Origin of the sequence: Bradyrhizobium sp. SZCCHNRI20481 (genome assembly GCF_032485055.1) — a bacterium.
GTDB lineage: Bacteria > Pseudomonadota > Alphaproteobacteria > Rhizobiales > Xanthobacteraceae > Bradyrhizobium.
Genome location: NZ_JAUEUE010000020.1, coordinates 56,798 through 114,468 on the forward strand (window position 1 = coordinate 56,798; position 57,671 = coordinate 114,468).

The window sequence follows — 57,671 nt, forward strand, 5'->3', positions numbered from 1 at the left end:
GGCAAAGGCGAGCATCAAGCCGGTGCTGAGCTGCCCTTGCACTTGCGGGGAGGAAGCCGCCTCGACCTGCTGCGCCCAGCGCCGTGCCATGTCACGCGCACTCTGCGCCCGTTGCGAGCGGTCGCGACGGAACTGATCGAGCCTGACCTCGAGATCAACGCTGTCGCCGCCCAGCCCGCGCTCGGTCAGGATGGCGGCGATGTCGGCGGCCTGCGCGGCGGCGCCATAATCGGCGGCGTCGACGATCATGCGGGCGAGCCGCGGCGGCAGCGCCAGTGCCCGCAGGCGGCGGCCCTCGTCGGTGAGGCGGCCTTCTTCGTCGAGAGCGTCGATCTCGCGCAGCAAATCACGCGCCTCCTTCCAGGCCGGTTGCGGCGGCGGATCGAGGAAGCTCAGCGCGGAGGGGTCACTGACACCCCATTGCGCCAGATCGAGCACCAGCGAGGACAGGTCGGCGCTGAGAATTTCCGGCTGCGTATAGGCCGCCAGCGAGGCCGTCTGCGGCTCGTCCCATAGCCGGTAGCAGACGCCAGGCTCGGTGCGGCCGGCGCGGCCACGGCGCTGATCGACAGCGGCGCGCGAAGCCCGCACCGTCTCTAGCCGGGTCAGGCCGATGTCCGGCTCGTAGCGCGGCACCCGGGCGAGCCCGGAATCGACCACGATGCGGACGCCTTCGATGGTCAGCGAAGTCTCGGCAATCGAGGTCGCCAGCACCACCTTGCGCTGCCCTTTTGGGGCGGGCGAGATGGCGCGGTCCTGGACCGCGGCATCGAGCGCACCGAACAGCGGCACGATCTCAACGCTGGCATCGTGGACGCGCTCGGCGAGCATGGTCTGGGTGCGCCGGATTTCGGCGGCGCCCGGCAGGAAGGCGAGCACGGAGCCGGCATCGGCGCGCAGCGCGCTGGCGATGGTTTCGGCCATCTGGCGCTCGACGGGCGCATCCGGCTTGCGGCCGACATAGCGGGTCTCCACCGGATAGGCGCGGCCCTCGCTCTCGACCACCGGTGCATTGCCGAGCAGGGTAGCGACGCGGGCGCCGTCGAGCGTCGCCGACATCACGAGGATGCGGAGATCCTCGCGCAGCCCCTGCTGCGCATCACGCGCCAACGCCAGGCCGAGATCGGCATCGAGCGAGCGCTCGTGGAATTCGTCGAACAGCACGGCGGCGACGCCGGTCAGCTCGGGATCATCCAGGATCTGCCGCGTGAAGATGCCCTCGGTGACGACCTCGATGCGGGTCGCGCGCGAGATCTTCGAGCCGAAGCGCACGCGGTAGCCGACGGTGTCGCCTACGCGCTCGCCGAGCGACTTCGCCATCCGCTCGGCGCTGGCGCGGGCCGCGATCCGGCGGGGCTCCAGCACGATGATCTTCTTAGTTCCGACCCACGGCGCATCACGCAAGGCCAGCGGCACCCGCGTGGTCTTGCCGGCGCCGGGCGGCGCCACCAGAACGGCGGTGTTGCTGCGTTCGAGCGTGCCGGACAGGTCGTCCAGCACGGCGTCGATGGGCAGCGGTGTGTCGAAGCGAAGGGGCAATCGTTGAACCCGTCATTGCCCGCGAAGGCGGACAATCCAGTAGACGCAGATCTCGCGGATGACGAAGATCGAGGCTACTGGATACCCCGCCTGCGCGGGGTATGACAACGTCATGTCACGCTCCTCACATCACGCGCCCTTCACCGACGGCCTGCCCACGCTCTCGTAGACGAAGCCGTGAGCGGCCATCTCGTCGGGGCGGTAGACGTTGCGCAGGTCGACGACGACCGGATGGGCCATCACCTCCTTGAGGCGATCGAGATCCATGGCGCGGTACTGCACCCATTCGGTCACCAGCACGATCGCATCGGCGCCCGTCGCGCACTCATAGGGATCGTCGAAATAGGCGATCTCCGGCAGCTCCTTCTTGGCCTGCTCGATGCCGACCGGATCATGCGCGCGCACCTTGGCGCCCATGTCGAGCAGCCCGGTCACCAGCGGGATCGACGGCGCCTCGCGCATGTCGTCGGTCTCCGGCTTGAAGGTGAGGCCGAGCACCGCCACCGTCTTGCCGCGCAGATTGCCGCCGACCGCATGCGCGACCTTGCGCGCCATCGCTCGCTTGCGGTTGTCGTTGACGGCCAGCACCGATTCGACGATGCGCAGCTGCGTGTCGTAGTCCTGCGCGATCTTGATCAGCGCGCGCGTATCCTTCGGAAAGCACGAGCCGCCGAAGCCCGGACCGGCATGCAGGAACTTGGAGCCGATGCGGTTGTCGAGACCGATGCCGCGCGCCACCTCCTGCACGTCGGCACCGACCTTCTCGGCGAGATCGGCGACCTCGTTGATGAAGGTGATCTTGGTGGCGAGGAACGCGTTGGCGGCGTACTTGATCAGCTCGGCGGTGCGGCGCTCGGTGTACATCATCGGCGCCTGGTTCAACGACAGCGGGCGATAGATGTCGCCGAGCACCTTGCGGCCGCGCTCGTCCGCGGTGCCGACGACGATGCGATCCGGCCATTTGAAATCGCGGATCGCGGCACCTTCGCGCAGGAATTCCGGATTGGAGGCAACGACGACATCGGCCGTCGGATTGGTCTCGCGGATGATGCGCTCGACCTCGTCGCCGGTGCCGACCGGCACCGTCGACTTCGTCACGACCACGGTGAAGCCGGTGAGGGAGGCTGCGATCTCGCGCGCTGCGGCATAGACGTAGGTGAGGTCGGCGTGACCGTCGCCGCGCCGCGACGGCGTACCAACCGCGATGAACACGGCATCGGCCTCCGCGACCGGCTGCTTGAGGTCCGTGGTGAAATCGAGCCGCTTGGCCTTGACGTTGGCCGCGACCAGCGCATCCAGGCCGGGCTCGAAGATCGGGATTTCTCCGCGATGCAGCGCGGCGATCTTGCTCTCGTCCTTGTCCACGCAGGTCACCTGGTGGCCGAAATCGGCGAAGCAGGCACCGGACACCAGCCCCACATAGCCCGTGCCGATCATCGCAATTCGCATCGAAACCCATCCTTCAAGGTTAATACTTTCGCGTCTTAAACCATTTGCGGTTCAAGGGGAATTTAGAAAACGGCATGACGTTTGGATGACAAGGAGGAGTATTAACGGCTCTGCCCGACAATGCGGCAGCTCCGCGCCAAAGAGGGACAGCATGACCGCAAATGGTACGCCGAAATCGGCCGGAACCGAGGCGCGCATCGACTGGGTCGACTACGCCAAGGGTATCTGCATCATCATGGTCGTGATGATGCACTCGGTGCTCGGCGTCGAGCTGGCCGCCGGCGAGACCGGCTTCATGCACGCCGTCGTCGCATTCGCCAAGCCGTTCCGGATGCCCGACTTCTTCCTGATTTCCGGCCTGTTCCTGCCGCTGGTGATCGACCGGGATTGGCGCACCTATATCGACCGCAAGGTCGTGCATTTCGCCTATTTCTACGTGCTGTGGGTGACCATCCAGTTCGGCTTCAAGGCGCCCGGCTTCGCCGCGGCCTCCGGCTGGCAACATGCCGGCTATCTGTATCTCGAATCCTTCGTCGAGCCGTTCGGCACGCTGTGGTTCATCTATCTGCTGCCGATCTTCTTCGTCGTCATCAAACTGACACGAAAGCTGCCGGCGCCGGTGATCTGGGGCATCGCGGCCGGCCTGGAAATGTCGCATATCGTCACTGGCTGGACCGTGATCGACGAATTCTGCGCCCGCTTCGTCTACATCTATTCCGGCTATCTGTTCGCGACCACCATCTTCGCGCTGTCGGACCGCGCGCGGGCGCAGCCGATGCTCGCCATCGTCGGCCTGCTCGCCTGGGCGGTGATCAACCAGTCGCTGGTGAACCTCGGTGTCAGCGAATGGCCGGCTGTCTCCCTCATGCTTGGCTATGCCGGCGCGGTCGCCATCATCATCGCCGGCACGCTGCTGGCGCGCGCGCAACTCCTCAATGCGCTGCGCTTCTGTGGCGAGCATTCGATCGTGATCTACCTCGCCTTCTTCCTGCCCATGGCAGCCACACGCACAGTCCTGCTGAAGACCGGGGTGATCGGGGACATCGGAACGATCTCGCTGCTGGTCACGATCGCCGGCGTGCTCGGCGCGCTCCTGATCTGGCGCCTCGCGCTCCGCGTCGGCGCCCGCTTCCTGTTCGAACGCCCCATCGCGTTCTGGATCGCTCCGCTGAAGCCGAAAGCCGTGTTGCAGCCGGCGGAGTAGCCTCACCGTCAGGGCACCAGAAGCAGCGCGCCACGGCTGCGGCCGCTCTCCAGATCGATATGGGCCTCGACGACCCGCGCCAGCGGATACGCGGTGCCGTGGCCGACGAGATCGCCATCGGCGAGCGCGGCGAGAACCGTCGCTGCATCCCTGCGATAGTCGGCGACATCGTTGACATGGGCCATCACGCTCGGGCGTGCCAGCGACAGGCTGCGGCGCGGCCCCAGCTCCTCGACGGCAAGGCTTGGAATTGGACCGCCGGACTGACCGATGCTGGCGACCGTCCCGAACGGCCTGACGCAGGCGAGCGTCCGTGCAAGCGTCTTGCCGCCGACGCCATCATAGGCGACGTCGACGCCGCGCCCGTCGGTCAATCGCTTCACGGCATCGACAAAGTCAGCATCCCGGCCGACGATCAGATGGCGCGCGCCAGCGGCACGCGCGAGCTCCGCCTTGGCCTCCGAGCTCACCGTGCCGATGACGGTCGCGCCGCGCAGCCGAGCCAGTCGCGTCAGCACCTGGCCGAGCCCGCCGGCGGCACTGTGCACCAACAGCGTCGTTCCGGCTCCGACGGCATAGGTACGATTGAGCAGCATCACCGCGGTGATGCCTTTCAGCAGGGTCGACGCAGCGCTCGCTTCAGACACGGCGTCGGGCAGCGGCATCGCGCGCCAGGCGGGCAGATTTCGCTCCGAGGCATAGGCGCCGACCGGGGCGCCGGCATAGGCGACGCGGTCGCCGACGGACAACTCTGTCACGTCCGCGCCTTTCGCGGTCACGATCCCCGCCCCTTCGACGCCAGGAACTCCATCGGGCAGCGGATAGAGGCCGCTGCGCTGGTAGATATCGATGAAGTTCACGCCGATCGCGGTGTGGCGCAGCCGGATCTCGTTGGCGCCCGGCGCCGGCAGCTCAACATTCTCCAGCACCAGATTCTCCGCGCCACCGGGTGACTTCAGTCGAACGATAGCAACCATGCCCGTCTCCACACATCTTGCCTTGATCCGGACAGTGTGGTCAGCGTTGGCATTCTGCGGAATTGCCCAATTTGGCTCCCCTATTGTGAATATTCGAACATGCGGATCGACTGGACCGACCTTCACCACTTCGTGACGCTGGCCCGCGAGGGCACGCTGTCGGCCGCCGCACGTGGTCTCGGCGTCGATCATGTCACGGTGGCCCGCCGGGTCGCGGCCCTGGAACGGGCCACCGGACTGAAGCTGGTCGACCGCCGAGCGCGGGCCTATGAGCTGACCGAGGACGGCCGCCGCCTCGCCGCGGCCGCCGGCCCGATGGAGCAGGCCGCGTTCGCGATCGAGCGCGCCGTGGTCGCATCGCGTCCCGGTCTGGCCGGTGAGGTCTCGGTCAGCGCGCCGCCGACGCTCGCCAACAGGCTGATCGCGCCACGGCTGGTCGAGCTGCACCGACGGCATCCTGCCATCATCATCAAGCTGATCGGCGAGAAGCGCAGCGCCTCGCTCAACCGACGGGAAGCCGACATCGCTCTGCGACTGTCGCGTCCCGACGAGCCCGGCCTGATCGCACGCAAGATCGGCAGCTTCGGCTTCAACCTCTACGGCGCGCCGCACTATCTCAAGGAGACGCCGCAGCATGCGCTCGGATTCATCGCCTATGATGCCAGCATGGACTCGGCACCCCAGCAGCAATGGCTGAAGGCGGTCGCCGGGCAGCGCACGATCGTGTTTCGGAGCAGCGATCTCGAGAGCCAGGCCGCAGCGGCGCGCGCAGGGCTGGGGCTCGCCGCCCTGCCGCATTTTCTCGGCGATCATGATCCTGACCTCACCCGCTTCGAAGCCGGCGGCGCGGCCATCAGCAGGGACATCTGGCTCATCGTTCATCGCGACCTCAGGCGCACGCCCCTCATTCGCGCCGTCATGGAGTTCCTGACCCGCTGCGTCCGACCGGACTGAGGGGCGGAAAAATCCGGTGCGCATGGCGTCGTCACGGCTGTCAATGCGAGCGAAAATCCCTACATTGCGGCCATGCCCAAAGCTCCCCAGAAAGCCGCCGCCACGCCCGCCGCTCCCGCGCCTGCCGCCGCCAAGGGCGCGGCCAAAGGCGACCATGTGTTCCTGGTCGACGGCTCGTCGTACATCTTCCGCGCCTACCACGCGCTGCCGCCACTCAACCGCAAGTCCGACGGGCTGCAGGTCAATGCCGTGCTCGGCTTCTGCAACATGCTGTGGAAGCTCCTGCGCGACATGCCCGAGACCGACCGTCCCACGCATCTGGCCATCGTGTTCGACAAGTCCGAGGTCACGTTCCGCAACAAGATCTTTGCCGACTACAAGGCGCACCGGCCGCCGGCGCCCGACGATCTGATCCCCCAATTCGCGCTGATCCGCGAGGCGGTCCGCGCCTTCGAGCTGCCCTGCCTGGAGCAGGCCGGCTACGAGGCCGACGATTTGATCGCGACCTATGCGCGGCTTGCCTGCGAGCGCGGCGCCACCACCACCATCGTGTCCTCCGACAAGGATTTGATGCAGCTCGTCAACGACTGCGTCACGATGTACGACACGATGAAGGACCGCCGCATCGGCATCGCCGAAGTCATCGAGAAGTTCGGCGTGCCGCCGGAGAAGGTGGTCGAGGTGCAGGCGCTGGCCGGCGATTCCACCGACAACGTACCGGGCGTGCCCGGCATCGGCATCAAGACCGCCGCGCAGCTGATCACCGACTATGGCGATCTCGAACGGCTGCTGACGCGCGCGGGCGAGATCAAGCAGCCGAAGCGGCGCGAGGCTCTGATCGAGAACGCCGAGAAGGCGCGGATCTCGCGCCAACTGGTGCTGCTCGACGACAAGGTCGCGCTCGAGGTGCCGCTCGACGACCTCGCGGTGCACGAGCCGGATCCGCGCAAGCTGATCGCGTTCCTGAAGGCGATGGAGTTCACGACGCTGACGCGCCGCGTCGCAGAGTATTCGCACATCGATCCCGCCGACGTGTCGGCGGATGAGCAGTTGAAGAGTGGTGCGGGCACTGCTGCCTCCGTTCCCTCCCCCCTTGTGGGGGAGGGTCAGGGAGGGGGGCACCCCACCAACGGTGCCTCCGCAGCACCCCTCTCCCCAGCCCTCCCCCACAAGGGGGGAGGGAGCCCTCGCACCGGTGATCCGCGTACCGACAAGTCGGCGATGAGCAAGGGCACGCCGGCGAGCCTCGCGGAATCCAGGGCGGAGGCGGCGAAGAGCGGGCGGATCGATCGCGACAAGTACCAGACGCTGCGTAGCCTCCCAGAGTTGAACACCTGGCTCGCGCGCATCCATGACTTCGGCCGCGTCACTCTCGAGGTCAAGGCCAGCTCGATCGATCCGATGCAGGCTAGCTTGTGCGGCATCGCCCTGGCACTTGCGCCGAATGAGGCCTGCTACATCCCGCTGGCGCATCGCCAGGCCGGCGATGGCGGCGGCCTGTTCGATGCCGGGCTCGCGCCGGACCAAATCAAGGAGAGCGATGCGCTCGCCGCGCTGAAGCCGGTCCTCGAATCCACAGGGCTGCTCAAGATCGGCTACAACATCAAGTTCATCGCCGTGCTGCTGGCGCAGCACGGCATCACGCTGGCGAATGTCGACGACATCCAGCTGATGAGCTACGCGCTCGATGCCGGGCGCGGCTCGCACAAGCTCGAGTCTCTGGCCGAGCATGTGCTCGGCCACGCCGTGCTCGGCGAAAGCGAGCTGATCGGCAGCGGCAAGAACAAGCTGACGTTCGAGCAGGTCGCGATCGACCGGGCCACGGCGCATTCCGCCGAAGCGGCCGATGTCATTCATCGCGTCTGGCGCGTGCTGAAGCCGCGCCTCACGGCCGAGCGCATGACCGCCGTCTACGAGACCTTGGAGCGGCCGCTGGTGCCGGTGCTCGCGCGCATGGAGCGGCGCGGCATCTCGATCGACCGCCAGGTGCTGTCGCGTCTGTCCGGCGATTTCGCCCAGACTGCCGCTAGGGTCGAGGCCGAGCTGCAGGAGCTGGCCGGCGAGCCGATCAATGTCGGCAGCCCCAAGCAGATCGGCGACATCCTGTTCGGCAAGATGGGCCTTTCGGGTGGCACCAAGACCAAGACCGGCGCCTGGTCGACGTCCGCGTCGATTCTCGACGACCTCGCCGAGCAAGGCAACGAGTTCGCGCGCAAGATCCTGGAATGGCGCCAGGTCTCGAAGCTGAAATCGACCTATACCGATGCGCTGCCGACCTATGTCAACCCGCAGACGCATCGCGTGCACACCACCTACGCGCTGGCGGCGACCACCACCGGCCGGCTGTCGTCGAACGAGCCGAACCTGCAGAACATCCCAGTCCGGACCGAAGATGGCCGCAAGATCCGCCGCGCCTTCATCGCGACGCCGGGCCATAAGCTGGTGTCGGCCGACTACTCGCAGATCGAGTTGCGGCTGTTGGCGGAGATCGCGGACATCCCGGTGCTGAAGCAGGCGTTCAAGGACGGGCTCGACATTCACGCGATGACGGCGTCCGAAATGTTCGGCGTGCCGATCAAGGACATGCCGAGCGAAGTCCGCCGCCGCGCCAAGGCGATCAATTTCGGCATCATCTATGGCATCTCCGCCTTCGGCCTTGCCAACCAGCTCGGCATCGCCCGCGAGGAGGCCTCGGCCTACATCAAGCGCTATTTCGAGCGCTTCCCGGGCATTCGCGACTACATGGATGCGACCAAGGAGTTCTGCCGCAAGCACGGCTATGTCGTCACGCTGTTCGGCCGCAAGTGCCATTACCCGGAGATCAATGCATCGAACGCCTCGGTCCGCGCCTTCAACGAGCGCGCCGCGATCAACGCGCGGCTGCAGGGCACCGCAGCCGACATCATCCGGCGCGCCATGACCCGCGTCGAGGAGGCCCTGGCGCAAAAGAAGCTGTCGGCTCAGATGCTGCTGCAGGTGCATGACGAACTGATCTTCGAGGTGCCGGACGACGAGGTCGCCGCGACCTTGCCGGTGGTGCAGCACGTCATGCAGGACGCCCCCTTCCCCGCCGTGCTGCTCTCGGTGCCGCTGCACGTCGATGCGCGGGCCGCCGACAATTGGGACGAGGCGCATTGAGCTGATCGCGGTGATCTCTGCTTCGTCATCGCGAGCGCCGAAATCCGTCCACGAGCGAGATGCCACCCTCCCCTGGAGGGGGAGGGTCGATCGCACGCGAAGCGGGCGAGCGGGGTGGGGTGAGCCGCGGGCGCCGGCGCCTGTGGAGAGATCACCCCACCCCCCCCTCCCATTCGCTGCGCTCATGAGAGGCGACCCTCCCCCTCCAGGGGAGGGTGGGCAGTGTGCCTCGCAACGCAGCCCTCATACGCATCCGTTTGATGCTCCCCGATACGATGATCATTGGCTGCAACGCGAGGCGTAGACATGCCTCAGCCTTCTCGCAGCATGATTTGCTCGAGGGATGCATGTCGTTCGCCCTCTGAATTTTGCAAAGGGCGCAGGGAAGGCCGGGCCTCGGCTGAGGCCCGTGGCCCGCCTGCTCAAAAGAATGCAGGCGGCAGGTACCACAGGTCCAGCCGGACAGACCCGGCCCTCCCTGCGCGATGGGCTTAACGTCTGCTCCGAGCTCTCCCCGGGGACCGGCTTGTTTGCCCCCGTCACCAGCGCGACACGTGATGTCACGCAGGCTTGGCGCCAGCTTCGGGGCGCCAGGACCACACGGCTTGAACGTCCGCGAGCTGCCAATCGTCCAGTGCATCAGCACCTGACAGGCCCACGGCCACCGCTCCCCGCCTCAACGTATCGTGACGACGCGTACGCCCCTCTGCATGAGGACGGGATGCGCTGAATAGAGCACGACTTCGGAAAAATAGCAATATAAATCTTGACGAGCGCGTTGCCCGATGCGGAGCGATGACCCCGTCCCCTGTCCACGGTCACTCGGAACGCGGAGATTTTACCCCTCGTTAGGCACGATGAGATCGCGCCTGGCCGGATGGACGGACGGTAACACGGCGTGCAGCGCACGCTGGCAAGGTTGGAGAGGCACCGCACGCGAGCGATCGCTGACAGCTCCGATCATCCCCATGCCACGACTGCGCCGAGGGCGCGAACGAAGAGCTCCATGACCACGACCTCATCCGCAGCTCACCCCAAGACGCGCGACCGGCGCGCGGTGCTGATCCTGCTGGTCGCGATGGCGCTCTACAACGGCGCCTATCTCGTCGGCTGGGCGCTGTCGTCGCCGCAGCCGGCGTTTGGCGACTTCTTCGGGCTATGGTCGTTCGGCAGATTTGCCGCGCTGTCCGGCGCCAGCATCTACGATCCGGTTGCGCTCGCGCACTATCAGCAGACGCTGGATCCGACGCTGGGCGGCGGCGGCTTTCCCTATCCCTATCCGCCGACCTTCCTGCTGGTGCTGATACCCCTGGGCATGCTGGCGCTGCCGGTGGCCTACGTCTGCTGGATCTCGGTCACCTTCGCGCTCTATGGCCTGGCGACGCTGGCGCGCGATTGGCGCTCGTTAAGCTCTCTGGCGCTGCTCGCGGCGCCAACCACGCTCATCAACGCGATCACCGGCCAGAACGGTTTCCTGTCGGCGGCCTTGCTGATCGGCGGACTGCGACTGCTCGCGAGCCATCCCATCATTGCCGGCGCCCTGCTCGGCCTGCTCGCCTACAAGCCGCAATTCGTGCTGCTGATGCCGGTCGTGCTGCTGGCGTCACGCAACTGGCGCGCCATCCTCTCGGCAATCGCGACGACCGTGATCGTCGCGGTCGTCTCCAGCGCTGTGCTCGATCCGTGGATCTGGCTCGAATGGATCGTGAAGTTTCCGAGCTATCAGGCGCAATTGCAGGCCAACCAGGCCAGCCTCGATCACATGATGCCGACGGTCATCGCTGGCTTGCACGCGCTCGGCGCGCCGCCGCCGATCGGCTACCTGGTTCAGCTCCTGTTGTCCTGCTCCATCGTCGTGATGGTCTGGGACGCCTGGCGGCGCGGCATGACGGAGCAGGCGATCGCGCTGGTCGCGGTCGGCAGCGTCATCGCCACGCCCTACGCGATGATCTACGACATGCCGATGGTGGCGGCGGGGATCGCGATCCACTGGAACGCGCGGAGCGACGCCGGCGAGCCGATCGCGCCGCTGGAGATCGGCCTCGTGATCGCGCTCGGAGCCTGCCTGCTCGCCATGATCGGGCACTCCGTGCCGCTCGCGGCGGCCATTCTGCTGGTCCTGCTGGCGTTGAGCATCGCCGGTGTGTTCGACCGCTCCGGCAGACCGCTGCCTGCGCTGGACGTCGCGCCGCCGGCGGCGGGCTGATTGCTCTCGGTGCAATTGACCGGATGACGATGCGTGATCGTCCGCGCTAAAGCAGCGGCAGAGATCCCGATCATCGAACCAGTCATGCCGCACACATCCTCCCTGCTCGCTTTCGCCCTCGTCTCGCTCGGCATGGTGCTGACACCAGGGCCGAACATGATCTATCTGATCTCGCGCTCGATCACGCAGGGCCACGCCGCCGGCCTGGTCTCGCTCGGCGGCGTTGCCGTCGGCTTTCTGGTCTACATGCTGGCGGCGGCGTTCGGCATCACGGCGCTGCTGTTTGCCGTGCCGTTCGCCTATGACGCGCTGCGCCTCGCCGGCGCGGCCTACCTGCTCTATCTGGCGTGGCAGGCGGTGAAGCCGGGCGGACGCTCGCCATTCCAGGTGAGGAAGCTCGCCATCGACAGCCCGCGCAGGCTGTTCCTGATGGGGCTCGTCACCAACCTGCTGAACCCGAAGATCGCGATGCTGTATCTGGCGCTGCTGCCGCAGTTCATCGATCCCGCTGTTGGCAGCGTGCTGACGCAGTCGGTGGTGCTCGGCGCGATCCAGATCGTGATCAGCGTCAGCGTCAACGCCATGATCGCCATGGCGGCGGGATCGATTGCCCTGTTCCTGGCGACACGGCCGAGTTGGGCGCTGGTGCAGCGCTATCTGATGGGCACGGTGCTCGCGGGACTTGCGGTGCGCATGGCGCTGGAGGCGCGGCGGGGGTGATTTCCATCGGCTCCCCCACCTTGTCCGCCGAAGCCTCCCGGCAAAGGCGGACGAGAGCGGGAGAGGGGGCACCGCGCGTGCGGAAAGATCTCGGAAGTCATCGTCGGCAAAGAACGGCCGATGAGCTTCTCAGTCCAGCTTCGCCTCCATGCCGCGCTTCACGGCGGGGCGGGCCATCAGGGTATCGTACCAGCGCTCGACGTGGGGAAAGTCGGCCAGATCGACCTTGTGGCGGGGGTGGCGCCAGGCCCAGCCGAGGATGGCGAAGTCGGCGATCGAGAGCGCGCCGGCGACGAACTCGTGCTGCGCCAGCCGGCGGTCGAGCACGCCATAGAGCCGGACCGTCTCGGCCATGTAGCGCTTGAGGCCGTAGGCGCGGTCCTGCTCGTTGGTCAGCGCGATGAAATGGTGCACCTGGCCGGGCATCGGGCCGAAGCCGCCCATCTGCCACATCAGCCATTCATAGACCGGAATCCGCTCGGCGAGGGATCTCGGCAGGAACTGCCCGGTCTTCTCAGCCAGATAGAGCAGGATGGCGCCGGATTCGAACACGCTGACCGGCTTGCCGTCGGGGCCGTCCGGATCCACGATGGCGGGAATCTTGTTGTTGGGGCTGATCGCCAGGAACTCCGGCGCCATCTGGGCGCCCTTGGTGATGTCGACCGGAACGACGCGGTATCGCAGCCCCATCTCCTCCAGCGCGACCGAGATTTTGCGCCCGTTCGGGGTGTTCCAGGTGTACAGCTCGATCGTCATGCGGGGCATCCTTCCCAATCGTCCTTGCTTGGTCGCGGGCTCCCATTAGCTCGAAACTGCATCCGGCTTCAAACGTACCGTTGTTGATGGGACATCGTGGCGGCTGGTCTCCGCCGCCCGCCCCCGATAGATTGCGCCACCCAAGAATCCACCCTCAGGGGAAAACGCCGTGTCCAAATCCGCCTCCCGCGCCCGCCTCCTCGAGATCATCCGCAGGCGCTCGTTCGGCCGTGGCGAGGTCACGCTGGCCTCCGGCCGCAAGAGCGATTTCTATTTCAACCTGAAGCCGACCATGATGGACCCGGAGGGCGCCACCTTGCTCGCCGAGCTCACCTATGAGGCGCTGAAGGACGAGGGCTTCGATTATATCGGCGGCCTGGAGATGGGCGCGGTGCCGCTCGCCGGCGCGATCGCCCAGATCTCCTGGATCAAGGGCCATCCGATCGCGGCCTTCTTCGTCCGCAAGAAGCCGAAGGAGCATGGCGCCAGGCTCGCGATCGAGGGCCTAACCCGCGACGAGACCCTGGCCGGCAAGCGCATCGTCGTGGTCGAGGACGTCACCACCACCGGCGGCTCGGCGATGAAGGCCGTGGAAACCCTGCGCGAGGCCGGCGCCGAGGTGACGCTGGTGTTCACGATGGTCGACCGCGAGGAAGGCGCCGCCGAGACCTTCGCCCAGGCCGGCCTGCCGTTCCAGGCGCTCTTCAAGGCGCACGAATTCCTCTGAGGCGCTTGGCACGCGGCGCAATTCGCCGCCCGCGCATACCGCTCATTTACCAACGCCCGTTAAGGTTACCGCAAAGCTGATGGCGCCATGCCTTGGGCAAGGCGCGTTCGATCGCACATGATCGAGCGACGCGGGTTGCCGCGTCACGGCGTGGCTTTGCGGTGAAGATCCTGGCGATGGAGCGGGCGTTGCGTAGCGTGTTGTCGTTTCGGCGGAGGTCCCGCCACGTCGCTGTCGCGGCGACGGTCGGCCTCGTCGCGGCCGGCGCGCTGGCGCCGCGGATGGCGTCGGCCCAGGGCCTGTTCGACTTCCTGTTCGGCGGCTTCAACAAGCCGCAATCGCAGCGGCCGGCGGCGCAAGGCGGCCTCTTCGCCGATCCGTTCGGCACCAACCCGCAGGCCCCCGCCCAGCCGCGCGCCGCGAGCGGCGGATCGGGCGCAGCGTTCTGCGTGCGCACCTGCGACGGCCGCTATTTTCCGCTGGCGCGCGGCCTCGCCTCGCCGGCGCAGATGTGCCAGGCGTTCTGCCCGGCCAGTGCGACCAAGATCTATTTCGGCTCCAACATCGACTACGCCACGGCGGCGAACGGGGAACGCTATGCCGACAGCGAGAACGCGTTCGCCTATCGCCAGGCGCTGCGCGCCGACTGCACCTGCAACGGCCGCGATCCGGCCGGGCTGGCGCCGGTCGATCTGTCGCTCGACACCTCGCTGCGCCAGGGGGACGTCGTCGCCACGGCCGACGGGCTGGTGGCCTATTCCGGCGCGCGCGGCAGCGGCGGCCAGCCGGCCGACTTCAAGCCGGTCGCGTCCTATCCCGGGCTCAACTCGGACATGCGGGCCAAGCTGAGCGAGATGAAGGTCGCGCCGGTGCGCGCCGACATGGTCGGCGCAGACGCGCAGGCCATGGCTCTGCCGGCGGACGTCAATGTCAGCACCGCACCGCCGCCCCTGAGCATCGCGCCAAAGCCCGCCGCAAGCCGGCTGAAGCAGGCGGATGTGAATTGAACACGCGCTGCGCCAAGGCGCAGCGCCGGCGTCGGCGCAGGCCGGCTCGGCACAGCGACCTCTGGAGCTTGAGCGCGGACTGCGTCCGCCGGGACTGACGGCCAGGACTAGCGCGCGACGATCACGCCGATGACGTTCGGCGCTTCCAGATATTTCTCCTCGATCGCTGCCCGTGCGGCGGCGCGGTTGTCCGGCGTCAGCAGGCCGCGCTTCTCGGCCAGGATCATCCAGCAGAAGCCCCACCAATCGGTCAGCATGCCCTCGTCGTCGACCAGGTCATAGCCCTGCTCCGCGGCGAAGATGCGCGCTCGCGCCTCGTCGAGGCCATCGAGGAAGGTGTGGTCGGTGGCCGAGAACAGGTCGTCGGAAATGTCGTCGATGGTGTAGCCCCAGACCGACATGCACACCGCGTTGAAAGCGCGATCGATCTGGTCGTCGTCGACGGCCCGCCGCCGCGCCGTCTTGTGCAGCCGCGTCAGGCTGCGCGCGAAATCGGCAATGCGGGTCAGGGCCAGGGGATCGAAGGCGATATGGGACATGGGTGTCCTCGCGGGATGCACTGATGCCGGTTTGTCTGGGGCGGATCGAATCGCAATCAGGATAAACGATCGCCTGCTGAATTGTTCTTAATTTGTTCTTGCGGAAAAAGGAAGTGCTGATTTATCGTCGTCCCGGCCCCCGAGCCGGGACCCAGAGCCACCGCAGCCCTTTGGTTTGCACGGACCGATAAGCACCCAGGCCGCATGGACGGTCTACATTCTTGCCAGCGGGCATCATGGCACGCGGTGCATCGGCATCACCAATGATGTCAGAAGGCGCCTCGAAGACCACCGTGCCGGGCGAGGCGCCAAGTTCGTCAGCAGGTACAAGGTTTTTCACCTGGTTCACGTCGAGAGCTTACCGACTCCGATCGAGGCGATCGCTCGCGAGAAGCAGCTCAAGAACTGGCACCGCGACTGGAAGGTCGAGCTGATTGAAAGGGACAACCCCGATTGGAGTGACTTGTCGGGCCTCATCTTCGGCCGGTGAGTCTGGATCCCGGCTTTCGCCGGGATGACGATGTGGAGAGTCCTTTCAACATCACCGCATATGCAACCAGCCGCCAGCGTGTTCCGCCCCCGGAACTCCGGCCCCGTTTTTGCATCATTTTCCATCACCTAGCTGTGCGGACCAGCCTTTCCCCGGGTTTCGGACCGCGCGCAACCATCGTATGCTTTTACCGGTTCCTCGTAGCATCACAGGTTTCCAAGGTGACAGATCAGCCGTCCCAGCGCAGCTTCGTAAGCATCGGCCAGCCCGTCGACGAATTGGCGGTCGCGGAGATCAAGAGCGACATCCTGGCCAAGCTTCGCCTCGCCATCGGCAAGGAAGCGAGCCAGGCGACGCAGCAGGACTGGTACCACGCCGCGGCGCTGACCTTGCGCGACCGCATCGTGCATCGCTGGCTGACCGCCGACAAGGAGAGCTACGACGCCGGGCGCAAGCGCGTCTATTATCTCAGCCTCGAATTCCTGATCGGCCGCCTGTTCACCGACGCGCTCAACAACATGGGCCTGATGAAGGTGTTCGAGACCGCGCTCGGCGATCTCGGCGTCGGCCTGACGGACCTGCGCAAATGCGAGCCGGACGCCGCGCTCGGCAATGGCGGCCTCGGCCGCCTCGCGGCCTGCTTCATGGAGAGCATGGCGACCTTGCAGATCCCGGCGATCGGCTACGGCATCCGCTATGATTTCGGCCTGTTCCGCCAGGTGATCGTCGACGGCTGGCAGCACGAATATCCCGACGTCTGGCTGTCGTTCGGCAATCCCTGGGAATTCCAGCGCCCAGAGGTGGTCTATCACGTCCATTTCGGCGGCGGCGTCGAGCATGTCGACGACAAGGGCCGCGACCGCGCGATCTGGCACCCCGGCGAGACCGTGCAGGCGGTCGCCTATGACACCCCGATCGTCGGCTGGCGCGGCCAGCATGTGAATGCGCTCAGGCTGTGGTCGGCTCGCTCGCCAGACCCGCTGAAGCTCGACGTCTTCAACTCCGGCGACTATCTCGGCGCCTCAGCAGAAGAAGCGCGCGCCGAGGCGATCTGCAAGTTCCTCTATCCGAACGACGAGAGCCCGGCAGGACGCGAGCTGCGGCTGCGCCAGGAATATTTCTTCGTCTCGGCCTCGCTGCAGGATCTCGTCAAGCGCCATCTCGGCTCCGACGGCCAGCTGCGCAGCCTGGCGCAGAAGGCCGCGGTGCAGCTCAACGACACGCATCCTTCGCTCGCCGTGGCCGAGCTGATGCGGATCCTGGTCGACCTGCACAATTTCCGCTGGGACGAGGCCTGGAAGATCACCATCGCGACCTTGTCCTACACCAACCACACGCTGCTGCCGGAGGCGCTCGAGACCTGGCCGGTCGAGCTGTTCGAGCGGCTGCTGCCGCGGCATCTCGAGATCATCTACCACATCAATGCGCAGCATCTCGCGCTCGCCGAGCAGCGCGCACCGGGTGACATCGACTACCGCGCCTCGGTGTCCCTGATCGACGAGAAGAGCGGCCGTCGCGTGCGCATGGGCCAGCTCGCCTTCGTCGGCTCGCACCGCATCAACGGCGTCTCGGCGATGCATTCCGACCTGATGAAGGAGACCGTGTTCCACGATCTCAACCATCTCTATCCCGGCCGCATCACCAACAAGACCAACGGCATCACCTTCCGCCGCTGGCTGACCCTGGCCAATCCCAAGCTGACGAACCTCTTGCGCGAGGCCTGCGGCGACGCCGTCGTCGACGATCCGACGCTGCTGTCGAGCCTCGAGAGCTACGTTGCCGACGCCAGCTTCCACCAGAAGTTCCGCGCGGTGAAGCATCACAACAAGGTGCTGCTGACGCGTCTGATCGTCGAGCGCATGAACGTGCGTCTCGATCCGGGCGCGCTGTTCGACGTGCAGATCAAGCGCATTCACGAATACAAGCGCCAGCTCTTGAACATCCTCGAAGCCGTCGCGCTATATCAGGACATGAAGGACGACCCGCAACGCGACTGGGTGCCGCGGGTGAAAATCTTTGCCGGCAAGGCGGCGGCGAGCTACCGCTACGCCAAGCTGATCATCAAGCTGATCAACGACGTCGCCGACACCGTCAACAACGATCCCGCGATCGGTGGCAAGCTGAAGGTGGTGTTCATGGCCGACTACAATGTCAGCCTGGCGGAAACGATCATTCCCGCGGCCGACCTGTCCGAGCAGATCTCGACCGCCGGCATGGAGGCCTCCGGCACCGGCAACATGAAGCTGGCGCTGAACGGCGCCCTTACCATCGGCACGCTGGACGGCGCCAATATCGAGATCCGCGACAATGTCGGCGCCGACAACATCGCGATCTTCGGTATGGAGGCCGACGAGGTCATGCTCCGCCGCAAGCAGGGGCTGGACGCGTCCGACGTGATCCACCGGTCACCGCGGCTGGCGCGCGCGATCGATGCGATCGCGACCGGCGCGTTCTCGCCGGACGAGCCCGGCCGGTTCGAGCCGATCGCGCATGCGCTGCGCCATCTCGACCACTATATGGTCTCGGCCGATTTCGATTCCTACTACGAGGCCCAGCGCGGCATCGATGCACGCTGGCAGACCGTGCCGGCCTGGACCCGCGCCTCGATCCTGAACGTCGCGCGCATGGCGTGGTTCTCCTCCGACCGCACCATCCGCGAATATGCCGACGACATCTGGAACGTGCCGGTCGGCCCGGTGATGGCGCCGGTGCAAGCGCAGCGGGCGTGAAGGGCCCTTCCCTCCCGCCTTCAGCAATGACCCATGACGTCATTGCAAAGGCCTTCGATTGCTTTTCACCTGACGGCCATCATACGATGACCGTCGGGAGGAATGCATGACCGAACCGCCAGTTCACTTGTTCGACGAGGCGACCCGGGTCACTGCCGGCGACAGCCGCTGGCAGGGGCGGACCAGCCCGGATTACTGGGCTTTCGTCGGCCCGTTTGGCGGCGTCACGGCGGCGACCGTACTGCGCGCGTTGATCCAGCACCCGCAAATCCAGGGCGATCCGCTGGCGGTGACGGTGAACTATTGCGCGCCGATCGCGGAAGGGCCGTTCGATCTCGACGTGCGGTTGGTGAAAGCGAACCGCTCCTCGCAACATTGGTGCGTCGAGCTGAGTCAGGGCGACTCTGACGCGGCGACGCTCGCCACCGTCGTGTTCGCCGAGCGCCGGCCGTCCTGGTCGCACCAGCCGGCCACAAAGCCCGAGGCGCCGCCGTTCGACCAGGTCAAGCGTCATCCCGACACGAACATGTCCTGGACCAAGCAGTACGATTTCCGCTTCATCGAGGGCCGTCCGGCATTTGGCGCATCGTCGTCGGGTGAGCCGCACAGCAGCTATTCCCGGCTCTGGATCTCCGACCGCAAGCCGCGCAAGCTCGACTGCCTGTCGCTGCTGTCGATGTCGGACGCCTTCTTCGGCCGCGTCTTCCACGCCCGCGGCGAGCTGGTGCCGTTCGGCACGGTGTCGCTGACGACCTATTTCCACGTCAGCCGGGACGAGCTCGCGGCCGAGGACATCACGCACGTGCTCGCAACGGCCGATGCCAAGGTGTTCAACCGCAGCTACCAGGACCAGCACGGCGAGCTATGGTCGCCGTCCGGCCGGCTGCTCGCGACGACGACGCAGATCGCGTATTTCAAGGCGTGAAAGCCGGGACGCAAGCCAAGAAAACGGCGTCGTCCCGGCCTTGAGCCGGGACGACAGCTGTGGGTATGGCTTGAGCCCGCGCCTCTCGTGCATTGAACGGGGCGGAGCGGGAAGATGTGGGGTCAGCCGCAACGCGACCGCCCCCTTTGACGTTTGCAGCCCTACTCCGCCGCCAGCTTCAGATCCGGCGCGGCGTTACGGACCTCGGCGTCGACCTGGGCTTCGAACTTGGCGAAGTTCTTCTGGAACATGCCGACCAGGGCGCGCGCAGTCTTGTCGAACTCGGCCTTGTCCTTCCAGGTGTTGACCGGGTCGAGGATCTCGGTCGGCACGCCCGGTAGCGCGGTCGGCACCGCGAAGCCGAAATATTTGTCGGTGCGGAACTCGACGTTGCGCAAGCTGCCGTCGAGCGCCGCCGTCAGCAGCGCACGCGTCACCTTGATCGGCATGCGCGAGCCCGTGCCGTACTTGCCGCCGGTCCAGCCGGTGTTGACCAGCCAGCAGTCGACATTGTGGTCGGCGATCAGCTGCCGCAGCATGTTGCCGTAGACGGACGGATCGAGCGGCAGGAACGGCGAGCCGAAGCAGGTCGAGAATTCCGGCTGCGGCTCGGAGCCCAAGCCGCGCTCGGTGCCGGCGACCTTGGCGGTATAGCCCGACAGGAAGTGGTACATCGCCTGGGCCGGCGAGAGCTTTGCGATCGGCGGCAGCACGCCGAAGGCGTCGGCGGCGAGCATCACGACGTTCTTCGGATGCGGCGCGCGGCCGGTGCGCGAGGCGTTCGGGATGTAGTCGAGCGGATAGGCCGAGCGGGTGTTCTCGGTCTTGGAGCCGTCGTCGAAATCGGGAACGCGCGTATCCTCATCGAGCACGACGTTCTCGAGCACGGCGCCGAAGCGGGTCGACGCCGCGAAGATCTGCGGCTCGGCTTCCTTCGACAGCTTGATGCACTTGGCGTAGCAGCCACCCTCGAAATTGAACACGCCGGACGGACCCCAGCCATGCTCGTCGTCGCCGATCAGGGTGCGGTTCGGATCGGCCGACAGCGTGGTCTTGCCGGTGCCGGACAGGCCGAAGAAGACCGCGGTGTCGCCCTTCGGCCCGACATTGGCCGAGCAGTGCATCGGCATCACGCCGCGCTCAGGCAGATAGTAGTTGAGCGTCGTGAACACGCTCTTCTTCATCTCGCCGGCATAATAAGACCCGCCGATCAGGACGATCTTGCGGGTGAAATCGATCGCGACGACGTTCTGGGAGCGCACGCCATGACGTTTCGGATCGGCACGGAAGCTCGGCATGTCGATGATGGTGAGCTCCGGCACGAAGGTGTCGAGCTCGATGGTCTCGGGGCGGATCAGAAGGGTGCGGATGAACAGCGAGTGCCAGGCGAGCTCGGTGAAGACGCGCGTCTTGATGCGGAAGGTGGGATCGGCGCCGCCATAGAGGTCCTGCGCGTACAGGGTCTTGCCTTCGGCGTGCTTGATGAAGTCCTGATGCAGCGCCTCGAACTGCTCGGGCGTGATCGCCTGGTTGCCCGCCCACCACATCTTTTCGGTGGAGGCGTCGCGCACCGTGAACTTGTCCTTCGGGCTGCGACCGGTGAACTCGCCAGTATCCGCGCACAGCGCTCCGTCGGCCGACAGCACAGCCTCGCCCGCCGCCAGCGAATACTGATAGAGCTGAGGAGCGCCGAGATTCCAGTGCACCTGCTTGAGGTTCTTTAAGCCGAACTTGTCGGCACCGAAGGCGCCGTTGCGAATACCCGTCTCTTGCACGAAGATCCCTCCTGAGAGCCCGCATCTGTTGCGCGCAGTCGCGCGCGTTGCGCGGTGACCGTTGCCGTTACATCGCCTTATCGAAGCGCGGTCGCCGACCTAATACTGATCAACGCTGGTCTTGCCAAGACGATCCGGCCCAATTGGTTATTGGCAAGCCGTGATGCACGTAGCTCATGTTTTGCCGCGTCATGCACATTCCAGCGGCAGCCGCCTGCGCTCCGCCGAGATGCTGCAACGCAACAGATATATCAGCGCGGTTGGGTTTCACGAGAACGACGAACGACGCTCAAATCGACGAATTCGCGTGGGCAAGCGAAGACCGAGCGACGAAATGCGTCGGTAATTAGCCGTGTCGTCGCCCACCCGATCAGCCAGCTTCCATTCACGATTGTCTCGCGCTTGCGGGATCACTTAATCCGATTCTCCCGGCCGCGACGTCAACGAGCTCACTCGCGCCCACGCCATGGGTTTGCGCGGCGCTCACCTTCTGCTGGGCAGGGAGCGTGCACATCGAGCTTCACCACAAACTGCGTTCATGGGTGAACTTCACGGTCTTTCGTCACGAGACGATGAGCACAGCCATCAAAGCCCGCTCGAACTACACCTCACTTCGCGCGTGCCTCGTCAGCAAGCCTCACCAGCATCTTGCGCAATGCCCCGGGCGTGGTCACGCGCTCGGGAAACTCCAGCCGCAGCGTCCTGCCGTCGGCCATCAGATCCAATCCCTCCGGGTCACAGCCGCTACACCGCCACTCCGCGGCTTCGGCGCCGAGCAGCGTCGTCGCGTAGAGGGCGAGCGCCTCGCGATGATCTTCGTTCATGTGATCGACGGCGCCCTGCTCTGCCAGAATCAGTTCGTCAGCATCGGATATATCCGTGAGAAACTGCTCGGGCTTGAGATCGACGATGCGGCCGAATCCGGCGACGAGATGCGTGCCTGACGGGCGAATCACGAAGAACGAGAAGTCGGCGAAATCCGCGTAGTCCGCAGCAGACGGATGCGCATTGAGATACCGACGGCGCAGCATCTCGCGATTGTCGTCGCTGGCCTGCTCGGCTTTTCCCGACAGCATGATGCGCGAACCTTCGAGCGGATCGCCGGGCGCGCGTTCATCGAGCATCAGCGACACGCGCGAATCGGCAAGTACATTCCTGGTGTGCACGGCTAATCGCGAGATCAGGATGATCGGAGCACCATCGGACGCAGTGGCGACATTGACCAGCGAGCAGTAGGGATCGCCCGAGCCAACCATCAAGGTTGCAAGTGCGCCCTGCCGGCTCCGGCGCAGCAGGGAATGCGTCACGCGGTTAGGGTTAAAGCTCGCAGACATCATCTTTCCCTCGTCCAAGCAGTTGCAATGAAGGCCTTTTTTCGGCTAAACGGACCACAAACTTGGGCGGGGCACAAACTTTGCCATGCTATTTGTGGAACTCGGTCACACTTCAGCCCAGCTTGCATTGCTCGTTGACCATGTTCGAAGCCCAGTTATGCGGCCCTTAGCTCGATTCTCGTGTCTCGGCTAACCAGACTCTGAAAGCAGGCTCATGCCCACAATCGCCTTGGTCGATGACGACCGTAACATTCTGACATCCGTCTCGATCGCGCTCGAGGCCGAAGGCTATCGCATCATGACCTATACCGATGGTGCATCGGCGCTCGACGGATTCCGGACCAGCCAACCCGACCTTGCCATCCTCGACATCAAGATGCCGCGCATGGACGGCATGGAGACGTTGCGGCGGCTGCGGCAGAAGTCCGACCTGCCCGTGATCTTCCTCACCTCCAAGGACGAGGAGATCGACGAGCTGTTCGGCCTGAAGATGGGTGCGGATGACTTCATCCGCAAACCGTTCTCGCAGCGCCTGCTGGTCGAGCGCGTCAAGGCCGTGCTCCGTCGCTCGCAGCCGAAGGATCCGACGGCGCTGCCGAAGGAGAACGACGCCAAGGCGCTCGATCGCGGCCTGCTGCGCATGGATCCGGAGCGTCACACCTGCACCTGGAAGAACGAGCCGGTCACGCTGACCGTCACCGAGTTCCTGATCCTGCAGGCGCTGGCGCAGCGTCCGGGCGTGGTCAAGAGCCGCAATGCGCTCATGGACGCGGCCTATGACGACCAGGTCTATGTCGACGACCGCACCATCGACAGCCACATCAAGCGGCTGCGCAAGAAGTTCAAGATGGTCGATGAGGAGTTCGAGATGATCGAGACCCTCTACGGCGTCGGCTATCGCTTCAAGGAAACCTGAAACGATAGCTCTGAAGCAAGGGACCTGAAGCATTGCCTTGCGCGACGTCATGCGAAATTGCGCGCTGACGTCGCGGTCTCGATTGGATAGGCTACGCCTCCTGCGCGTTTGTCCGAGCGCAGATGCCGGAACGGGGCCATTGTTGCGGCGAATTCGGGTGCGGCAAGTCGAGTTCTCACGGGAATTCGCCGCACGACCCCTACGAAATTCGGAATCGGAGCACTCACATTGCTCGATCGCACGCAGCTTGACCCAGCCGTGAATGCCCACGACGCCGCGGCGACGATCGCGTCCGAGGCGGCGGACGAGACCCCGCAGGTCTCCGGCTGGCAGCGTCCGCTGAGCTGGCTGCGCCGCGCCGGACAGTTCCTGTTCGCGCTGTCGTTCTCGAGCCTCACCCGCCGCATCGTCTCGCTGAACATCGCCGGCCTGCTCGCACTGGTTGCAAGCATTCTGTACCTGTCGCAGTTCCGCGCCGGACTGATCGATGCGCGCGCGCAGAGCCTTCTGGTGCAGGCCGAGATCATCGCCGGCGCCATCGCCGCCTCGGCCACGGTGCAGACCAACACCATCACCATCGATCCCGAGCGCCTGCTCGATCTCAAGCCCGGCGAGAGCTACGGCGCGCCGGACGAATATTCGCCGCTCGACTTCCCGATCAATCCGGAACGCGTCGCGCCGGTGCTGCGCACGCTGATCTCGCCGACCAAGACCCGCGCACGCATCTATGACCCGAATGGCGGCCTGTTGCTCGATAGCCGCAATCTCGAGAACGTGCTGCGCTTCGACCTGCCACCGCCGTCGAGCGAGAAGCCCGGCTTCGTCGAGCGCGCGCTGATCTCGGTACGCACCTGGCTCAATCGCGGCGACCTGCCGCTGTACCGCGAATATGGCCCCGAGAACGGCAACGGCTACGAGGAAGTCGCCGACGCGCTGAAGGGCCAGAAGCGCAGCATGGTCCGGGTCAATTCGCGCGGCGAGGTCATCGTCTCGGTCGCGGTGTCGGTGCAGCGCTCGCGCACCATCCACGGCGCCTTGATGCTGTCGACGCAGGGCGACGACATCGATCAGATGGTCACCGCCGAGCGTCTCGCCATTCTGAAGGTCGGCGGCGTTGCCTCCGCGGTCATGATCGTGCTGTCGCTCTTGCTCGCCAGCACCATCGCCGGGCCGGTGCGCCGGCTCGCCGACAGTGCCGAGCGGGTCCGCCGCCGCATCAAGACCCGCGTCGAGATTCCCGATTTCACCCGCCGCCGCGACGAGATCGGCCATCTCTCCGGCGCGCTGCGCGACATGACGGACGCGCTCTACAACCGCATCGAGGCGATCGAGATGTTCGCCGCCGACGTCGCCCACGAACTCAAGAACCCGCTGACCTCGCTGCGCTCGGCGGTCGAGACCCTGCCGCTGGCGCGCAACGACAACAGCCGCGCCCGCCTGCTCGCCGTGATCGAGCACGACGTGAAGCGGCTCGACCGGCTGATCTCCGACATTTCCGACGCCAGCCGGCTCGATGCCGAGCTGCAGCGCCAGGACATGACCCTGGTCGATCTGCGCCGCCTCCTGAACACGCTGACCTCGGTCGCCAACGAGACCAAGCTCGGCACCGACGTCGCCGTCGAGGTCCGGTTCGAGGGCCGCGGCGCCAACGACACGTTCTCGGTGCCCGGTCATGATTCGCGGCTCGGCCAGGTGATCTCCAACCTGCTGTCGAACGCGCAGTCGTTCTCCGCCGCCGGCGGCAAGGTGCGCATCACCTGCCGGCGCGTGCGCTCGGAGATCGAGATCACGGTCGATGATGACGGTCCAGGCATTCGCGAGGACGCCCTGCAGCGCATCTTCGAGCGGTTCTATACCGACCGGCCGCACCAAGGCTTCGGCCAGAATTCCGGCCTGGGCCTATCGATCTCCAAGCAGATCATCGACGCCCATGGCGGGCGGATCTGGGCCGAGAACCGGCCCGGCCCGGTCGACGCCGACGGACATCCGACCTCAGCCGGGGCCCGCTTCATCGTCCGGCTGCCGGCGTCGTGACGAACGAAGCGGCGAGCATCCATGCGTCTGCCGTCCAGGTGGGGGAACTGGCCGTCCTGATCCGGGGTCCCTCCGGGTCCGGCAAATCCCGTCTCGCCTTCGATCTGATGCTCGCCGGACGCGCGGGACAGCTGCCGCCGACGGTTCTGGTGGGCGATGACCGTGTTCATCTCGCCACACGCGGCGGGGAAATGTGGGTAAGTCCCGCACCCGCTCTGGCCGGACTGATCGAGATCCGCGGCCTTGGAATCCGCGCCTGCGACCATGTGTCGGAGGCGAAACTGGGGCTGGTGGTCGACCTGATGGCCGAGGATGCCGCCCGCCTGCCGAACGCCGAATCGCTTCGCATTCATCTCAACGGTATCAAATTGCCACGCATACCGGTTGGGCCGGGTTTTCCACCCCTCCCTTTGGTTGTAGCGGAGCTTATTACCACTCCGACTTTCATGTTCCGGTAATCTTTCGGCCGATTGTGTGGAGCAAATTGGTAACCATATCAGCCCCACTATCGCGACCGATTAGACCGCCGCCAGCTCCCATTCTGTATGCCAGAATCCGGGAGGCTCGCGAATATGCCCTCTTGCGCGGGGGCTCCGGATGGTCAAAGTGGCGCGTTCGTGCGGTGCACCCAAGGCGCCCGCGAGGAGTATCCGATGATTGGCCTGGTACTGGTGACCCATGGGCGCCTCGCCGACGAGTTCAAGGCGGCGCTGGAACACGTCATGGGCCCTCAAAAACAAATCGAAGCGGTCACGATTGGCGCCGACGATGATTCCGATCTCTGTCGCAGCGACATCATCGAAGCCGTGAACCGCGTCGACACCGGCGACGGTGTCGCCATTCTCACCGACATGTTCGGCGGCACGCCTTCGAACCTCGCCATCTCCTGCATGAGCCGGCCCAAGGTCGAGGTGCTCGCGGGCATCAACCTGCCCATGCTGGTGAAGCTCGCCAAGGTGCGCGAGGAGCGCTCGCTGCCCGACGCCATCGCCATGGCGCAGGAGGCAGGACGCAAATACGTCACCATCGCCAGCCGCGTGCTCGCCGGCAAATGAGCGACGAGGACGCCCCGCAGGACAACGTCGCCGGCCCGGCGGTCCCTGCCGGAGCCCTCTCGCGAGAGCTGCTGATCACCAACAAACGCGGCCTGCACGCGCGGGCCTCGGCGAAATTCGTGCAGATGGTCGAAAAGTTCCAGGCCGAGGTCTGGGTGACGCGCGGCGGCGAGACCGTCGGCGGCCGCTCGATCATGGGCCTGATGATGCTGGCGGCGGCGCCGGGAACCAAGATCCTGGTCTCCGCCACCGGGCCCGAGGCGGAGGCCGCGCTGCAGGCGATCACCGACCTGGTGAACGACAAGTTCCACGAAGAAGGCGTGTGAGGGACTCCCGAACCTCGCTTTGCCTGCCGCAATGGGCATTCTACCTGATGTGCGCCTATCCTCGCATAGCGACGCGGTAAGGATGGCATGTCCAATAGCGCCATTCGGCTGAGCGAGGCAGACCTGCGAGCCGTGGCTGAATACGCAGCCCTCTCTGCACTTCCGGCGCTGGCGATCTTCGAACGCGACCGACCGGATGATCTTCGCGCACGAGCCGCAATACAGGCCGCCCGGAGCTTTGCGAGCGGCGGGAGTCGGAGCAAATCCCTACGGGATAGCGCGTGGGCGGCGCAGCGGGCGGCAATCGAGGCCCGCGATGAAGGGGTTGCGCGCGGCCTATGAGGCCGCTCGCGCTGCCCTCGCCGCGGCGGGCGCGGGCTTTCTTCATCCCCTCCCGAACCCTTCCCAGGTCAAGCACATCCTCGGAGCTGCCGGCCACGCGGCGCGAGCTTTCGAAATCTCAGCCGGAGACGTTCCCGCCGTCGGCGCTGACTACCTCGCGCGATCACGGCTTCTCGCTTCTCAAGAGGTCGTGGACGTCCTCAGACGTTATCCTGGTGCACCGCCCGGGGGAGGCCGGGTCGGAGAGCTGATCCGCCAGCTCGATACCCTGCTCCGGTGATCGGGAGGCCTCGCGCGCAGGAGCGCTTGGCCGGTACGGCAGCGGAGCTATCTCCCCGGTCCCTGAATATACACCTTCCAAACGATTGCAGGGCCCGCCTGGCCGTGGAAGAAGCGCTGGGTGGTCATCACCAGCGGCTCGGCTTTCGGCGCCTCCTTGGCCATCCAGGCCTCGCAGGCCGCGATGCGGTTGTCGGTGGTGTCGCAGATGCCGATGAATCCCTCGCGCTTGAGGTCCTCCAGCGTGCTCAGGCCGGAACTCCAGGTCTCCTCCGCCGTGGTGGGCACCGTGAACGGCCGCGGGTGGTCCGGGCTATAGAAGGTCATCGGCGTGTTCATCTCGGAAAAGCCGGCCACGAGGGGCCAGGGCGAGCCGAACCGGGCGTGCCAGGCCTTGGTCAGCTCCCGCGCCAGCTCCGAACGGGCGCCATAGCCGGTGGCGCCGTTCGGATTGGCGGCCATCTCGCGCCGGGCAATCCAGGGCGAGGCGATCAGCGTGAGCAGCGACAGGACGAGCCAGACGGCGGCGAGCCGCGGCAGCATGACCGATCGCAGCCGCAGCGCGGGGATCGCGACCAGGGCCAGCGGCACCAGGAAGAACAGCGAGATGCCCCAATCGGTCTTCATGTAGATCGTGAAAGCGAGCCCGCCGAGCGGCGGCCCGACGGCGACGATCGCCTGCACCAGCCAGACATTGATCGCCTGGCTTACATTCACGCCGGGATTGGGACCGCCGCGCCAGTTGCGGAAGGCGAATCGCGGCGGCCAGGCCATCACCAGCGCCGCCAGCGCCACCGGCAAAGCCAGCAGCGCCAGATTGTGGCCGACATAGCCGAGCACGAGCTCGGCAGCCCGGCCGCGGTCCGACAGCGTATAGACATCCCCGGCATAGGTGATGGCGACGAAATCGACCCGCCACAGCCACACCAGATGCGGGATCATCGCCACCAGCATCGTGACGATGGCGACCCAGGGCGCGGGCGACGCCAGGAAGCGCAACCGCTCCGGGTGCAGCAGCGCGACGAGACCAATGGCGCCGATCATGGTCAGCACCCAGTATTTGGTCATCAGCGCCGCCGCGCCGGCGAGGCCGAGCCACAGGCCGGAGGCGGCGCTGCGCTTTTCGAACGCGTTGAGATAGGCCAGCACCAACAGCGGCAGGGTCAGCAGCTGGACCAGGTCGGCGTTGTACTTGAAGCCCTTGAAATTGAAGATCGGGTACAGCGCGACCATCACCACGACGAAGAAGGCGCGGCGGCGGTCGACCACCTTGAGGCTCGCGAGCCAGACGATCACGAGGCCGCTGCCATTCACGGCCATCGCCAGCGCATAGGTCGCCCAGTCCTTGACCGGAAACACTGCGAACCACAGCCCGGCGATCCAGCCCGACAGCGGCGGATGCTTGCCGTAGCCGAGCAGGAAGCGGCTGCCCCAGGCATAGGCCTCGGCGACGTCCATGTGGACGTCCTGCGCTGCCTTCAGATTGGTGAGGATCGCGGTCCATAGCACCGCGTGGACCACCGCGAAGCCGATGACGACCCAGATCGACGTTGCCGGCGCCGTGGCGCGCGCCACCAGCCAGGCGGAGATTCGCCGCGGTTCGAGACGGCCGCGCATGCGCGCCGCGAGAGGCGGGAGAGAGGTACTCGACATCCGCCCTCGGTAGCCTGTTTTCAGCGCCCGGGGAATCAGCTTGCCGTGAAGAAAGGCCCTGGAAATTCAGCAATATGGTTGCTGGTTGGGGGCTTGGGGTGCTATCTGCGCGACCCATGACGACCGCCCCCATTCCCAACATCCGCAACTTCTCCATCGTCGCCCATATCGACCATGGAAAGTCCACGCTCGCCGACCGCCTGATCCAGATGACGGGCGGGCTGTCGGACCGCGAGATGGCGGGCAAGGAGCAGGTGCTCGATTCGATGGACATCGAGCGCGAGCGCGGCATCACCATCAAGGCGCAGACCGTGCGCCTGCGCTATCGCGCCAAGGACGGCAAGGACTACATCTTCAACCTGATGGACACGCCCGGCCACGTCGACTTCGCCTACGAAGTCTCCCGGTCGCTGGCGGCGTGCGAGGGCTCGCTGCTGGTGGTCGACGCCAGCCAGGGCGTCGAGGCGCAGACGCTCGCGAACGTCTACCAGGCGCTCGACAACAACCACGAGATTGTCCCGGTCCTCAACAAGATCGACCTGCCGGCGGCGGAGCCCGAGAAGATCAAGCAGCAGATCGAGGACGTCATCGGCATCGATGCCTCCGATGCCGTGATGATCTCGGCCAAGACCGGCCTCGGCATTCCCGACGTGCTGGAGGCGATCGTCACCCGCCTGCCGCCGCCGAAGGGCGATCGCGACGCCACCCTGAAGGCGCTGCTGGTCGACAGCTGGTACGACGTCTATCTCGGCGTCGTCGTGCTGGTGCGCATCGTCGACGGCGTGATGAAGAAGGGCCAGCGCATCCGCATGATGGGCACGGGTGCGGCCTATGACGTCGAGCGCGTCGGCTTCTTCACGCCGAAGATGACCCAGGTCGACGAACTCGGCCCTGGCGAGGTCGGCTTCATCACCGCCGCGATCAAGGAAGTGGCGGACACCCGCGTCGGCGACACCATCACCGACGACCGCAAGCCGGTGACGGAGATGTTGCCGGGCTTCAAGCCGGCAATCCCCGTGGTGTTCTGCGGACTGTTCCCGGTCGATGCCGATGATTTCGAGACCCTGCGCGCCGCGATGGGCAAGCTCCGCCTCAACGACGCCAGCTTCTCCTTCGAGATGGAAACGTCGGCCGCGCTCGGCTTCGGCTTCCGCTGCGGCTTCCTCGGCCTGTTGCACCTCGAGATCATCCAGGAGCGCCTCTCCCGCGAGTTCGATCTCAACCTGATCGCGACCGCGCCAAGCGTCATCTACAAGATGAAGCTGACCGACGGCGAGGAGATCGAGATCCACAACCCCGTCGACATGCCCGACGTGGTCAAGATCGCCGAGATCCAGGAGCCGTGGATCGAGGCCACCATCCTGACGCCTGACGAATATCTCGGCAGCGTGCTCAAGCTCTGCCAGGACCGCCGCGGCAATCAGAAGGAGCTCACTTACGTGGGCAGCCGCGCCATGGTCAAATACGACCTGCCGCTCAACGAGGTGGTGTTCGACTTCTACGACCGGCTGAAATCGGTCTCCAAGGGCTACGCCTCGTTCGACTATCACCTGACCGACTACAAGCCGGCCGACCTCGTCAAGATGCAGATCCTCGTCAACAACGAGCCGGTCGATGCGCTGTCGATGCTGGTGCACCGGACCCGCGCCGAAGGGCGGGGACGCGCCATGGTCGAGAAGATGAAGGACCTGATCCCGCCGCACATGTTCCAGATCCCGATCCAGGCGGCGATCGGCGGCAAGGTGATCGCGCGCGAGACCGTGCGCGCGCTGCGCAAGGACGTCACCGCCAAGTGCTATGGCGGCGACATCACGCGTAAAAGAAAACTTCTGGAGAAGCAGAAGGAAGGCAAGAAGAAGATGCGGCAGTTCGGCAAGGTCGACATCCCGCAGGAAGCCTTCATCGCCGCGCTCAAGGTGGATAGCTGAGGCGCGGTTCTGCCCCTCTCCGGTTTCATCAGCACGATAGGCTGAAGAAAATCCGGATTCCAAAGCGGAACCAGCGCTCCCGTGCAACTACGGTATTCGTTCCTTAATGGTATTCTGGGACCCTTGCTGCAAAGCAAGGAATGCCCCGAATGTCCCGCCTCCGGTCCATCTCCGCCCGCCTCATTGTCGCGCTCTCGCTCACCGTCGCCATCGCCTGTGCCGTGCTCGGCACCTTCTCCGTCATCCAGCAGCGCGCCCTGACCCGGCTGGCGCTGGAGCAGCAGCTCAAGCTGCAGTTCGACAGCGTGTCGGCCGGCATCGACTATGAAGGCCGCGCCGCGCTGGCGGTCAGCTCCACCCTGGCGGCGCTGCCGCCGATCGCCGATGCCTACCTCAAGGGCGACCGCGACGCGCTGGGCGCCCTGCTCGGCGGCGCCATGACATCGCTGAAGGCGCAAGGCATTCCGCTGGTGAACGTATGGGCGCCGCCGGCCACCAATTTCTATCGCGTGCATGAGCCCAAGGTGTTCGGCGACGACACCTCGAAGCGGCGGCTGACGGTGGTGCAGGCCAACCAGACCGGCCGCCAGATCGCCGGCGTCGAGCAGAGCCGGCTGTCGCTCGGCATCTTCGGCATGACGCCGATCATGCGCGACGGCAAGGTGATCGCGACCGTCGATGTCGGCGCCGCCTTCGGCAAGGAATTCGTCGAGCGCGCCAAGCAGCGCTTCGGCATCGATCTCGCGGTCTACTGGATCGACAACGGGCAGCCGAAGCGGCTGTCCTCGACGTTCGGCGACGAGACCGTCGCCACCCCGGACGAGGTGCTCGCGGTGTTCAAGGGCACGGCGCTGCTGCGCGACGCCACCCTGGCCGGCAAGCCCGCCGCGGTCTATGCCGGCCAGATCAGGAACTACGCCGGCGACCCGATCGCCGTGCTCGAGCTGATCGAGGACACCACGGCCTATGAGGCCGCAGCCAGCAGCGCGCAGCAGCAGCTGATCATCGGCACGGTCGTGATCCTGCTGCTCGCCGTGATCGTCGCGCTGTTCGTCGCCCGCGGCATCTCGCGCCCGCTGGTCGCGATCACCGCCGTCATGCACCGGCTGTCGAGCGGCGACACTGAGGTCGCGATCCCCGGCGGCCAGCGCAAGGACGAGCTCGGCACGATGGCGCAGGCGGTCGACGTGTTCCGCCGCAACATGATCGAGACGGCCAGCCTGCGCGAGGCGCAGGAGGCGACGCAACAGCGCGCCGAGCAGGAGAAGCAGGCGTTGCAGCGGCAGATGGCCGACCGGTTCGAGGCAGACGTCAAGGGCGTGGTGTCCTCGGTTGCCAAGGCCACGGCGGACATGGAGCGCGTCGTCGACGAGATCACGGTCAGCGTCAACGGCACCTCGCAGCGTGCAGCGGCCGCCGCTGCCGCGTCCGAGGAAGCCTCGAGCGGCGTGTCGACCGTCGCCGCGGCCTCCGAAGAACTCGCCTCCTCGGTGACCGAGATCGGCCGCCAGGTCGCGCATTCCAGCAAGGTCGCCGATGCCGCGGTCGTCAAGGCGCGGCAGACCACCGAGATGGTCGGCAGCCTCGCCGCAGCCGCCGAGAGGATCGGCGACGTGCTGCGCCTGATCGACGCGATCGCGAGCCAGACCAACCTGCTGGCGCTCAACGCGACCATCGAGGCGGCGCGTGCCGGCGAGGCGGGCCGCGGTTTCGCGGTCGTGGCCGCCGAGGTCAAGGAGCTGGCCGGACAGACCGCCAAGGCGACGGAGGAGATCGCCGGCCAGGTCACCTCGATCCAGGCCGCGACGTCCGACTGCGTGACCGCCATCGGCGGCATCAGCACAACGATCCAGGAGATCAGCGGCATTGCCGCGACGATCGCCGCCGCCGTCGAGCAGCAAGACTCGGCGACGCGCGAGATCGCGCGCAGCGTCCAGCAGGCGGCGTCCGGCACCAACGAGGTGTCGCAGAACGTCGTCGGCGCCAGTGACGCCGCCGAGCAGTCACGCCAGCTCGCCGACCACGTCATGGTCGCCACGCGCGACCTCGGCAAGCGTGCGAACGACCTGTTCAAAAGCGTCGACACCTTCCTCGCCGGCCTGCGCAAGGCCGCGTAGCTGGCGGGCCGCTTGCGCTCAGCCGCCCGGCGTGAGCGCAAAGCCCTCGTCGAGCCAGCCGGTAATGCCGCCGATCATCATCTTGACCGGCAGCCCGAGCTGCGCGAGGCGGATGGCCGCCCGGTTGGCGCCGTTGCAATGCGGACCGGCGCAGTAGACGACGAAAAGCTCGGTCTTCGGATACTCTGCCATCCGCTCCGCGGTCATGGTCCGGTGCGGAATGTTGATGGCGCCCGCGATGTGGCCCTTCGCGAACGAGGCCGGGCCGCGGACGTCGACCAGGATGAAGTCCGGAGCGGCCGCGCGGAGGCTCTCGTGAACGTCCCAGCAATCGGTCTCGAATCCGAGCATCGCCTCGAAATGCTGGAGCGCCAGCGCTGAGGGAGCGGCGGGTACTTCGGTGACATGCGTGGTCATTGGGTCTCCATGCGGTGATGTAAACAGACCCGAATCTCGCCCGAGATGCCCGGCGCCCCAAGTGACGGATCCGACAAAGTCCGGTAAGTTTCCGCCAATGCCGCCAGCCGCAGCCAGCAGCCATCGTCAGGATCCCGGCCTCGTCGCCGTCATTGCCTATGACGGGCTGTGCACGTTCGAGTTCGGCATCGCGGTCGAAGTGTTCGGACTGCCGCGGCCGGAGTTCGATTTCTCCTGGTATCGGTTCAAGGTGGTCTCGGCCGAGGGACGGCGGTCACGCGCGATCGGCGGCATCGTCGTTGAGGCCGGCGCGCCGCTCGCGCGCCTGAAGGACGCCCGCACGATCATCGTGCCGGGGTGGCGCGATCGCACCGAGCGGCCGCCCGAGCGCCTGCTGCGCGCCATCTCGCAGGCGGCTGCGCGCGGCGCGCGATGCCTGTCGATCTGCTCCGGCGTGTTCGTGCTCGCAGCCGCAGGCCTGCTGGACGGCAAACGCGCCACGACGCATTGGCGGCACATCCCCGACCTGAAGCGGCTCTACCCCCGCATTCAGGTCGAGGAGGACACGCTCTATGTCGACGAGGGCAACGTCATCACCTCGGCCGGCAGCGCGGCGGGCATCGACGCCTGCCTGCATCTGGTCCGGCGTGATTTCGGCAGCAAGGTTGCGAACACCGTTGCGCGGCGGTTGGTGATGCCGCCGCACCGGGACGGCGGGCAGGCGCAGTACGTCGTCGCACCGGTCCAGGCGCGCCCGGGACGGACGATCGGCGAGGTCATGGACTGGGCGCGTGCGCGACTGGCGCAGCCGATTGCGATCAGCGCGATGGCAAAACGCGCCGGGATGAGCGAGCGGACCTTGCTGCGGTCGTTCAAGGACAGCACTGGCGCGAGCCCTGCAGCCTGGCTGCAGCAGGAGCGCATGGCGCGGGCGCGGGAGCTGCTGGAGACTGCGACGCTCTCCCTGGCGGACATCTCGGCGCAGTGCGGCTACCGGTCGCTCGAAACGTTTCGCGTCGCTTTCCGTCGCATCGTCGGAACATCGCCCGCGGCGTATCGCCGGCGCTTCGAGGCGCGCCCGACATCAGCCAGCGTCGCTCGCTCAAGCCACCAGCGCGTTGCCAGATGAGGCACCGTCCATGGCATCTCGCTGCGCCTGCAACAGCCGGACGATGTCGACATTGGGCCGGGGCCGGCTGAACAGATAACCCTGCCCTTCATGGCAGCCCTCGGCGCGCAGGCAGCGCAGCTCGGCCTCGGTCTCGACGCCCTCGGCCGTGATGATGACGCCGAGCCCCTTGCCGAGGCTGACGATCGAGCGGACGATCGCCTGCGCCTCGCGATTGGCGGCGAGATCGCGGATGAAGGATTGGTCGACCTTGATCTTGTCGAACGGAAAGCTGCGCAGATAACTCAAGCTGGAATAGCCGGTGCCGAAATCATCCATCGAGATGCGGACGCCGAGCGCGCGTAGCGCATGCAGGGTCGCCAGCACCTGGCCGCTCTTTTCAAGCACCAGGGTCTCAGTGATCTCGAGCTCGAGCCGGCTCGGTGGCAGGCCCGACTGCTTCAGCACGTCCATCACCAGCGACAGCACGTTGCCGACGCGAAACTGCAGCGGCGACATGTTCACGGCGACGCGGACGTCGTCCGGCCATTTTGCAGCGTCGCTGCAGGCCTGGCGCAGCATCGCGCGGCCAAGCGCCGAGATCAGGCCGGTGTCCTCGGCGACCGGGATGAACTCCGACGGCGGGATCATGCCGCGCTCGGGATGCGGCCAGCGCACCAGCGCCTCGAACCCGGTGATGCGTCCGGTCGAGAGGTCGATCAGCGGCTGATAATGCGGCTGCAGCACGTCGCGCTGGATGGCCTCGCGCAGCTCGGATTCGATCTTGCGCCGGCTCTGCGCGCGGGCATCCATGCCGGGTTCGAAATAGCTGAAGGTGCCGCGCGTCTCGTTCTTGGCACGCGACAGCGCCATGTCGGCGTTCTTGAGCAGCTTCTCGGCATCGTCGCCGTCGTTCGGCGCCATGGCGATGCCGATCGTGGCGCCGATCGTCACCGAGCTGCCGTCGATGAGATAAGGATCGGCGATCGCCTGCAACAGCCGGCGGCAGAGCTGGGCCGCATCCTCCGGCCGTGCCTGCCCGCCTTGCACCACCGCGAACTCGTCGGAGTTGAGACGGGCGACGATGTCCTCCTGGCGCAGGATCGAGCGCAGCCGCTTGCCGACCCCGCGCAGCAGCCGGTCGCCGACGGCGTGGCCCAGCGTGTCGTTGATCGACTTGAAATTGTCGAGGCCGAGCACCAGCACGGCGATTTTCTCGGAGCCGCGCCGCATCTGGGCGAGCTTGTCATCGATCTTCTGGCGCAGCAGGTTGCGGCTCGGCAGGCCGGTCAGTGCATCGTGCTGGGCCAGGAAGGCGAGCCGCGCCTCGGCGCGCTTGCGTTCGGTGATGTCCATCAGCGCCAGCAGCACGGCGGGCTGGCTGTTGTGGACGAGATGGCGTGAATAGATCGCGAGATCGATCAGGGCGCCATCGGCGCGGACATGCTTCCAGGTGCGCGCCGCCTGCTCCTCGCCGGACTGCTCGCCGGCCCAGGGCGGCTCGCTCTCATAGGCCTGCAGGTTGCGGATGCCGAGCCGCTCGAAGGCGGCGCGGCTGTAGCCGTAATGCTGGGCCGCCGCTTCGTTGACGCCGAGCACGCGCCCATCATCCGTCGCGCAGACGATCATCGGCACCGGATTGCCGTCGAACAGCAGGCGGAACGATTCCTCGCGCTGCTTCAATTCGGTGATGTCGACGCGCAGGCCGACGATCCCGCCATCGCCGGTCAGGCGCTCCTCGATCAGGATGGTGCGGCCGTCGGACAATTTCTGCTCGTGGCGGCCGCTCGGCTGGAACAGCCTCTCCAGCCGCTCGGCGATCCATTCCTCCTCGCGCCCGGCGGCTTCCGGATAGTCGCCCCGCGCCACGCCGACCCGGATGGTGTCCTGCAGCCGCGCGCCGGCTTCGAACAGGTCCGAGCTGCGGTTGTAGATTTCGGCGTATTTCTTGTTCCAGAGAATGTAGCGGCCGTCGGCGTCGAGGAACACGATCCCCTCGGGAAGAATGTCGATCGCTTCGATGAGACGATCATGCGCCTTCTTCGCCTCCGCCATCGCCACTTCGGCGCACTTGCCCGCGCTCTCATCGACGGGGCCGAGGTTGCGCAGGTTGTGCCGCCGCAATTTCGGGCTCGGCTTGACCGGGTGAATTGCATCGCGGGCGCTTGGCACGCGATTGCGCTTTTTTGCCGTGGGTGGCCGAACGGGCCGCATTGCGTGCCTCACTCTCCTTCTCGACGAGCAGTTTTCGGCCACGTTTCTGAAAAAATGGTATCTTGATGCGGAGCACGACAGCCACTGGTTACGGGAATTGGCAGATGCACTCGCGTATTTGGAGAGCTGAGACTTGCGCGGAGGATCAACCAAGGGCTGCGGTACAACCAGCGATAAGTGATGTCGGTTGCCGCAGACCAAAAAAGACCCGCATACCGTGCAATGGCCCAGCACATGGTGTTCATTTACCGAACGAACTCACGCAATTGAGCCGTGTTCAGCCGGTTCCGCCAATCCGGCAGCAGGGTTAAAGTCAGGTTAAAGTGGCTCGAATGCCTGACGTTGACGTAGAATTGGGCATCTCGACCGGTCGGCAGCCGCTACACTCGCTTCATGCATGTCCGCCTGATTCTGGTCGCCATCATCAGTTCGGCCGTCATTGCCGCGACGGCTCCGGCCCATGCCCAGGACAAGGGCAGCGTCGAGCCGAAGGCTCTGCCGCCCTTGGCGCATCCGGACGATCCGGATACACCGGCCAAGGAGCTGTTCGCCCGCAGGATCCTGCCGTCGGCGCAACCGACCAAGGTGATTGGAACCTATAATCGCGGCTGCATCGCCGGCGCCGAGCGAATGCCGATCAATGGCGAGGGCTGGCAGGTGATGCGGCTGTCGCGCAACCGCAATTTCGGTCATCCCAACCTGATCGCGCTGCTGAAACGGCTGGCGACCCGCGCGCACAAGGATGCCGGCTGGCCCGGCATCCTGGTCGGCGACATCAGCCAGCCGCGCGGCGGGCCGGCGCTGAGCGGCCATGCCAGCCATCAGATCGGGCTCGACGCCGACATCTGGCTGACGCCCATGCCCGACCATCGGCTGTCGCGCAACGAGCGCGAGGAGATGTCGGCGGTCATGATGGTGCGGCCCGATCGCCTCGACGTCGATCCGCGCGTGTTCACGAAGGGCCACCTCGCCGTGATCCGCGCCGCGGCGCAGGAGCGGTCGGTGCAACGCATCTTCGTCAACGCCGCGATCAAGAAGGCACTGTGCCGTGACGCGAGGGGGGACCGCAGCTGGCTCACCAAAGTGCGGCCGTGGTGGGGCCACGACTATCATTTCCACATCCGCATGGTGTGCCCGCCGGGCAACCCGGACTGTCATGGCCAGACCGACCAGGAGGGCGGCGACGGCTGCGGCGACCTCGACTATTGGTTCTCGGACGCGGTGCTGCATCCGCCGCCCCCGAAAGAGCCGCCCAAGCCGCCGCAACCGATCACGATGGCGCAACTGCCGCCTGGCTGCCGGGCGGTGCTGCATGCGCCGGACGCCAAGAATTGATGCGACCGAAAGCCGACGCGACGAAGGAGTCGCAGGAGCGGCTGGATCGCTCTCGGATGACGGCGCTCGCACCGTGAGCGCGACGATCGAAGGGGATGACGGTCCCTCCACCTCCTGTTATCGCGGTATCGAAATGCCGCGGGCCGTTGCGCGGCGTAACGGTAGCGAGTCCGTCATGATCCTGATCTGTCCCGCCGTGACTGCCCTCCTCCTCACGCTGGCCGCCAGCACGGTCGCGCTCGCCACCGAGCCGAGCGGCTGCGACAAGTTCAAATGGGACATCGCGCGCGAGCGCGCCGCGCTGACCTCGGCTGACCGCCAGAAGCTCGCATCGGGTGTGGAGATCGCCGCCATTCCTGCGACCGGCATCGTGCTGGAGCTGCGTCCGACGGCTGAGGCCAAGCTGGCGATGCCGCCGGAACGCGCGCCCAAGGACGGCACTTTCGCCGGCCTCACGCGGATCACCGCGGCGCCGAAGGCCGGCGTCTACACGATCAGCCTATCAGCCGCGGCCTGGATCGACGTCGTGCAGGACGGCAAGATCCTCAAGCCGGCCGGCTTCAGCGGCGCCACCGATTGCGACGGCATCCGCAAGACCATGAAGTACGAACTGAGATCGCAGCCCCTCGTGCTGCAGGTCAGCGGCGCGCCGGAGAATACGATCTCGATCGCCGTGCTGCCGGCGGCGGATTGAAGCTCAGACGCCCGCGAGCGACGACCAGACACTGGCCAGCCTGCGCTTCATCCGCTCCTTGCGCGTCAGCACCGGCACATCCTCCTCGTCCTCCGGCAGGCGCAGGCCGACCACGTTGACGCGGCCGCCGGAGATCGAGCGGGCGACCAGCACGATGGTGTCGAGCGCCAGGGTCGCGCCTTCCTTCGGCGCGTTGTCGAGATGGATGTCGAAATAGTCGGCGAGCGTCAGCTTGTCCTCGCCCTCGTCGAGCTTGACGCCATAGATGCCGGCGACCTCGTCGAGCGTATGCTCGGCCGAGACCATGAAGTCGCCGAGCAGATGCGGGTCGGGCGCCGCCGACGGCGGCATGTCGACGAAGAAGCGGTCGAGCGACTCGGCCTTTTCCGGCGGTGCCAGCAGATAGAGATAGTCGCCCGGCGCGATCGGCTCGGCCTCGGGCGGCGACAGAATCTGCTCGTTGCGGATCACCAGCGTCGGCTTCGACCAGGACGGGATCAGGCCGCGGCGGAAGTACAGGCTCTTGGAGCGAATCGAATAGCCGACCAGCTGCTGCTCGAGCTGGCCGGGCAGATCGAGCTCGATGCGGCGCGGGCCCCGATCGGTGCGCGGCAGCGCCACGTGCAGCTTGCGCGCGGCCACGCCGAGCGTCCAGCCCTGCGCGAGCAGCGAGATGATCACGACCACGAACGCGACGTCGAAATAGAGATAGGCCTTGGACAGCCCGACCAGCAGCGGGATCGAGGCGAGGAAGATCGCGACCGCGCCGCGCAGGCCGGTCCAGGCGATGAACGCTTTCTCCCGCCAGTTGAAGCGGAACGGATAGAGGCAGAGAAACACCGCGACAGGTCGCGCCACCAGCATCAGCATCAGCGCAACAGCGATCGCCGGCAGCAGGCTGTCGAGCAGCCGCTGCGGCGACACCAGGAGCCCGAGCAGCACGAACATCACGATCTGGGCGAGCCAGGTCGCGGCATCGAGGAAGGTGACGACAGAGTTGTGCGCGCGGGTCGGCCGGTTGCCGACGATGAGGCCGGCAAGATAGACCGCGAGGAAGCCGGAGCCGTGGGCGATCTGCGCCATGCCGAAGATGACCAGCGCGGCCGTGGTCACGAACGGCGCGTGCAGACCCTGCGGCAGCGCCACCCGGTTGAGGCCGATGACGACGAGGCGCCCGCCGACGATGCCGAACAGCGTGCCGAGCACCGCTTCGCGGACCAGCTCGAACGCGAAATGTCCGAACGAGCCCTGACCGACCGAGATCAGCTCGACCAGCATCAGCGTGAGGAACACCGCGAACGGATCGTTGCTGCCGGACTCCGCCTCCAGCGTGGCGCCGACGCGCGGGCGCAGCCGCAGGCCTTGGGCGTGCACCAGCAGGAACACGGCCGCGGCATCGGTCGAGGCGATGACGGCGCCGACCAGCATCGCCTCGGTCCAGCCGAGGTCGAGGGCATATTTCGCCACCGGCGCGGTGATGAACGCGGTCATCAGCACGCCCACGGTGGCGAGCACCATCGAGGGCGCCAACACGGTACGGATGCTCTGGAAGCGCGTGCGCAGGCCGCCGTCGAACAGGATCAGCGCCAGCGCGACGGAGCCGACCAGATAGGTGGTACGGACGTCCTGAAATTCGATATGACCAGGGCCGGAATCGCCCGCCAGCATGCCGATGACCAGGAACACCAGCAGCAGCGGTGCGCCGAAGCGCAGCGCCAGCAGGCTCGACAGGATACCGGCCATAACGAGGACCGCACCGAGGAGGATGGCAATGCTGACGGCGTCGAGGGATGTCATGAAAAAACGCTGATGAATCCGAGTTTTACATCCTTATCGTCGCCACACTTGCACGCCAACCGGATTTGCTCCTATCGCGGCGATATGCCCATTTTTCCATCCTCGGCCGTGTTCGGGGTATATTTCGCGGCAATCGCCCGTGACGAACACGAACTAAATCCCGCTGATCCCGCCAACCCGCGCCACTGTTCCCCTCCGAGACCTCGCTGATGGACCTCGACCTGAAAGACGTTCTCGAATTCCTGCAGACCGTTGGCCGCTCGATCGGCGCCGAGGTCACCTCGCCGTGGTTCTATCTTCAACTCGGGCTGGTGCTGAGCGGCGCCGGCATTGCCTTTGCGGCACGCGCCGCCGTGCGCGCGCGCATCGACATGACTTCGCTGGCGATGGGCTGGCCGGGCCCGCTGCGGCAGCTGCTACGGGTGCTGCTGGAGAGCGTCGCCACGGTCGTGTTCGTGATCCTGATGCGGATCGCCCGCACCGGCATGTTGCTGTGGACCTGGCCGAGCCGCAGCTACCTGCTCGCCGTCGCGCTCAAGCTGGCGCTGGCCTGGCTCGTGATCCGGCTGATCACCTCGGTGATCCGCAGCACCTTCATCGTGCAGATCGTGTCGATCTCGGCCTGGCTGGTCGCCGCGCTCAGCATCATCGGCCAGCTCGACAACGTGGTCGACGCGCTCGATTCCATCTCGGTCGTGCTCGGCGGCCTCAGGCTGACGCCGCTGCTGGTGATCAAGCTCGGCGTGCTGCTGCTCGCGGTGCTGTGGCTGACCAACATCGCCAGCAATTTCGTCGAGAGCCGCATCACCCGCTCGACCGACCTGACACCGTCCATCCAGGTGCTCTTGATCAAGATGGTCCGCATGGGCCTGATGATCCTCGGCGTCGCGATTGCGATCAGCGCGGTCGGCATCAACCTGTCGGCGCTCGCGATCTTCTCCGGCGCCGCCGGTGTCGGCATCGGCCTCGGCCTGCAGCGCATCGTCGCCAATTTCGTCGCCGGCATCATCCTGCTGGCCGACAAATCGGTGAAGCCGGGCGATCTCGTCACCATCGGCGACAGCTCGGGGCGCATCAGCGCGATGAACACGCGCTACATCTCGGTCGCCGCCGGCGACGGCCGCGAGTTCCTGATCCCGAACGAGGACCTTGTCACCCAGAAGGTGACCAACTGGACCTACACCGACAAGAACACGCTGGTGAAGGTCAATTTCGGCACCAACTACGACGCCGATCCCCGGGTCGTCTGCAAGCTCGCCACCGAGATCGCGGCCGAGACGCCGCGCACCTTGAAATCGAAGGCGCCGAACTGCCTGCTGACCGAGTTCACCGAGGCCGGCATGAAGTTCTCGCTGACCACATGGATCGCCGACCCCAGCTACATGGACAGCGTCAAGAGCGAGGTGATGCTGGCGCTGTGGGAGGCCTTCAAGCGCGAGGGCATCAGGGTGCCGTATCCGGTGCGAGAGCTTCGCGTTCGCGGCGGTGCGCTGCCGGTGGAGACCACGCTGGAGGTGCCGACCGGCTAGGCGGCAGATCCGGCCGTGCACACCCGGCTTGCACCGGCCGGCACGATCATTAAATTAGGCGATCACCCCGCGACACCCCTGAGAACGAAACAGGCCCATGAACTATATCGAAGCGACCGACACCACTGCGCGCAAGAACGGCCAGATCAAGCTGCACGGCCCGAGCGGCTTTGCCGGCATGCGCAAGGCCGGCGCGCTGGTGTCGAGGTGCCTCGATGCGCTCACCGACATCGTCAAGCCGGGCGTGCCGACCTCGCGGATCGACGATTTCGTCCGCGACTTCGCCTTCAGCCACGGCGCCTATCCGGCGACGCTGATGTATCGCGGCTATCGCTATTCGACCTGCACGTCGATCAACCACGTGGTCTGCCACGGCATGCCGAACGACCGGCCGCTGAAGGAAGGCGACATCATCAACGTCGACGTCACCTTCATCGTCGACGGCTGGTACGGCGATTCGAGCCGCATGTATGGGATCGGCCCGATCGCGCGCAAGGCCGAGCGGCTGATCGAGGTCACCTACGAATCGATGATGCGCGGCATCGCCGCGGTGAAGCCCGGCGCCACCACCGGCGACATCGGCCACGCGATCCAGAGCTTCGTCGAGCCGCAGGGCATGAGCGTGGTGCGCGACTTCTGCGGCCATGGCCTCGGCCGGCTGTTCCACGACGAGCCGAACATCATCCATGTCGGCCGCCCCGGCGAGGGCGTGCTGCTCAAGCCCGGCATGTTCTTCACCATCGAGCCGATGATCAATCTCGGCAAGCCGCATGTGAAGATCCTGTCCGACGGCTGGACCGCGGTGACGCGGGACCGCTCGCTGTCGGCGCAGTTCGAGCATTCGGTCGGCGTCACCGCCGACGGCGTCGAGATCTTCACGCTCTCGGAGCGCCATGGCGAGAAGCCGCTGACGCAGGTGTGAGCGGGCTCCCTGGACGAATGGTCGCAGGGCGTCCGATTGTTGCCATGTCCGGCTGATCGACTGCCGGCTCCATCGCATGCGATTGCGGGAGGCAGCTCTGACCATCGCAACACGCCGTGGCGTTCTCGGCCTTCTCTCCGCGGGCGCAGCGCTGCTGACGCCGCCGGCGCGTGCCGCGTCGGAGACAGTTCCTGCATCGGCGAATGCCGACGATGCCTGCATCCTGACGCCGCAGTCGGAGTCGGGACCCTATTATCTCGATCCCAAGCTGGTGCGCGCCGAGATCGCCGAGGACCGGCCGGGCGTCCCGCTCAGGCTGCGCCTTCGCGTCATCGAGGCCGGCTCCTGCGCACCGATCCCGGGCGCACGGGTCGACGTCTGGCACTGCGACGCCCGCGGCATCTATTCGGGCTATCCCGGCCAGAGCGACAATCACAAGCTCGACCAGAGCGGCAAGACGTTCCTGCGCGGCACCCAGATGGCCGATGCCGCCGGCTGGGCCGGCTTCAGGACGATCTATCCCGGCTGGTATGCCGGCCGCGCCACCCACATCCACTTCAGGGTGTTTGTCGACGAGGCCACGGTGTTGACGGGACAGACCTTCTTTCCCGAGGCGCTGAACGAGTTCATCTACACCAACGTGCCCGACTACACCGGACGGCCTAAGCAGCGGCTCGTCATCAACGCCAACGACCGCGTCGCGACCGAGGCCGATCCCGATCACCGCGCGCATTGCGCGGTGAAGGAGGAGCGCGACCATTATCTCGCGACCCTGACGCTCGCGGTGGACCGCAACCCGGCCGCCGCGGTCGAGATGCCCACCGGCAAGCTGCCGCCGGCGCCGTGGATCAAGGACCGGCTGGCGGCGCTGGTGCCCGGGCTGAGGCGCAGCCCGTTCTGATCAATCCGGCTCGGTGAACTGATAGGCCAGCGCGGCGAGCGGCAGCGCCATGCCGAATGCGGCGGCGGCCGTCCAGCCGCCATGCGCATAGGCCCACGCGCCGAGGCCCGACCCTGCAGCGCCCGCGACGAAGAAGGTGGTCATGTAGAGCCCGTTGAGTCGGCTGCGCTGGCCGGCGCCGAGCACGAACAGCACGCGATAGCCGAGAATGAGGCTGAGCTGCGCGCCGCAATCGATCGCGATGGCGGCGATCACCAGCGAGATCAACGACCAAGTCGTTCCGAGCGGGACCAACAGTGTCAGCGCGAACCCGGCAGCGCACAGCACCATCGACGCAACCGTCGCCGGCCTCGTCCAGCCGCGGTCGGCGATGCGGCCGGCGACCGGCGCCATGATCGCGCCGGCGACGCCGGCCAGCGCGAACAGGGCGATGCCGGTCTGCGACATCCGGAAATCGGACCCGGCCAGCAGCAGCGGGGACGTGGTCCAGAACACGCTGAAGCCGCCGAACAGCGCGGCCTGGTAGAGCGCGCGGCGGCGCAGCGCCGGGGTGTCGCGATAGAGCTCCACCATCGAGCCGAGCAGCTGGCCATAGCTCAGCCGCGCCTGCGGCTCACGCGGCGGCAGGGCCAGGCGCAGCACGACGGCAAGGATCAGCATGGCGAGCGCGGAGGCCATATAGATGACGTGCCAGGAGGCATGGGCCGCGACGAAGCTCGCGAGCGGCCGCGCCAGCATGATGCCGAGCATCAGGCCGGTGGTGACATTGCCGACGGCGCGGCCGCGGACCGCCTCCGGCGCCATATGGCCGGCATAGGGGATCAGGATCTGCACCGCGACCGAGCCGAAGCCGATCAGCAGCGCCGAGAGCAGGAATGTCGATGGGCTCGTCGCCAGGGCCGCACAGCCGAGTGCTGCGGCGCCGACGATGATGGTCGTGATGACGAGCTTGCGGTTCTCGATGAGGTCGCCGAGCGGCACCACGAACAAGAGACCTGCGCCGTAGCCGATCTGGCTCATCGTCACCAGCAGTCCCGCGAGCTGCGGCCGCAGCCCGAGGTCGGCGCTGATCGGCCCGATCAACGGCTGCGCATAATAGATGTTGGCGACGATCAGCCCGCAGGAGAAGGCCAATAGCAGCGTGATCCAGGCCGACAGCGAGTCGCCGGAATCGGACGTGATGGTGGTCAACGCGGATCTCTCTCGGGCGGAAACGGCAGGCCATAGGGCCTTATGAGAACAGAGGCTGTCGAGCTGTGATTTTGCATCGCAGCATTCAAGCCCGACATAGGTGCTGAGGTCCCCCGCACCAATTCACGTCTACGTGGGCGCTGCATCGCCCAAGCCGGAGCAGAGGGAGCAGGCAATCGAGGCCGCTAGCGCATGCCACGCGCTGACGTTTCGGTCTCTTCGGTGCGCCGGCCGCCGATCAGCCGCGGCAGCAGCATCGGCACCCGCTGGCGGTAGCGCCGATAGCTCTCGCCGAACTCCGCAACCAGATCCCGCTCCTCGAGCTGCAGCCCGATCAGGATGTAGGCCGTGCTGAGGACCGCGAACAGCAAATGACCGACCGACATCTCCGGCGTGGCCCAGAACGCGAGCAGGAAGCCCAGCATCAGCGGGTGGCGCACCAGGCGATACAGCAGCGGGGTCTTGAACGGCTGCGCCGTCGCATCGGTGCCGCGGAGGGCAAGGACGGCCTGCCGCAGGCCGAACAGATCGAAATGATCGATCATGTAGGTCGAGCTGAGCGCGATGAGCCAGCCGAGCCAGTGGACGCCGGTCAGCACGGCCGCGGCGACGCCCTCGACGCGCCAGACCGGGATCGGGATCGGACGCCATTGCCAGAACAGCAGCAGCAGGATCACGCTGGACAGCAGCACATAGGTGCTACGCTCGGCCGCCGCCGGAATGATGCGCGTGAACCACCGTTTGAAAGCCGGACGCGCCATCACGCTGTGCTGGGCCGCAAACAGCGCCAGCAGCAGCACGTCGACGACGACGGCCTCGGTCACGGTGCCGGACACGCCCACGTCGATCGACTTGGCCGTGAGATAGTTGTAATTGCCGACGAAACCGACCGCCCAGACGAACGACCCAAGAAAGACGGCATAGCTCGTGATGGCGTAGAGCATGATGAGGAGACGTCCGGACATGAATGTTTCCTTGTTGCATCGAGGACGGCATGGCCGTGATCGAGACGCCCGATCCTGGGATCGTTCACGTCCCGCGCGAGCCTGAGCCTTACCAATCGACCGTCCCCCGAGCGTCCCCCGGACGCAGCCATGCAGGTCGCACGACAATGGTTCAGTTCCGCGTCCGGACATTCGGCTTTCCCGAGCTGCATCGCGACGGCCAGCCATGCCCGCTGTCGCTGCGCAAGGGCCTCGCTCTGCTGGTCTATCTGGCGGAGGCCAAGGGCCGCGTCGCGCGGGACGTTCTGGCGACGATGCTCTGGCCCGAGAGTTCCGAGGAGGTGGCGCGGGCGCGGCTGCGGCGCCTGCTGCACCGGCTCCAGCTCACGCTCGGCGACGGCTGCCTCACCATCGATCGCGCGACGATTCGGTGGGCGGCCGCGGTCGAGCTGGAGGTCGAATCCGGGCTGTTCGAAACGGCCTGCGACCGCGGCGAATTCGAGCTGGCCTGCCGCCTCTATGCAGGTGACTTCCTCGACGGCTTCACGCCCGGCGATTGTCCGCAGTTCGAGGAATGGGCCTTCTTCCGGCGCGAAGCCTTGCGCGGCCGGGCGGTCCAGGCGCTGGAGCGCGTGGTGCAGGATCGCAGCGCGGCCGGTGACCATGCCGCGGCGGCGGCCCACGCCCGGCGCCTCGTCGCGTTCGATCCGCTCAGCGAGGTCTATGGCCGCGCCCTGATCCGCAGCCTGCTGCTGGCCGGCGACCGCGCCGCCGCCGAGCGTCATCTCGACGCCCTGACACAGCGCCTGCGCGACGAGCTCGGCGTCTCCCCCGAACCGGATACGCTGGCGCTGCTGACGCAGGGCGTCGCGGCGCAAGGCGAGAGCGCGCCGCCGACGCGCTATGTCCTGGGCGACGGCGTTCATCTGGCCTATCAGACCTACGGCACCGGTCCTCTGGACATCCTGCTGCTGCCCGGCTTCGTCTCGCATGTCGAGCGGATCTGGGAGGAGCCGCGCTGTCGGGCCTTGCTGTCCGCGCTCGCCAGAATCGGCCGTCTGATCCTGTTCGATCGCCGCGGCATCGGGCTCTCCGACCGGGTCGGTTTCAGCCCCAGCGTGGAGGCGACGGCGCGGGACATCGCGACCGTGCTCGACGCCGCCGGCAGCCGGCGCACGGTGCTGCTCGGCGCCTCCGAGGGCGGACCGGCCTGCATCACCTTCGCGGCCGACCATCCCGAGCGAGTCGCCGGGCTGATCCTGTTCGCCTCGCTCGCCAAGGGCAGCGCGACATCAGACTATCCGCATGCGCTGCAGGCCGGCCAGTACAGCATCTGGCTGCGACAGCTCGTGGCCGAATGGGGCGGACCGGCGGGCATCGAGACGTTCGCACCGAGCCTGGCCGGCGATCCCCAGGCGCGGGCCTGGTGGGCCGGACTGCTTCGCGCGGCATCCAGCCCCGGCGCCATCAAGGGCCTGCTCGAAGCCTTCAGGGATATGGACGTCCGCCACCTGCTCGCCCGGGTCTCTGCACCGACCCTGGTGCTGCACCGACGCCGTGACCGCGCCGTACTCGTCGGGGCCGGGCGACATCTCGCCAGCCATATCCGCCACGCGCGCTTCGTCGAGCTCGACGGCGCCGACCATTGGATGTTCGCCGGCGATCAGAGGCCCGTCCTCGCCAGCATCGAAGCCTTTATCGGCAGTCTGCAGCCATAAGCAGGATCGCCCGGACGAGATGGACGTCGTCCGGTGCTGCTCACGCTCGTGATCCTGTTCGGCCTCGGGCGGCTGCTGTTCTGGCTCGGCTATGCCAGGGGCGCGGCGGGCCGCGCCTTCGGCGTTGCGCTCACCTTCTACCCCACAGCGTTCTCGCTCATCATCGGCCTCATCCTCGTGCTGACCGGGCGCGCGGCCTAGCAAGGCGCGCCCTGCGGCGCGCGAGCACTTCGAGGTTGCAAAAATGCGGCATCACGGCATGCTGACGCCGATGCCCGAGAAAGCCCCTCCCCCCAACGATACGCCGCCGGACACGCCGCACTATCACGGCCACCGGCAGCGGCTGCGCGAGCGCTTCCACAGCGCCGGTCCCGACGCCCTCAACGACTACGAGCTGCTGGAGATGGTGCTGTTCGCCGCGCTGCCGCGGCGAGACGTCAAGCCGCTGGCGAAGGCGCTGCTGAAGACGTTCGGATCGTTCGCCGAGGTGATCCACGCGCCGGAGCCGCGGCTGCGCGAGATCGACGGCGTCGGCGACGCCTCGATCACCCAGCTCAAGCTGATCGCCGCCGCCGCGCACCGCATCGCCAAGGGCGAGGTGCGGCAGAAGCACGCGCTGGCGTCATGGCAGGACGTCATCACCTATTGCCGCACCAGCATGGCGTTCGCCGACAAGGAGCAGTTCAGGCTGTTGTTTCTCGACAAGCGCAACCAGCTGATCGCCGACGAGGTGCAGCAGACCGGCACCGTCGATCACACGCCGGTCTATCCGCGCGAGGTGATCAAGCGCGCGCTCGAATTGTCGGCCACTGCGATCATCCTGGTGCACAACCACCCCACTCGCCACTTTGCGCTCACGCCTGATCACGCTCAAGCTCATTGAAACACTTATAAAATATCATTTTTCCGGCATTGCGTAGTGGGGGCGGTTTTGGCAAATTGGGGGCTGTAAAAGGGGTAGAAAACGGCCTTCCGCTCCCAGCTAGCGATCCCTGCTTCTCCTCGACCGATCCCAGTTCCGGAAAGGAGGAAACGCTATGCCCGCCCTAACTGACACCGCGATCCGACATGCGCTGAAGCGCGTCGAGATCAGTCGCAAGCAGGAGAACCTCGCCGATGGCGAGGGGCGCGGCACCGGCCGTCTCGTTCTCGTCCTCAAGCCCATGCCCAAGCGTGTCACCGCCGACTGGATGGCGCAGCAGTGGCGCGACGGAAGACGCACTAAGAAAAAGATCGGCGCCTATCCCTCGATGTCGCTCACGCAAGCTCGCGAGATCTACAAGCGCGACTTTGCTGACGTCATCCAGAAGGGCCGAAGCATCAAGATCGCCACCGACACTCGCCCCGGCACGGTCGCCGATCTATTCGAGGGTTATGTCGCTGCGCTCAAGGACGGCGGCAAACCGTCCTGGAAGGAAACTGAAAAAGGCCTCAACAAGATCGCCGACACGCTCGGGCGTAATCGCCTCGCCCGCGAGATTGAGGCCGAGGAAATCATCGAGCTGATCCGCCCGATCTACGAGCGCGGTGCCAAGTCGATGGCCGACCATGTGCGCTCTTATCTCCATGCCGCCTTTAGTTGGGGCATGAAGTCCGACAACGACTATCGTCAGCAATCCTCTCGCCGCTTCCGGATTCCCTTTAATCCGGCAACGGGCATCCCCACCGAACCCAAGGTCCAAGGCAGTCGCTGGCTCGACGAAAACGAGTTCGTGCAGCTCTATCGCTGGCTGGAGCACCCCGACACGCCGGTTCATCCCTCTTATCCGCGCGCCGTGCAGCTCATCATGCTGACCGGCCAGCGCGTCGAGGAAATCGCGCGGCTCCGTATCGATCAATGGGACGCCAAGGAGCGGATCATTGACTGGTCCAAGACCAAGAACGACCAACCCCACGCCGTCCCAGTCCCATTGCTCGCTGCTGAGCTGATCGAGTCGATTAAGCCGAACGAATATGGCTGGTACTTCCCATCGGCCAAAGACCCGAGGAAGCCCGTCAGCCACGGAACGCTCTATAGCTTCGTGTGGCGGCAGCGCGACCGCGGCGTCATACCTTACGCAACCAATCGGGATCTCCGACGGACGTTCAAGACGTTGGCAGGCAAGGCCGGCGTTTCAAAAGAGATCCGCGACCGCCTCCAAAACCACGCGCTCCAGGATGTGAGCTCCAAGAATTACGATCGGTGGCACTATATGCCCGAGAAGCGCGCCGGGATGGCCAAATGGGACAGGTTCGTTCGGACCCTGCTCAAGGAGAAGGCCAACCGCGCATTGGAGCAGGCCGCGTGAGTTGCCGCTCGCTTATCGTGGTTGGCACGCCCGCCGTGTTCGGCTCCATGGCTTGTGCCCACGCCGACCCAGGTCAAGTATCACTGACGAGCTAGGCAGGCCTCTACTTTTCCGGAGGCACCCGCCACGTTGGTGATAGAGACAGCCCTTTTCGCCGGTACAGTCGACCCCTCCGAATGGATCGAAGTTCGGCTCCGGATCTCAGTCAAACGTCTCGCTCAACACGTCGGCCCGCCCTGTCAGAAAATGTATTCCCATTTCCGACCGGAGAGTCGAGGCTGTCAGAAAAACGATTACAAATTTCTGACGTCTTTCCCTTCCGGGGGCTGGCTGGTAAGGGCGGTTTCGACCCCACCGGCACCTCAATCCCTCCCTCCCGGTTACCGCTCACGCCGCCGAGCCGCCCCTAACCCACTGAACGACACCCGGCGTCATGTAGACCAGCGCGCCCCGGTGAGCGCCCGTCGCCCGTACATAGTCTTCGAGCTGACCGGCATGGAGGCGAATATCAGCGTCGGACGGATCGACGTCGCTCTTCCAGTCGACGACCACTTCGGCGCGATCCCCAGCGTAGGCGATGGCGTCGATGCGCCCGGAGAGCGCGCTTGGCTTCGAGCTATCCTCGAGCAGCGCATACACCGGCCACTCAGGGGTCAGCCGCTCGCGAAGCGCCACGATGTCCGGCAGCTGCAACGTACGCCAAGCGGTAGCCGCTATCTCGCCGGCGTCCGGAAGGCCGTCGCCGTCGTCGGGATCGAGGATCAGTTCAGCCGCCAACTGGCGCGCGCGGCTGGCAAAGCGCTCCACCTCCTCGGCGAGTTCGCCCGTCAGCACCTCTTCCATCAGCTTGTGCAGGAGAAGACCGCGCACGCGCCCCGCACCGACAGGCTGGTTGACCTCGGGCGCATCGCCGGCATCGAGCGTGATGGCCTCGATCGACTGCAAGCGGTCCGGATCATGATCGCTCGGCCGCACCCAGGTCAGCGGAACGGCCGCTTCCTCGATGACCCCGCGCTCGGCTGCAAAGAGCTCAGCGGTCTGGGTATTCGGCGGGTCGGCGCTCATCGACGTCGGCACCGGCGCCATGCGGGAGACGTCCAGCTCCGGCAATGCGTCCTGGCCCAGGTTGACGACACGAGCCCAGGACCTCTGCTCGGCCTGCGCTAGTTCCGGCACGATCAGCAGCTCACGGGCTCGCGTACACGCCACGTACCAGAGCCGTTCCCGTTCGCGCATCAGGCTCTCGTCATCGGTCTCCAGCGCAGCGCGCAGCTCGGGCGGCACGACATCGCCGATCACCCAATGTAGCGTGTCGTCGTCAGCCCGGTGCACAAACGGCTCGCGGGAGCGCAGCAAGGTCGCGGTGTTGATCGGGATCACCACCGGCCATTCGAGCCCCTTGGCGCTGTGGATGGTGATGATCTCGATGGCGTCTCCGTCGGCATCGACACGGCCCTCGTTGTAGGCGGCGCCGTCGCGCCAGTCGCGGCTCACGTCGCGGGCAAAGCGCTTCATGCCTTTGACGCTGTAGGATCGTGCCCGTTCGAGCAGCGCCTCGACGTTGGCGGCGGCTCGCGCGCTGCGGTCGCCTTCGCGCGCGCTCAAGATCGGCCGCACGGCCAGCCGCTCGACAGCTTCGGCAAGCAGCAACGCAGGCGTCGTCGCCCGCGTCCGGCGGCGTAGGTCCTGGAGGATCGTGAGGATCCGCCGCGCGACTGGATGAGCGACGTGATCGGGATCCATCGCCAGCGAGAATTGAGGAATTGCGTCGGGCCGATCCGCAAGCGCCGGCAAACCGGCGGTGATGTCGAGCAACTCCTCCTCGCTGAGGCCAACCAGCGGACCGCGCATCAAGGCGCCGAACGCCAAGGTGTCACCGGCGTCCGCCAGCACGCGCGCGAGTGCGACAAGGTCCTGCACCTCCTGGCGACGGAACAGTCCTTTCCCAGCCTGCGAAGCGATCGGGAGCCCGCGCGCTTCAAACGCGCGCTCGTATCGCCAGAGCTCGGAGCCCGTCGGGGCGAGCAGCGCGATGCCGCCCGGCGTGAGCGGCGCAAGCTCGCCGTCCTCGTCGCGGATCTTCAAGTTGCCGATTAGCCGTGTGCAGAGATCGGCGACGGCTTCGGCCTCGGCGTCGCGGATCTGCGCCGCCCGCGAGTCCGGCGGCAGATCGATTGTGATCTTGGCGGCGCACGGCAGCTCGTGATCCGGCGGATCGAGCGTTGGCGCGAGCTCCACGTAACCCGGCTGATTCCGGCCGGAGAGCGGCGCCGCGAAACACCGGTTGATATGGGTCAGGACCGCCGGCCGCGAGCGGAAGTTCGCCGTGATCTGGACGATGTTGTCGGGCCAGCGCCGGGCGATGGCGCCCCGTGCTTCTGCGTAGGAGCCCACGTCGGCGCCTCGGAAGCGGTAGATCGCCTGCTTAGGGTCGCCGACCATAAAGAGAGCGCCCTCGCGCAGAACGCTGTCCTGCCATCTGGGCGCACCGTCGTCGGCGGCGATCCGAAACAGGATCTCCGCCTGGATCGGGTCAGTATCCTGGAATTCGTCGACGAAGATGTGGCGATATCGCTGTCCAAGCGCGCGTCGAACTGCATCGTGCTCCCGCACGAGCGCGTGTGCCCGCTCCAACAGATCGTCGAAATCAAGAACAGCGGCGGCGCGTTTGAAGGCAGCGTAGTCGGCGAGGACCTCATCGAGCTCATCGGACAACTTGGCGACCAGCGCGGTCGCGACACGGCCGAGGATGACGCGGTAACAGTGGTCGACCCGCGCAAAATGGCGACCGGCCTCCGCGTTGAGCTCGGCGCCGCGATCCTTGCCGGCGGCCTTGTCCCATGCCGTCTTCGTCCTTGGGGTTAGCAAATCGAAGGTGTAGCGCCGCATACAAGGCAGACGCGCCGGATGAGCGAGCCGCCAGAGCGTGTCGAAAACAGGCGGCGTCGCGAAGCTGCCCTCGAAATGACTGGCCAGTGTCTCCAGCTGTCCGACCACTTCGAGCGTCTTCGGCTCGACGGGCTGCGCCGACAGCCAGCGGCGGAAATCCGCGACGGCCTCGACGAGATCGATATCCGGCCGGCCGCTGAGATCGGCCGCGGGCGCCCGCGCACCGCGATGCTCCAGGCGAAACCGAGCAAGCCCCTGCAAGGTGGCGGCCACGTGACGCGGATCATACTCCGACAGGGAGGCGATCGGATCATCGGCCCGTGCCGGTCCGTTCAGCCGCCTTCTGAACCATTGCTCAAACACGGCCTCAAAAGCGGCCTCGGCCTGCGTCGCATCGAGGATGCGTGCGCCGGGATCGATATCGGCTTCGACCGCGTAACTGCAGATGATGGTCTGGCAAAACGCGTGGATTGTCGTGGCGGTGAGCTCATCAAGCTTGCCGGCAGCCGCCGAAAGGGCGCGCCGCTGCGCGTCGGTCAAGCCGTCGGGCAGAGCTTCCCGCAACGGATTCGGAACACGTCCCGCGAGCAGATCGTCGACATAACGGTGGACGCGGGCGCCTAGCGCGCTCGCCGCGAGCTCCGTGAAGGTGATGGCCGCTATCGAGCGTGGTTCGGCGCCGCGCGCTAGCAGCATCGTCAGTCGGCCCGCCATGAGAGCGGTCTTGCCCGTCCCTGCCGCCGCCTCCACCAGCAGCGTCAAATGGAGTTCTGTGAGCGCCCTCAGCCGCGCGGATTCGTCGACGAGTTTCGTCATCGCACGCTCCAGATTCGGGCAAAGTCGCCAAAGGCGCGGCCCAAAGCTGCTTGTTTGCTCTGGAAATAGACCGCGGGGTTCGCTGGCAGCGCCAATGCGAAGTCGTTCCAGGCCTCGCGTGCATCAGGTCCCGGCAAGGCGTTGCCGCGACGCAGAAGATCGATGGCCGCGCTGATATGCGCGCCAATGTCAGCGATCGCCTGATCGACATCGGGCAGACTGTACGGCCTGGGCCGATCAGCCCCCAGAAAGACCAGGCGCGCGATGACCCGCGGATTGTCCGCCACGAGCTGGCGCGCGGCTAGCGCGTAGAGCACACGCTGCAGCTCGGCGCCGCGCCCGAGAACGATCTCGCTCGCCTTCGCCGGTTCGGCGCCGGTCTTATAATCGGAGACGCGGACGCCTTTATAAGCGCTGTTGAAGTCCACCCGATCGATACTGCCGCGAATGCGCACCCCGGCACCGGGAATGATCACCTGTCCGGTCTGCGGCCACAGGAGATCGCCAGCGGCGTCCGTGGCATTTTCCTCGCGGCCGAACGCGAGTTCGGTCCAGCTGCGCGTGACAGCCTGAAACGCCTCATCGAGCGTCAACGCCTTGAGCGCAAGATCGCGCGCGGCGGCTAGCGTGTGGCGCCACAAAAGAAGGGGTGGGGTCGAACGCTCGACCGGCCACTGCGCCCCGATGGCGGCAGATGCCGCATCGAGGGCGTTTTCGATCTCATGGCGGGCCGCACGCACATAGCCGGGATTGGGCTCGAGCGCGTCGACCGTGCGCTTCAGCATCTCGTGGACGAGCTCGCCGAAGGCGCGCGCGTCGAGCGACAAAGGTTGCTCGTCTTCGACCGGCGAGCACCAGCCCAAGGCGTAGCGCCACACAAAGGCGAGCGGGTCGCGCAGCATGAGGCGAAGCGATGTAGCCGACTGCACCTGCGCGATGGCCCGCGTGATGACGGAATGGTCGTGACTCACGCGACCGTCATGAGCGGTCACTGCAGGGTTTCGGCGATTGCGCCAGCAGGCGTCAGCGGCTCGCAGCGCCGCTGAGATCGCCGCCTCTTCGGGCCGAGCCAGCAGGCGGTCGGCCTCGCTGAAAGCATGGCTCGGGATGCGCGCGCGTTTCAATGCCGTGGTGCATGGGCCGTGCGGCAGGAGCGGACTCGGCGCCTGCAGCCCGCCTTGGGCGTTGCGGCGACTTCGCGACAGCACCAAAGCGCCGGCGGCCTGCGCGGTGATGATCGCATACGCCCGCCGGTCCTGTTCGCTGACCGACACGGAATCCAGTAAGTCACGCGACAGGATGTGGCTCGGAACCAGCGGATCTTCGCCGGTTCGCCGCGGCCACGATCGCGTCGTCAGACCAAGCAGACGGACGAAGCGACGTGGCGCAGCCGCAAGATGATTCGCCGGACACCAGACCGCGCAGGCGCCCGGGTCGCGGCCATCGGGAAGACGAAGCTCCTGCAGCGAAAATTCGAGCGCATCCGGCGGCGCACGGCGAAGCGCCTCGACCCAGAGCGCCTGTGCCGCGCGCCCGAGCAACAGACCGCAGGCTGCATCTGCGGCGCCGGCTCCTCTGGCAAGCACCTCGAGAACCGGCATGAGCAGCGGCCGCACGTCGACGCCATCCGTGCGACGAGCATGGGCTTCATCGAGTGCGCGGCGCCATTGCTCAAGCTCGAAGAGCGCAGCGCCAGGCCTCAGGCCCTGCGCCCAGGTCGGAGGCAGCGCATCGAGGCCGCGGCTGCGTCCAACGGCGCGGCCGAGGAGGCGGCGCACGCGATCCTGGCTCAACCCATTGAGCAAGACGTCGGCTAAGGCGGCGCAGGTCTGGCCTTCCCGCGACGCCAGCGCCGGCACGCCGTGCGAGAAATGCACCGGCAGACCGGAGTCAACCGTCAGCACCAGCATGTGGTCGTCCCAGTCCTCGGTCGCCGTGGCGCAGACGGCGATCTCGTCCGGCCGTGCGCGGCCTGACGCGATGAGTTCGCGGATCCACCGCAGGGCTTCGACGGCCTCGGCGCGCGGCGAAGCGCAGGAGACGATCTCGGGTGGCGCCGGTGTGGGCCGCGGATCGGAGCCAAGCTCGCCGGCGAACCAGGCGACATCGGGATCGCCGGGATTGCGCCAGATGAGCGGCACCCGTTGCGCGAGGGCAATGAGCAGCGGGCGCCAAACGGGGGCGACCCCCACGACGCGATCGAGCTCGACCGCGCCGAGGACCGTGGGCGCGTACGCTACACGCTGTAGGGCTGCATCGCGCAGATCGCGCGGCGACAGGACACCCGCAGGCAGGCTCGCACGCACATGCGCATCGATTGTCATAAGATCCTGGAGCCGCGCGCGCTCACGGGCGCGGTCGGCCAACGCGAAGTCGGCGTTCCACAGCCGGTTCAGCGTCCAAGCCGCAGAACGCGTCATGCCGGGAAGGCTTCGGATGCTCTCGAGTTCGGCGAAACCGCCGGCTTCGAGCGCCGACCGGATCGCCCGGTCAAGCTCCTCCGATTGGGCGGGGCGCGTGAAGCCGCCGGCTAGCCGTGCCGCAAGCTGCGGCAAGGTCATGATCTGCACGCCGCCTTCATTTTGTCGTGCGGCGGCGATCCGCCTCATGCGAAAGGCGAGCGGCCCTTCAACGACAACAGTTCGACGAATCATCACCCCGCTCCCCGCATCCCCCATCAACGAATTGCTAGGTGATCCCCCAAGGGATGCCTCGCCAAGTTCCGCCTTCTATTCGATGCTGTAGTTCTGCTTGTCGCTATAGCCTGCCCAGGCTTCAGAGGTGAAAGAGGGTGAACCGTCAATCCACCCGGCTGTCTGCCACAGGATATCCAATTGCTCTTGAACCTTCGGGGCGAGTTCACCGTTCATCTCGGCCAGTTTGGCCACAGGCAAGATGACCTCCGGTTGCCGCACTCGTCTTCCGCCGGGCCGTGCGGCAGACAACTCAACGTCTTCAACTCCATCGAGGGAAATCGAAACCAGCGCAGGGCCTGCCACACCGAGGTCGCTGGCGATCGCGGCCATTCGCTCCAGGGACGCGAATGAGCTTCCGCAGCATACGGTGAAAGACTGTAAGGCAGCCATCGGATCCAGCTTGGAAGGGTTTCGACATTTGAATACTTTCAAGGCGCGTTCGGACAAATTTAGCTCCAGGCGCGATTGAACTGAAATAGCTTTTCTAGATTGTCCGAATTATAGCGGCCCGAAGATCGCTCCTCACCCGCGGGCTGGAGATAGTCACTCTGCTGAAAACATGCTGCAGGTCGTCGCGCGTGCGACCCAACAGTTAGGAGCCGCGATCTTGGGCTATTTGACGTGTGCCAGAAGTCGCCGGTTCTGAACTTCAACAGGTTAGACACGATTCAGAACGAAGCAGCCGAAGTCGTCAACCGCCTTAATTCAGGCTCGGCTCCAGAGGCGGCCCGTGGTGGCGCGGCAATCGTCCTGAACTGGAAGTGAGTGCCAACGCGTGAAGCAGTCTGTCATCGTACTAAGCGAACTCCAGGATGATCGCCGTCGATGAATTGCACGCCGGCGGCCTCAAGAGCGCGCCTGACAGCCGCCAGATTGTTGATTGACGGAATACGACGGCCTTTTTCGAAATCACGAATTGTACTCTCGCTCAAATTGGACCGAGCAGCCAATTCAGCCTGAGACCAGTCGAGCAAACCACGAGCCGCCCGAGATTGATCGGGAGTCATTCAACCGCCATTTCATGGGAACACGATTTTCGTTTAACAGCCACGAAAAGCGTTGACATCCGCGATTATAAACGCTAACCGTGTAA

The 57,671-nt window shown here is 66.1% G+C and carries 45 protein-coding genes (1 of these 45 cut by a window edge); 28 read left to right on the plus strand and 17 right to left on the minus strand.

All coding sequences use genetic code 11. The features are described 5' to 3' along the window. Positions 1 to 1,539, minus strand: the 5' portion of a protein-coding gene (gene hrpB / locus QX132_RS28345; protein WP_316163416.1) for an ATP-dependent helicase HrpB. It extends 936 nt beyond the left edge of the window; only the first 1,539 of its 2,475 coding nucleotides appear in the window; its start codon is at positions 1,537 to 1,539; its stop codon lies off the left edge, out of view. Positions 1,540 to 1,668: 129 nt separating this feature from the next. Beyond that, positions 1,669 to 2,988: a UDP-glucose/GDP-mannose dehydrogenase family protein gene (locus tag QX132_RS28350; RefSeq protein WP_315734961.1), complete on the minus strand. Its 1,320-nt coding sequence runs from the start codon at positions 2,986 to 2,988 to the stop codon at positions 1,669 to 1,671. A 151-nt stretch (positions 2,989 to 3,139) separates the two neighbouring features. Between QX132_RS28350 and QX132_RS28355 the strand changes: the two genes are divergently transcribed. Further along, the gene (locus QX132_RS28355; protein WP_315812550.1) at positions 3,140 to 4,192 is read left to right on the plus strand and encodes an acyltransferase family protein; all 1,053 of its coding nucleotides are present in this window, start codon (positions 3,140 to 3,142) and stop codon (positions 4,190 to 4,192) included. 8 nt (positions 4,193 to 4,200) lie between these two features. Here QX132_RS28355 and QX132_RS28360 read toward each other — a convergent pair whose 3' ends face one another. Further along, on the minus strand, positions 4,201 to 5,169 hold the full coding sequence (locus tag QX132_RS28360; RefSeq protein ID WP_316163417.1) for a quinone oxidoreductase: 969 nt from the start codon (positions 5,167 to 5,169) through the stop codon (positions 4,201 to 4,203). A 99-nt stretch (positions 5,170 to 5,268) separates the two neighbouring features. Here QX132_RS28360 and QX132_RS28365 point away from each other — a divergent pair, with 99 nt between their 5' ends. The 4 genes from QX132_RS28365 (at position 5,269) to QX132_RS28380 (ending at position 12,187) form a co-directional block, all read left to right on the plus strand. Next, positions 5,269 to 6,123: a LysR family transcriptional regulator gene (locus QX132_RS28365; RefSeq protein WP_316163418.1), complete on the plus strand. Its 855-nt coding sequence runs from the start codon at positions 5,269 to 5,271 to the stop codon at positions 6,121 to 6,123. Positions 6,124 to 6,195: 72 nt separating this feature from the next. Beyond that, positions 6,196 to 9,261, plus strand: a complete 3,066-nt coding sequence (gene polA, locus QX132_RS28370) for a DNA polymerase I (RefSeq protein WP_316163419.1) — start codon at positions 6,196 to 6,198, stop codon at positions 9,259 to 9,261. Positions 9,262 to 10,267: 1,006 nt separating this feature from the next. After that, a complete protein-coding gene (locus tag QX132_RS28375; RefSeq protein WP_316163420.1) occupies positions 10,268 to 11,467 on the plus strand; it encodes a glycosyltransferase family 87 protein in 1,200 nt (399 codons plus the stop codon). Positions 11,468 to 11,551: 84 nt separating this feature from the next. Next, positions 11,552 to 12,187, plus strand: coding sequence for a LysE family translocator (locus QX132_RS28380; protein WP_316163421.1), 636 nt, complete (start codon positions 11,552 to 11,554; stop codon positions 12,185 to 12,187). 129 nt (positions 12,188 to 12,316) lie between these two features. On the opposite strand, the gene QX132_RS28385 is transcribed toward QX132_RS28380, so the two are convergent. Continuing rightward, positions 12,317 to 12,943: a glutathione S-transferase family protein gene (locus tag QX132_RS28385; RefSeq protein ID WP_315783933.1), complete on the minus strand. Its 627-nt coding sequence runs from the start codon at positions 12,941 to 12,943 to the stop codon at positions 12,317 to 12,319. Between the two features lie 169 nt (positions 12,944 to 13,112). Between QX132_RS28385 and pyrE the strand changes: the two genes are divergently transcribed. Both pyrE and QX132_RS28395 read left to right on the plus strand, forming a co-directional pair. Beyond that, positions 13,113 to 13,670, plus strand: coding sequence for an orotate phosphoribosyltransferase (gene pyrE / locus QX132_RS28390; RefSeq protein ID WP_315734978.1), 558 nt, complete (start codon positions 13,113 to 13,115; stop codon positions 13,668 to 13,670). A 188-nt stretch (positions 13,671 to 13,858) separates the two neighbouring features. Further along, positions 13,859 to 14,677: a DUF2865 domain-containing protein gene (locus QX132_RS28395; RefSeq protein WP_315734980.1), complete on the plus strand. Its 819-nt coding sequence runs from the start codon at positions 13,859 to 13,861 to the stop codon at positions 14,675 to 14,677. 107 nt (positions 14,678 to 14,784) lie between these two features. Here the strand turns inward: QX132_RS28395 and QX132_RS28400 are convergent, their stop codons facing one another. Then, positions 14,785 to 15,216 carry a hypothetical protein gene (locus QX132_RS28400; protein WP_315734982.1) on the minus strand — a complete coding sequence of 144 codons (432 nt, stop codon included), beginning with the start codon at positions 15,214 to 15,216 and terminating at the stop codon, positions 14,785 to 14,787. A 187-nt stretch (positions 15,217 to 15,403) separates the two neighbouring features. Between QX132_RS28400 and QX132_RS28405 the strand changes: the two genes are divergently transcribed. From QX132_RS28405 to QX132_RS28415, 3 genes are all read left to right on the plus strand, one after another. Next, positions 15,404 to 15,706, plus strand: coding sequence for a GIY-YIG nuclease family protein (locus QX132_RS28405; RefSeq protein WP_315735714.1), 303 nt, complete (start codon positions 15,404 to 15,406; stop codon positions 15,704 to 15,706). 221 nt (positions 15,707 to 15,927) lie between these two features. Continuing rightward, a complete protein-coding gene (locus QX132_RS28410; protein WP_315734984.1) occupies positions 15,928 to 18,435 on the plus strand; it encodes a glycogen/starch/alpha-glucan phosphorylase in 2,508 nt (835 codons plus the stop codon). A gap of 106 nt (positions 18,436 to 18,541) precedes the next feature. Next, on the plus strand, positions 18,542 to 19,360 hold the full coding sequence (locus QX132_RS28415; protein WP_315734986.1) for a thioesterase family protein: 819 nt from the start codon (positions 18,542 to 18,544) through the stop codon (positions 19,358 to 19,360). Positions 19,361 to 19,521: 161 nt separating this feature from the next. Here the strand turns inward: QX132_RS28415 and QX132_RS28420 are convergent, their stop codons facing one another. Both QX132_RS28420 and QX132_RS28425 read right to left on the minus strand, forming a co-directional pair. After that, a complete protein-coding gene (locus QX132_RS28420; protein WP_315734988.1) occupies positions 19,522 to 21,135 on the minus strand; it encodes a phosphoenolpyruvate carboxykinase in 1,614 nt (537 codons plus the stop codon). Positions 21,136 to 21,743: 608 nt separating this feature from the next. Then, a complete protein-coding gene (locus QX132_RS28425; RefSeq protein WP_315735716.1) occupies positions 21,744 to 22,469 on the minus strand; it encodes a HugZ family protein in 726 nt (241 codons plus the stop codon). A 214-nt stretch (positions 22,470 to 22,683) separates the two neighbouring features. Here QX132_RS28425 and QX132_RS28430 point away from each other — a divergent pair, with 214 nt between their 5' ends. The 6 genes from QX132_RS28430 (at position 22,684) to QX132_RS33095 (ending at position 27,142) form a co-directional block, all read left to right on the plus strand. Next, positions 22,684 to 23,385: a response regulator transcription factor gene (locus tag QX132_RS28430; protein ID WP_006611449.1), complete on the plus strand. Its 702-nt coding sequence runs from the start codon at positions 22,684 to 22,686 to the stop codon at positions 23,383 to 23,385. Between the two features lie 228 nt (positions 23,386 to 23,613). Continuing rightward, the gene (locus tag QX132_RS28435) at positions 23,614 to 25,419 is read left to right on the plus strand and encodes a sensor histidine kinase (RefSeq protein ID WP_315734990.1); all 1,806 of its coding nucleotides are present in this window, start codon (positions 23,614 to 23,616) and stop codon (positions 25,417 to 25,419) included. Continuing rightward, the gene (locus QX132_RS28440; protein WP_315734992.1) at positions 25,416 to 25,877 is read left to right on the plus strand and encodes an HPr kinase/phosphatase C-terminal domain-containing protein; all 462 of its coding nucleotides are present in this window, start codon (positions 25,416 to 25,418) and stop codon (positions 25,875 to 25,877) included. The genes QX132_RS28435 and QX132_RS28440 overlap by 4 nt, the downstream gene beginning before the upstream one ends. 195 nt (positions 25,878 to 26,072) lie before the next feature. After that, positions 26,073 to 26,474: a PTS sugar transporter subunit IIA gene (locus QX132_RS28445; protein ID WP_315734995.1), complete on the plus strand. Its 402-nt coding sequence runs from the start codon at positions 26,073 to 26,075 to the stop codon at positions 26,472 to 26,474. Further along, entirely contained in the window at positions 26,471 to 26,800 is a 330-nt protein-coding gene (locus QX132_RS28450) for an HPr family phosphocarrier protein (RefSeq protein ID WP_315734997.1), read from the plus strand. The genes QX132_RS28445 and QX132_RS28450 overlap by 4 nt, the downstream gene beginning before the upstream one ends. 87 nt (positions 26,801 to 26,887) lie before the next feature. After that, positions 26,888 to 27,142: a putative immunity protein gene (locus QX132_RS33095; RefSeq protein ID WP_410052908.1), complete on the plus strand. Its 255-nt coding sequence runs from the start codon at positions 26,888 to 26,890 to the stop codon at positions 27,140 to 27,142. 327 nt (positions 27,143 to 27,469) lie between these two features. On the opposite strand, the gene QX132_RS28455 is transcribed toward QX132_RS33095, so the two are convergent. Next, positions 27,470 to 29,074: a glycosyltransferase family 39 protein gene (locus QX132_RS28455; RefSeq protein WP_316163422.1), complete on the minus strand. Its 1,605-nt coding sequence runs from the start codon at positions 29,072 to 29,074 to the stop codon at positions 27,470 to 27,472. 116 nt (positions 29,075 to 29,190) lie between these two features. Here QX132_RS28455 and lepA point away from each other — a divergent pair, with 116 nt between their 5' ends. Together lepA and QX132_RS28465 are read left to right on the plus strand one after the other, a co-directional pair. After that, entirely contained in the window at positions 29,191 to 31,002 is a 1,812-nt protein-coding gene (gene lepA, locus QX132_RS28460) for a translation elongation factor 4 (RefSeq protein WP_315735001.1), read from the plus strand. A gap of 149 nt (positions 31,003 to 31,151) precedes the next feature. Next, a complete protein-coding gene (locus QX132_RS28465) occupies positions 31,152 to 33,119 on the plus strand; it encodes a methyl-accepting chemotaxis protein (protein ID WP_316163423.1) in 1,968 nt (655 codons plus the stop codon). Positions 33,120 to 33,137: 18 nt separating this feature from the next. Here QX132_RS28465 and QX132_RS28470 read toward each other — a convergent pair whose 3' ends face one another. Further along, positions 33,138 to 33,536 carry a rhodanese-like domain-containing protein gene (locus tag QX132_RS28470; RefSeq protein WP_316163424.1) on the minus strand — a complete coding sequence of 133 codons (399 nt, stop codon included), beginning with the start codon at positions 33,534 to 33,536 and terminating at the stop codon, positions 33,138 to 33,140. A gap of 97 nt (positions 33,537 to 33,633) precedes the next feature. Between QX132_RS28470 and ftrA the strand changes: the two genes are divergently transcribed. Beyond that, positions 33,634 to 34,665: a transcriptional regulator FtrA gene (gene ftrA, locus QX132_RS28475; protein ID WP_315735007.1), complete on the plus strand. Its 1,032-nt coding sequence runs from the start codon at positions 33,634 to 33,636 to the stop codon at positions 34,663 to 34,665. On the opposite strand, the gene QX132_RS28480 is transcribed toward ftrA, so the two are convergent. Then, the gene (locus QX132_RS28480) at positions 34,639 to 36,858 is read right to left on the minus strand and encodes a putative bifunctional diguanylate cyclase/phosphodiesterase (RefSeq protein ID WP_315735009.1); all 2,220 of its coding nucleotides are present in this window, start codon (positions 36,856 to 36,858) and stop codon (positions 34,639 to 34,641) included. The genes ftrA and QX132_RS28480 overlap by 27 nt on opposite strands. Before the next feature lie 393 nt (positions 36,859 to 37,251). Between QX132_RS28480 and mepA the strand changes: the two genes are divergently transcribed. Together mepA and QX132_RS28490 are read left to right on the plus strand one after the other, a co-directional pair. Continuing rightward, positions 37,252 to 38,193, plus strand: a complete 942-nt coding sequence (gene mepA / locus QX132_RS28485) for a penicillin-insensitive murein endopeptidase (RefSeq protein ID WP_316163425.1) — start codon at positions 37,252 to 37,254, stop codon at positions 38,191 to 38,193. Positions 38,194 to 38,368: 175 nt separating this feature from the next. After that, the gene (locus QX132_RS28490; RefSeq protein ID WP_316163426.1) at positions 38,369 to 38,887 is read left to right on the plus strand and encodes a hypothetical protein; all 519 of its coding nucleotides are present in this window, start codon (positions 38,369 to 38,371) and stop codon (positions 38,885 to 38,887) included. A gap of 3 nt (positions 38,888 to 38,890) precedes the next feature. Here the strand turns inward: QX132_RS28490 and QX132_RS28495 are convergent, their stop codons facing one another. Further along, positions 38,891 to 40,684 (minus strand): potassium/proton antiporter, encoded by a 1,794-nt coding sequence (locus QX132_RS28495; RefSeq protein ID WP_315783953.1) that lies wholly within the window; start codon positions 40,682 to 40,684, stop codon positions 38,891 to 38,893. Between the two features lie 209 nt (positions 40,685 to 40,893). Between QX132_RS28495 and QX132_RS28500 the strand changes: the two genes are divergently transcribed. The 3 genes from QX132_RS28500 to QX132_RS28510 all read left to right on the plus strand — a co-directional run bounded on the left by QX132_RS28500 (position 40,894) and on the right by QX132_RS28510 (position 44,036). Continuing rightward, positions 40,894 to 42,213 (plus strand): mechanosensitive ion channel family protein, encoded by a 1,320-nt coding sequence (locus tag QX132_RS28500; RefSeq protein WP_315735015.1) that lies wholly within the window; start codon positions 40,894 to 40,896, stop codon positions 42,211 to 42,213. Positions 42,214 to 42,310: 97 nt separating this feature from the next. Continuing rightward, positions 42,311 to 43,135: a type I methionyl aminopeptidase gene (map, locus tag QX132_RS28505; protein ID WP_315735018.1), complete on the plus strand. Its 825-nt coding sequence runs from the start codon at positions 42,311 to 42,313 to the stop codon at positions 43,133 to 43,135. A 97-nt stretch (positions 43,136 to 43,232) separates the two neighbouring features. Then, positions 43,233 to 44,036: an intradiol ring-cleavage dioxygenase gene (locus QX132_RS28510; RefSeq protein WP_315735720.1), complete on the plus strand. Its 804-nt coding sequence runs from the start codon at positions 43,233 to 43,235 to the stop codon at positions 44,034 to 44,036. On the opposite strand, the gene QX132_RS28515 is transcribed toward QX132_RS28510, so the two are convergent. Further along, entirely contained in the window at positions 44,037 to 45,227 is a 1,191-nt protein-coding gene (locus QX132_RS28515; protein WP_316163427.1) for an MFS transporter, read from the minus strand. Positions 45,228 to 45,412: 185 nt separating this feature from the next. Then, a complete protein-coding gene (gene mddA, locus QX132_RS28520; RefSeq protein ID WP_315735022.1) occupies positions 45,413 to 46,192 on the minus strand; it encodes a methanethiol S-methyltransferase in 780 nt (259 codons plus the stop codon). A gap of 146 nt (positions 46,193 to 46,338) precedes the next feature. On the opposite strand from mddA, the gene QX132_RS28525 reads away from it, so the two are divergent. The 4 genes from QX132_RS28525 to QX132_RS28540 all read left to right on the plus strand — a co-directional run bounded on the left by QX132_RS28525 (position 46,339) and on the right by QX132_RS28540 (position 50,177). Then, positions 46,339 to 47,889: an alpha/beta fold hydrolase gene (locus QX132_RS28525; RefSeq protein ID WP_316163428.1), complete on the plus strand. Its 1,551-nt coding sequence runs from the start codon at positions 46,339 to 46,341 to the stop codon at positions 47,887 to 47,889. 33 nt (positions 47,890 to 47,922) lie between these two features. After that, a complete protein-coding gene (locus QX132_RS28530; RefSeq protein WP_315735026.1) occupies positions 47,923 to 48,090 on the plus strand; it encodes a hypothetical protein in 168 nt (55 codons plus the stop codon). A 70-nt stretch (positions 48,091 to 48,160) separates the two neighbouring features. Continuing rightward, the gene (locus tag QX132_RS28535; protein ID WP_316163460.1) at positions 48,161 to 48,772 is read left to right on the plus strand and encodes a RadC family protein; all 612 of its coding nucleotides are present in this window, start codon (positions 48,161 to 48,163) and stop codon (positions 48,770 to 48,772) included. A gap of 154 nt (positions 48,773 to 48,926) precedes the next feature. After that, a complete protein-coding gene (locus QX132_RS28540) occupies positions 48,927 to 50,177 on the plus strand; it encodes a site-specific integrase (RefSeq protein WP_316163429.1) in 1,251 nt (416 codons plus the stop codon). 387 nt (positions 50,178 to 50,564) lie between these two features. On the opposite strand, the gene QX132_RS28545 is transcribed toward QX132_RS28540, so the two are convergent. The 4 genes from QX132_RS28545 to QX132_RS28560 form a co-directional block, all read right to left on the minus strand. Beyond that, complete coding sequence (locus tag QX132_RS28545; RefSeq protein WP_316163430.1) at positions 50,565 to 53,882, minus strand: UvrD-helicase domain-containing protein; 3,318 nt, start codon at positions 53,880 to 53,882, stop codon at positions 50,565 to 50,567. Next, entirely contained in the window at positions 53,879 to 56,536 is a 2,658-nt protein-coding gene (locus QX132_RS28550; RefSeq protein WP_316163431.1) for a PD-(D/E)XK nuclease family protein, read from the minus strand. Before QX132_RS28550 ends, QX132_RS28545 begins: the two co-directional genes overlap by 4 nt. 75 nt (positions 56,537 to 56,611) lie before the next feature. Next, positions 56,612 to 57,025: a hypothetical protein gene (locus QX132_RS28555; RefSeq protein WP_316163432.1), complete on the minus strand. Its 414-nt coding sequence runs from the start codon at positions 57,023 to 57,025 to the stop codon at positions 56,612 to 56,614. Between the two features lie 341 nt (positions 57,026 to 57,366). Then, positions 57,367 to 57,585, minus strand: coding sequence for a multiprotein-bridging factor 1 family protein (locus tag QX132_RS28560; protein WP_042340407.1), 219 nt, complete (start codon positions 57,583 to 57,585; stop codon positions 57,367 to 57,369). Positions 57,586 to 57,671 lie beyond the last annotated feature (86 nt).

Bases quoted from the DNA above. Each gene is read 5' to 3' on its own strand.
- QX132_RS28480 (WP_315735009.1), bottom strand. From the start codon at position 36,858: ATGCGGCCCGTTCGGCCACCCACGGCAAAAAAGCGCAATCGCGTGCCA.
- lepA (WP_315735001.1), top strand. From the start codon at position 29,191: ATGACGACCGCCCCCATTCCCAACATCCGCAACTTCTCCATCGTCGCC.
- QX132_RS28430 (WP_006611449.1), top strand. From the start codon at position 22,684: ATGCCCACAATCGCCTTGGTCGATGACGACCGTAACATTCTGACATCC.
- mepA (WP_316163425.1), top strand. From the start codon at position 37,252: ATGCATGTCCGCCTGATTCTGGTCGCCATCATCAGTTCGGCCGTCATT.
- polA (WP_316163419.1), top strand. From the start codon at position 6,196: ATGCCCAAAGCTCCCCAGAAAGCCGCCGCCACGCCCGCCGCTCCCGCG.
- ftrA (WP_315735007.1), top strand. From the start codon at position 33,634: ATGCCGCCAGCCGCAGCCAGCAGCCATCGTCAGGATCCCGGCCTCGTC.
- QX132_RS28455 (WP_316163422.1), bottom strand. From the start codon at position 29,074: ATGTCGAGTACCTCTCTCCCGCCTCTCGCGGCGCGCATGCGCGGCCGT.
- QX132_RS28450 (WP_315734997.1), top strand. From the start codon at position 26,471: ATGAGCGACGAGGACGCCCCGCAGGACAACGTCGCCGGCCCGGCGGTC.
- QX132_RS28545 (WP_316163430.1), bottom strand. From the start codon at position 53,882: ATGACGAAACTCGTCGACGAATCCGCGCGGCTGAGGGCGCTCACAGAA.
- QX132_RS28355 (WP_315812550.1), top strand. From the start codon at position 3,140: ATGACCGCAAATGGTACGCCGAAATCGGCCGGAACCGAGGCGCGCATC.
- QX132_RS28540 (WP_316163429.1), top strand. From the start codon at position 48,927: ATGCCCGCCCTAACTGACACCGCGATCCGACATGCGCTGAAGCGCGTC.
- QX132_RS28470 (WP_316163424.1), bottom strand. From the start codon at position 33,536: ATGACCACGCATGTCACCGAAGTACCCGCCGCTCCCTCAGCGCTGGCG.
- mddA (WP_315735022.1), bottom strand. From the start codon at position 46,192: ATGTCCGGACGTCTCCTCATCATGCTCTACGCCATCACGAGCTATGCC.
- QX132_RS28350 (WP_315734961.1), bottom strand. From the start codon at position 2,988: ATGCGAATTGCGATGATCGGCACGGGCTATGTGGGGCTGGTGTCCGGT.
- QX132_RS28425 (WP_315735716.1), bottom strand. From the start codon at position 22,469: ATGTCTGCGAGCTTTAACCCTAACCGCGTGACGCATTCCCTGCTGCGC.
- QX132_RS28490 (WP_316163426.1), top strand. From the start codon at position 38,369: ATGATCCTGATCTGTCCCGCCGTGACTGCCCTCCTCCTCACGCTGGCC.
- QX132_RS28380 (WP_316163421.1), top strand. From the start codon at position 11,552: ATGCCGCACACATCCTCCCTGCTCGCTTTCGCCCTCGTCTCGCTCGGC.
- QX132_RS28535 (WP_316163460.1), top strand. From the start codon at position 48,161: ATGCCCGAGAAAGCCCCTCCCCCCAACGATACGCCGCCGGACACGCCG.
- QX132_RS28375 (WP_316163420.1), top strand. From the start codon at position 10,268: ATGACCACGACCTCATCCGCAGCTCACCCCAAGACGCGCGACCGGCGC.
- QX132_RS28360 (WP_316163417.1), bottom strand. From the start codon at position 5,169: ATGGTTGCTATCGTTCGACTGAAGTCACCCGGTGGCGCGGAGAATCTG.
- QX132_RS28550 (WP_316163431.1), bottom strand. From the start codon at position 56,536: ATGATTCGTCGAACTGTTGTCGTTGAAGGGCCGCTCGCCTTTCGCATG.
- QX132_RS28400 (WP_315734982.1), bottom strand. From the start codon at position 15,216: ATGTCCCATATCGCCTTCGATCCCCTGGCCCTGACCCGCATTGCCGAT.
- QX132_RS28495 (WP_315783953.1), bottom strand. From the start codon at position 40,684: ATGACATCCCTCGACGCCGTCAGCATTGCCATCCTCCTCGGTGCGGTC.
- QX132_RS28445 (WP_315734995.1), top strand. From the start codon at position 26,073: ATGATTGGCCTGGTACTGGTGACCCATGGGCGCCTCGCCGACGAGTTC.
- QX132_RS28415 (WP_315734986.1), top strand. From the start codon at position 18,542: ATGACCGAACCGCCAGTTCACTTGTTCGACGAGGCGACCCGGGTCACT.
- QX132_RS28465 (WP_316163423.1), top strand. From the start codon at position 31,152: ATGTCCCGCCTCCGGTCCATCTCCGCCCGCCTCATTGTCGCGCTCTCG.
- QX132_RS28525 (WP_316163428.1), top strand. From the start codon at position 46,339: ATGGTTCAGTTCCGCGTCCGGACATTCGGCTTTCCCGAGCTGCATCGC.
- QX132_RS28365 (WP_316163418.1), top strand. From the start codon at position 5,269: ATGCGGATCGACTGGACCGACCTTCACCACTTCGTGACGCTGGCCCGC.
- QX132_RS28385 (WP_315783933.1), bottom strand. From the start codon at position 12,943: ATGACGATCGAGCTGTACACCTGGAACACCCCGAACGGGCGCAAAATC.
- QX132_RS33095 (WP_410052908.1), top strand. From the start codon at position 26,888: ATGTCCAATAGCGCCATTCGGCTGAGCGAGGCAGACCTGCGAGCCGTG.
- map (WP_315735018.1), top strand. From the start codon at position 42,311: ATGAACTATATCGAAGCGACCGACACCACTGCGCGCAAGAACGGCCAG.
- QX132_RS28560 (WP_042340407.1), bottom strand. From the start codon at position 57,585: ATGACTCCCGATCAATCTCGGGCGGCTCGTGGTTTGCTCGACTGGTCT.
- QX132_RS28500 (WP_315735015.1), top strand. From the start codon at position 40,894: ATGGACCTCGACCTGAAAGACGTTCTCGAATTCCTGCAGACCGTTGGC.